52 protein-coding genes (1 of these 52 running past the window's edge) are annotated in these 57,671 nt (G+C 32.9%); 23 read left to right on the forward strand and 29 right to left on the reverse strand.

Annotation, left to right across the window (positions count from 1 at the left end):
• The first annotated feature begins 452 nt into the window (after positions 1-452).
• A complete protein-coding gene (locus B0A75_RS19015; RefSeq protein WP_089055848.1) occupies positions 453-3,617 on the forward strand; it encodes a SusC/RagA family TonB-linked outer membrane protein in 3,165 nt (1,054 codons plus the stop codon).
• Between the two features lie 17 nt (positions 3,618-3,634).
• Positions 3,635-5,110, forward strand: coding sequence for a SusD/RagB family nutrient-binding outer membrane lipoprotein (locus B0A75_RS19020; protein WP_089055849.1), 1,476 nt, complete (start codon positions 3,635-3,637; stop codon positions 5,108-5,110).
• A gap of 103 nt (positions 5,111-5,213) precedes the next feature.
• Here the strand turns inward: B0A75_RS19020 and B0A75_RS19025 are convergent, their stop codons facing one another.
• Positions 5,214-6,119 (reverse strand): DUF6607 family protein, encoded by a 906-nt coding sequence (locus B0A75_RS19025; RefSeq protein ID WP_089055850.1) that lies wholly within the window; start codon positions 6,117-6,119, stop codon positions 5,214-5,216.
• A 104-nt stretch (positions 6,120-6,223) separates the two neighbouring features.
• Between B0A75_RS19025 and B0A75_RS19030 the strand changes: the two genes are divergently transcribed.
• From B0A75_RS19030 to B0A75_RS19080, 11 genes are all read left to right on the forward strand, one after another.
• A complete protein-coding gene (locus tag B0A75_RS19030; protein ID WP_089055851.1) occupies positions 6,224-8,338 on the forward strand; it encodes a TonB-dependent receptor plug domain-containing protein in 2,115 nt (704 codons plus the stop codon).
• 17 nt (positions 8,339-8,355) lie between these two features.
• Complete coding sequence (locus B0A75_RS19035) at positions 8,356-9,447, forward strand: HmuY family protein (protein ID WP_089055852.1); 1,092 nt, start codon at positions 8,356-8,358, stop codon at positions 9,445-9,447.
• A gap of 233 nt (positions 9,448-9,680) precedes the next feature.
• Positions 9,681-11,162: an SGNH/GDSL hydrolase family protein gene (locus B0A75_RS19040; RefSeq protein WP_089055853.1), complete on the forward strand. Its 1,482-nt coding sequence runs from the start codon at positions 9,681-9,683 to the stop codon at positions 11,160-11,162.
• Positions 11,163-11,244: 82 nt separating this feature from the next.
• The gene (locus tag B0A75_RS19045; protein WP_244284428.1) at positions 11,245-12,576 is read left to right on the forward strand and encodes a GDSL-type esterase/lipase family protein; all 1,332 of its coding nucleotides are present in this window, start codon (positions 11,245-11,247) and stop codon (positions 12,574-12,576) included.
• Between the two features lies 1 nt (position 12,577).
• Positions 12,578-14,257, forward strand: a complete 1,680-nt coding sequence (locus tag B0A75_RS19050) for an MBOAT family O-acyltransferase (protein ID WP_089055855.1) — start codon at positions 12,578-12,580, stop codon at positions 14,255-14,257.
• Positions 14,258-14,548: 291 nt separating this feature from the next.
• A complete protein-coding gene (gene ffh, locus B0A75_RS19055; protein WP_012022351.1) occupies positions 14,549-15,901 on the forward strand; it encodes a signal recognition particle protein in 1,353 nt (450 codons plus the stop codon).
• 128 nt (positions 15,902-16,029) lie between these two features.
• Entirely contained in the window at positions 16,030-16,917 is an 888-nt protein-coding gene (locus B0A75_RS19060; RefSeq protein ID WP_089055856.1) for a bifunctional 5,10-methylenetetrahydrofolate dehydrogenase/5,10-methenyltetrahydrofolate cyclohydrolase, read from the forward strand.
• Positions 16,918-17,136: 219 nt separating this feature from the next.
• Positions 17,137-18,063: a magnesium transporter CorA family protein gene (locus B0A75_RS19065; RefSeq protein WP_089055857.1), complete on the forward strand. Its 927-nt coding sequence runs from the start codon at positions 17,137-17,139 to the stop codon at positions 18,061-18,063.
• Between the two features lie 310 nt (positions 18,064-18,373).
• Positions 18,374-18,988, forward strand: coding sequence for a hypothetical protein (locus B0A75_RS19070; RefSeq protein ID WP_089055858.1), 615 nt, complete (start codon positions 18,374-18,376; stop codon positions 18,986-18,988).
• Between the two features lie 4 nt (positions 18,989-18,992).
• Positions 18,993-19,283: a winged helix-turn-helix domain-containing protein gene (locus tag B0A75_RS19075; RefSeq protein ID WP_089055859.1), complete on the forward strand. Its 291-nt coding sequence runs from the start codon at positions 18,993-18,995 to the stop codon at positions 19,281-19,283.
• 58 nt (positions 19,284-19,341) lie between these two features.
• Positions 19,342-20,733, forward strand: coding sequence for a DUF4153 domain-containing protein (locus B0A75_RS19080; RefSeq protein ID WP_089055860.1), 1,392 nt, complete (start codon positions 19,342-19,344; stop codon positions 20,731-20,733).
• A 45-nt stretch (positions 20,734-20,778) separates the two neighbouring features.
• On the opposite strand, the gene rluF is transcribed toward B0A75_RS19080, so the two are convergent.
• The 5 genes from rluF to B0A75_RS19105 all read right to left on the reverse strand — a co-directional run bounded on the left by rluF (position 20,779) and on the right by B0A75_RS19105 (position 25,170).
• A complete protein-coding gene (rluF, locus tag B0A75_RS19085) occupies positions 20,779-21,603 on the reverse strand; it encodes a 23S rRNA pseudouridine(2604) synthase RluF (protein ID WP_089055861.1) in 825 nt (274 codons plus the stop codon).
• 235 nt (positions 21,604-21,838) lie between these two features.
• Positions 21,839-22,183, reverse strand: a complete 345-nt coding sequence (locus B0A75_RS19090; protein WP_089055862.1) for an antibiotic biosynthesis monooxygenase family protein — start codon at positions 22,181-22,183, stop codon at positions 21,839-21,841.
• Positions 22,184-22,249: 66 nt separating this feature from the next.
• Positions 22,250-23,110 (reverse strand): alpha/beta fold hydrolase, encoded by an 861-nt coding sequence (locus B0A75_RS19095; RefSeq protein WP_089055863.1) that lies wholly within the window; start codon positions 23,108-23,110, stop codon positions 22,250-22,252.
• A 182-nt stretch (positions 23,111-23,292) separates the two neighbouring features.
• Complete coding sequence (locus tag B0A75_RS19100; RefSeq protein WP_089055864.1) at positions 23,293-24,072, reverse strand: zinc ribbon domain-containing protein; 780 nt, start codon at positions 24,070-24,072, stop codon at positions 23,293-23,295.
• 3 nt (positions 24,073-24,075) lie between these two features.
• The gene (locus B0A75_RS19105; RefSeq protein WP_089055865.1) at positions 24,076-25,170 is read right to left on the reverse strand and encodes a Nif3-like dinuclear metal center hexameric protein; all 1,095 of its coding nucleotides are present in this window, start codon (positions 25,168-25,170) and stop codon (positions 24,076-24,078) included.
• 126 nt (positions 25,171-25,296) lie between these two features.
• On the opposite strand from B0A75_RS19105, the gene lpxK reads away from it, so the two are divergent.
• Both lpxK and B0A75_RS19115 read left to right on the forward strand, forming a co-directional pair.
• Positions 25,297-26,322 carry a tetraacyldisaccharide 4'-kinase gene (lpxK, locus tag B0A75_RS19110; protein WP_089055866.1) on the forward strand — a complete coding sequence of 342 codons (1,026 nt, stop codon included), beginning with the start codon at positions 25,297-25,299 and terminating at the stop codon, positions 26,320-26,322.
• On the forward strand, positions 26,294-27,106 hold the full coding sequence (locus B0A75_RS19115) for a purine-nucleoside phosphorylase (RefSeq protein WP_089055867.1): 813 nt from the start codon (positions 26,294-26,296) through the stop codon (positions 27,104-27,106). Before lpxK ends, B0A75_RS19115 begins: the two co-directional genes overlap by 29 nt.
• Positions 27,107-27,115: 9 nt before the next feature.
• On the opposite strand, the gene B0A75_RS19120 is transcribed toward B0A75_RS19115, so the two are convergent.
• From B0A75_RS19120 to lipA, 3 genes are all read right to left on the reverse strand, one after another.
• On the reverse strand, positions 27,116-29,284 hold the full coding sequence (locus B0A75_RS19120; RefSeq protein ID WP_089055868.1) for a tetratricopeptide repeat-containing hybrid sensor histidine kinase/response regulator: 2,169 nt from the start codon (positions 29,282-29,284) through the stop codon (positions 27,116-27,118).
• Between the two features lie 26 nt (positions 29,285-29,310).
• Positions 29,311-30,309 carry a type I glyceraldehyde-3-phosphate dehydrogenase gene (gap, locus tag B0A75_RS19125; protein WP_089055869.1) on the reverse strand — a complete coding sequence of 333 codons (999 nt, stop codon included), beginning with the start codon at positions 30,307-30,309 and terminating at the stop codon, positions 29,311-29,313.
• 85 nt (positions 30,310-30,394) lie between these two features.
• Positions 30,395-31,261, reverse strand: a complete 867-nt coding sequence (gene lipA / locus B0A75_RS19130) for a lipoyl synthase (protein ID WP_089055870.1) — start codon at positions 31,259-31,261, stop codon at positions 30,395-30,397.
• A gap of 193 nt (positions 31,262-31,454) precedes the next feature.
• On the opposite strand from lipA, the gene B0A75_RS19135 reads away from it, so the two are divergent.
• Both B0A75_RS19135 and B0A75_RS19140 read left to right on the forward strand, forming a co-directional pair.
• Positions 31,455-31,724, forward strand: coding sequence for a M48 family metalloprotease (locus B0A75_RS19135; RefSeq protein ID WP_394335292.1), 270 nt, complete (start codon positions 31,455-31,457; stop codon positions 31,722-31,724).
• 215 nt (positions 31,725-31,939) lie between these two features.
• A complete protein-coding gene (locus B0A75_RS19140; protein ID WP_089055919.1) occupies positions 31,940-32,812 on the forward strand; it encodes a M48 family metalloprotease in 873 nt (290 codons plus the stop codon).
• Between the two features lie 68 nt (positions 32,813-32,880).
• Here the strand turns inward: B0A75_RS19140 and B0A75_RS19145 are convergent, their stop codons facing one another.
• The 12 genes from B0A75_RS19145 to recF all read right to left on the reverse strand — a co-directional run bounded on the left by B0A75_RS19145 (position 32,881) and on the right by recF (position 43,958).
• Positions 32,881-33,261, reverse strand: a complete 381-nt coding sequence (locus tag B0A75_RS19145) for a PH domain-containing protein (protein ID WP_089055871.1) — start codon at positions 33,259-33,261, stop codon at positions 32,881-32,883.
• A gap of 44 nt (positions 33,262-33,305) precedes the next feature.
• Positions 33,306-34,049 carry a DUF4184 family protein gene (locus B0A75_RS19150; RefSeq protein WP_089055872.1) on the reverse strand — a complete coding sequence of 248 codons (744 nt, stop codon included), beginning with the start codon at positions 34,047-34,049 and terminating at the stop codon, positions 33,306-33,308.
• Between the two features lie 129 nt (positions 34,050-34,178).
• Positions 34,179-35,009: an energy transducer TonB gene (locus B0A75_RS19155; RefSeq protein WP_089055873.1), complete on the reverse strand. Its 831-nt coding sequence runs from the start codon at positions 35,007-35,009 to the stop codon at positions 34,179-34,181.
• A 154-nt stretch (positions 35,010-35,163) separates the two neighbouring features.
• Entirely contained in the window at positions 35,164-35,715 is a 552-nt protein-coding gene (locus B0A75_RS19160) for an RNA polymerase sigma factor (RefSeq protein ID WP_089055874.1), read from the reverse strand.
• Positions 35,706-36,812, reverse strand: coding sequence for a glycosyltransferase (locus B0A75_RS19165; RefSeq protein ID WP_089055875.1), 1,107 nt, complete (start codon positions 36,810-36,812; stop codon positions 35,706-35,708). The genes B0A75_RS19160 and B0A75_RS19165 overlap by 10 nt, the downstream gene beginning before the upstream one ends.
• Before the next feature lie 84 nt (positions 36,813-36,896).
• A complete protein-coding gene (locus B0A75_RS19170; RefSeq protein ID WP_089055876.1) occupies positions 36,897-37,511 on the reverse strand; it encodes an FMN-binding negative transcriptional regulator in 615 nt (204 codons plus the stop codon).
• A 121-nt stretch (positions 37,512-37,632) separates the two neighbouring features.
• Positions 37,633-38,646: a UDP-N-acetylmuramate dehydrogenase gene (gene murB / locus B0A75_RS19175; protein WP_089055877.1), complete on the reverse strand. Its 1,014-nt coding sequence runs from the start codon at positions 38,644-38,646 to the stop codon at positions 37,633-37,635.
• A 110-nt stretch (positions 38,647-38,756) separates the two neighbouring features.
• On the reverse strand, positions 38,757-39,860 hold the full coding sequence (gene hisC, locus B0A75_RS19180) for a histidinol-phosphate transaminase (protein WP_089055878.1): 1,104 nt from the start codon (positions 39,858-39,860) through the stop codon (positions 38,757-38,759).
• A gap of 75 nt (positions 39,861-39,935) precedes the next feature.
• Positions 39,936-40,994: a glycosyltransferase gene (locus B0A75_RS19185; RefSeq protein ID WP_089055879.1), complete on the reverse strand. Its 1,059-nt coding sequence runs from the start codon at positions 40,992-40,994 to the stop codon at positions 39,936-39,938.
• Positions 40,995-41,082: 88 nt separating this feature from the next.
• Positions 41,083-41,763, reverse strand: coding sequence for a DUF2461 domain-containing protein (locus B0A75_RS19190; RefSeq protein WP_089055880.1), 681 nt, complete (start codon positions 41,761-41,763; stop codon positions 41,083-41,085).
• A gap of 10 nt (positions 41,764-41,773) precedes the next feature.
• Positions 41,774-42,472, reverse strand: a complete 699-nt coding sequence (locus B0A75_RS19195; protein ID WP_089055881.1) for a thioredoxin domain-containing protein — start codon at positions 42,470-42,472, stop codon at positions 41,774-41,776.
• Positions 42,473-42,878: 406 nt separating this feature from the next.
• Positions 42,879-43,958, reverse strand: coding sequence for a DNA replication/repair protein RecF (gene recF, locus B0A75_RS19200; protein ID WP_089055882.1), 1,080 nt, complete (start codon positions 43,956-43,958; stop codon positions 42,879-42,881).
• A gap of 245 nt (positions 43,959-44,203) precedes the next feature.
• Between recF and B0A75_RS19205 the strand changes: the two genes are divergently transcribed.
• The 6 genes from B0A75_RS19205 to B0A75_RS19230 all read left to right on the forward strand — a co-directional run bounded on the left by B0A75_RS19205 (position 44,204) and on the right by B0A75_RS19230 (position 50,637).
• A complete protein-coding gene (locus tag B0A75_RS19205) occupies positions 44,204-44,983 on the forward strand; it encodes a tetratricopeptide repeat protein (protein ID WP_089055883.1) in 780 nt (259 codons plus the stop codon).
• 84 nt (positions 44,984-45,067) lie between these two features.
• Entirely contained in the window at positions 45,068-45,640 is a 573-nt protein-coding gene (ribH, locus tag B0A75_RS19210; protein ID WP_089055884.1) for a 6,7-dimethyl-8-ribityllumazine synthase, read from the forward strand.
• Between the two features lie 345 nt (positions 45,641-45,985).
• Positions 45,986-47,917 (forward strand): DNA mismatch repair endonuclease MutL, encoded by a 1,932-nt coding sequence (gene mutL / locus B0A75_RS19215; RefSeq protein ID WP_089055885.1) that lies wholly within the window; start codon positions 45,986-45,988, stop codon positions 47,915-47,917.
• Positions 47,914-48,663: a rhomboid family intramembrane serine protease gene (locus tag B0A75_RS19220; RefSeq protein WP_089055886.1), complete on the forward strand. Its 750-nt coding sequence runs from the start codon at positions 47,914-47,916 to the stop codon at positions 48,661-48,663. Before mutL ends, B0A75_RS19220 begins: the two co-directional genes overlap by 4 nt.
• 45 nt (positions 48,664-48,708) lie before the next feature.
• Positions 48,709-49,572: a rhomboid family protein gene (locus B0A75_RS19225; RefSeq protein ID WP_089055887.1), complete on the forward strand. Its 864-nt coding sequence runs from the start codon at positions 48,709-48,711 to the stop codon at positions 49,570-49,572.
• 18 nt (positions 49,573-49,590) lie between these two features.
• Entirely contained in the window at positions 49,591-50,637 is a 1,047-nt protein-coding gene (locus tag B0A75_RS19230) for an endonuclease/exonuclease/phosphatase family protein (RefSeq protein WP_165765148.1), read from the forward strand.
• A 70-nt stretch (positions 50,638-50,707) separates the two neighbouring features.
• On the opposite strand, the gene B0A75_RS19235 is transcribed toward B0A75_RS19230, so the two are convergent.
• The 8 genes from B0A75_RS19235 to B0A75_RS19275 all read right to left on the reverse strand — a co-directional run.
• Positions 50,708-51,322 (reverse strand): WbqC family protein, encoded by a 615-nt coding sequence (locus B0A75_RS19235; RefSeq protein WP_089055888.1) that lies wholly within the window; start codon positions 51,320-51,322, stop codon positions 50,708-50,710.
• A gap of 90 nt (positions 51,323-51,412) precedes the next feature.
• Positions 51,413-52,966 carry a signal peptidase I gene (gene lepB / locus B0A75_RS19240; RefSeq protein ID WP_089055889.1) on the reverse strand — a complete coding sequence of 518 codons (1,554 nt, stop codon included), beginning with the start codon at positions 52,964-52,966 and terminating at the stop codon, positions 51,413-51,415.
• A 67-nt stretch (positions 52,967-53,033) separates the two neighbouring features.
• Positions 53,034-53,735: a 4-hydroxy-tetrahydrodipicolinate reductase gene (gene dapB / locus B0A75_RS19245; protein WP_089055890.1), complete on the reverse strand. Its 702-nt coding sequence runs from the start codon at positions 53,733-53,735 to the stop codon at positions 53,034-53,036.
• A gap of 37 nt (positions 53,736-53,772) precedes the next feature.
• Positions 53,773-54,342: a DUF5683 domain-containing protein gene (locus tag B0A75_RS19250; RefSeq protein WP_089055891.1), complete on the reverse strand. Its 570-nt coding sequence runs from the start codon at positions 54,340-54,342 to the stop codon at positions 53,773-53,775.
• Entirely contained in the window at positions 54,342-55,244 is a 903-nt protein-coding gene (locus B0A75_RS19255) for a ParB/RepB/Spo0J family partition protein (RefSeq protein WP_089055892.1), read from the reverse strand. Before B0A75_RS19255 ends, B0A75_RS19250 begins: the two co-directional genes overlap by 1 nt.
• Positions 55,245-55,249: 5 nt before the next feature.
• Positions 55,250-56,017, reverse strand: coding sequence for a ParA family protein (locus B0A75_RS19260; RefSeq protein WP_089055893.1), 768 nt, complete (start codon positions 56,015-56,017; stop codon positions 55,250-55,252).
• Between the two features lie 304 nt (positions 56,018-56,321).
• Entirely contained in the window at positions 56,322-56,726 is a 405-nt protein-coding gene (locus B0A75_RS19265; protein ID WP_089055894.1) for a septal ring lytic transglycosylase RlpA family protein, read from the reverse strand.
• A 729-nt stretch (positions 56,727-57,455) separates the two neighbouring features.
• On the reverse strand, positions 57,456-57,671 hold the end of the coding sequence (locus B0A75_RS19275; RefSeq protein ID WP_089055896.1) for a metallophosphoesterase family protein. 522 nt of this gene lie beyond the right edge of the window; 216 of the gene's 738 nt are visible here — the last part of the coding sequence; its start codon lies beyond the right edge, outside the window — the gene reads right to left on this strand; it ends in the stop codon at positions 57,456-57,458.

Raw genomic sequence — 57,671 nt, forward strand, 5'->3', positions numbered from 1 at the left:
GTATTGTAAGATTCCCTTCTTACAATTATAATGTTTTGTGTTTTATTGCAAAACTACCACTTCTATAAAAAAATCCACTTTTTTGTTGTCAAATACAAGATAAAAATATCTTCCTTATATTCATTTTGATCTATTTTGAATTAGTACCCCTTTTAGTGTAAAATGGTAAGGAGTTAAGAGCCGTCTAAATTTTTTAGACGGTTTTTTTTTTATATGGCCGTTTTTTTTTTCTCTAATTTTTTGACGATACCTTAAAAAATATAATTGTTTAATTTATCAAGTTCATTTTTTAGGTTGTACACTGTTTTTGTAGGATATAACTCGATTTTTAGTAAAATTAAATTCATATTGTAGTAAAAATACTTCTTTTTGTAATGTTAAATAGTGTAAAAAACTTGTTAAAATTATTTTAATTTTATAAGTTCGGCCCAACAATTCTAAACAAAAAAATAATGAAACAAAAATTAAAAGGATTAATGATGCTTTTTTTTGTGCTTGCTTTGCAATTCTCTTTTGCACAAGAAAAAAAAATTATGGGAATAGTTTCAGACAATATGGGAATGCCTTTACCAGGTGTTAGCATACTTGTCAAAGGAACGAAGATAGGTACTCAAAGTGATTTTGATGGGAAATACTCTCTGAAAGCAGCTTCAGGCCAAGTTTTGGTATTTAGTTACATGGGAATGAAGACTCAAGAAGTAACCATAACTTCTACAACAATTAATGTAAAATTAGCTGACGCTGGTGCACAAGAATTAGAAGGAGTAGTAGTTACAGCTTTGGGAATTAAGAGAGAGAAAAAAGCATTAGGATATGCTACTCAAGAAATTAAAGCAGACGAATTAATAAGGGGAAACAATAACAGTTTAGCCGGAGCTCTTCAAGGAAAATTAGCAGGGGTAAATATTACGCCTTCAAGTGGTGCGCCTGGAGCTTCTTCTCGAATTGTAATTCGTGGAGCTCGTTCATTTACGGGAGACAACACTCCCCTGTATATAATTGATGGTATGCCGGTAGCTTCAACAGCTGATTTTAGTACAGGAAGCAGTGTTTCAGGGGCAGACAGTTCAAACAGAGCTGCAGATATTGATCCAGAGGATATTGAATCTATTAATATTCTAAAAGGACAAGCTGCGTCAGCACTTTATGGACTTAGAGCTACAAACGGAGTAGTTGTAATTACAACAAAAAGTGGTAAAGGAGCTTCTAAAAACGGAAAGCCTATCATAAATTTTTCTAGCTCAATGTCTGCTGAAAATGTATCTAGAAAGATTGATTTTCAAGATCAATATGCACAAGGAACAAATGGTGTTTATGCTCCGACAAATTCATTGTCTTGGGGCCCAAAAATTTCTGAGTTGCCAAATGATAAATCATATGGCGGTAATGTTGCTAATGCAGTGAATGGTGGAGATGCAACAGCTCATGCAGGTAAGTATTATGTACCACAAAGAGCAACAGCAGGTCTAGATCCATGGGTAACACCAAGAGTATATGATAATTTTGGTGCTTACTTTAAAACTGGAACTACTATAAATAACTCTTTTAGCTTGACACAAGCAACAGATAAATCTAATTATGCTTTTAGTTTGGGTTCAACTAACCAAGATGGTTTTGTACCTGCTACTGGTTATACACGTTATAATGCAAGAGGAGCCTTTAGCACGAAATTATCAGATACATGGAAAACAGGATTTGTTGGGAACTATGTTACTAGTAAAACTGAAAAAGCAACTGGTGCTAATGATTCATCTGTTGCAGGTGCATTTGCAAGTCCGATAAGTTATGATATGAAAGGAAACGGATACGAAAGCCCAGGAGACCCATACAAACAAATTTATTACAGAACAACTGGATTCAATAACCCATATTGGGCAGGGGCTCACAATATACATGACGAACAAACGGATCGTTTTTACGGAAACAGCTATGTTGAATTTACACCAAATATCTCGGCAGATGGCAAACACAAACTGTCATTCCGTTACCAGCTTGGTGCTGATGCTTACACCACTAATTATAGAGATATAGATGAATATGGGAATAAGCAAACTACAGCAGGTTATTTAGATCTTTATGGAATTACATCCAGAACAATAAATTCATTATTCACAGCAAATTATGAATATAAGATTTCGGACGATTTAAATTTAGCTGCTTTGGTAGGTAATGAAATCAATGACAGATACCAAAAGAGTTACGAAATGGAAGGATATGATCTTAATTTTGGCGGCTGGCCTAATTTAGCTAATACGCAGCAAAATGTTGCCGTAGATAACATTGATAAAAACAGAACTGTTGGTCTATTTGGAAATTTGAATCTTTCATACAAAAACTTTATTTATTTAGGTGCTACTTTAAGAAAGGATGTTGTATCATCAATGCCGCGAGGTAATCGTTCATTTGTATACCCTTCAGTATCATTAGGGGTTGTATTAACCGAATTGGAAGCTCTAAAAGGAAACTCGATATTATCTTTTGCCAAACTAAGAGGATCTTGGGCTGAAGTAGGTCAGGCAGGAACTTATAGGCAAAATTACTATTCAACACCCGTTTATGGAGGAGGATTTTGGGGAAGTGCACCTATAACTTACCCTCTTACTGGTGTAAATTCATATACACCTTATGGAGTAATGTATGATCCCAACTTGAGACCTCAAAATACAAGATCATATGAAGTAGGCGGTGAATTTCGATTTTTTAGAGATCGTGTAAGTATCGATTATACTTACGCTAGACAAAATATAATTGACCAGATTTTTAGTGTGCCTTTGGCAGGTTCAACAGGAGCTTCAAGTTTAGTGATGAATGGAGGAAAAGCTCATACAAATAGTCATGAATTGGTAGTTAGTGTTTCTCCAATTAGATCTAAAGATTTTGATTGGACAATAGCAGCAAACTTTACCAAAATAGACAATTATGTAGATGAATTAAAAGAGGGAGTGCCAAATATTTTCTTGGGAGGATTTGTAACACCACAAATTAGAGCTAGTATAGGAGAACGTTATCCTGTTGTATACGGATCGGCTTTCGCAAGAGATGACAAAGGAAATATTCTGGTTGATAATAATGGAAAGGCTATCACTGGAGAAACTAAATCACTTGGAGAGGTAGCTCCAAAGTTCAACTTAGGAGGAACAACCTCTTTCAGATACAAAAAAGTAACTCTTGCTGCAACTTTTGATTGGAAAAATGGTGGAGTAATGTATAGCGGTACAAATTCATTGTTAGATCTTTATGGATTAAGTACTAAAACACTAAATCGTGAAGAACTAGTGGTTCAGGAAGGTGTTACTGAAAATGGACAACCCAATACAAAACCTATTACGAAAGAAGTCATGTATAGTGTAAATTCGAACATTGCAGAAACAGCAATATATGATGCTTCTTTCGTAAAACTAAGAGAATTATCTTTAGGATATACGCTTCCAAAATTTTCAACAAGCCTAGATTTACGTGTTTCTGCATTCGCAAGAAATGTCTTATTATGGGCAAAAATGCCAAATTTAGATCCAGAAGCATCACAAGGAAACAATAACATGGCCGGTGGTTTTGAAAGATTATCTGTTCCGCAAACTACAAGCATTGGAGTTGGATTGAATTTAACAATTAATTAATATAATTCAAAAAAATTATGAAAAAATATAAAGTCATATTACTTTTGGTGATGGCGTCAATTTCTTTAAATTCTTGTTCTGAAGATAAAATGGATGACATTAACAAAAACGTAAATAAACCAGTAAATGTGGCTACTCGTTTTGCCATTACTGATGCAATGACCAGTACAGCATTTAGTAATACTGGTTCAGATTTAGCTTTTTATGCGGGTATTTATGTTGAATTAAGCGCAGGAGGTTCTGGTCAAATGTATAATGCTGAGACAAGAAATGGGGAACCTCAAAGCGCAACAACTTATAATAATTCTTGGGTCAATCAATATTCAACCATGTATAATTTAAAGACTATTATCGACAAATGTACAACTGGCACAGAAAAAGGGAATTATACTACATTAGGAATTGCTCAAGTTTTATATGCTTATAATTTAGCTTTGCTGACGGATATGTATGGAGATGTTCCTTTCACTGAGGCTTTTCAACCGGGGGTGTTTTACACACCTAAACTGGATCGTCAGGAAGATCTATATAAAACAATATTTAAAACTTTAGAAGATGCTATTGTTAATTTAGGAAAAACATCTACTTATCCGGTTTTAGGAGCTCAGGATATAATTTATCCAGGCGGTACTGCTGTCGCTCCAAACAACTCTAAGTGGATAAAAGCGGCTAATGGATTATTGGCTCGTTATACACTACATCTTTCTTTTAGATCTCCTGATTATGATAAAGTTTTAACTTATGCAAGTAAATCGTTTACAAGCAAAAGTGAAGAATTTAAGATGGTAAACAGTGGTATTCCAAATCCTTTTTATCAATTAAAAATTGCCAGAGGATATTTATTTTCAAGTAAAAGTTTGTCAGACAAGTTAAATTCGAGAGCAAATGACCCGCGTGCTAAAGGTTATTTTCAACAAATTAGTAAAACTACTAATGCCCCATTGACATACGAGTTTTTTGAAAATGGTGTTAGCCCGCAAAGCCAAAATTATTCGTATTCAGCTTTATTAAACAAAAATAATCCGATATTTATGTTAAGTTATCATGAGTTATTGTTTATTAAAGCAGAAGCAGAAGCAAGAAAATCAGGTAGTGTTACAAGTACTGCTAGTTTAACAGCAGCTGTGAACGCAGCTTTTAATAAAGCTCAGTCTATTAATTTTTCAACTACAAATGCAGCAAGTTATGTTGCGGGATTGAACATTACTACTAATGCTGATTTATTAAAAGAAATTGCGGTTCAAAAATATTTTTCATTTTATGAAGAAGAAGCCGTTGAAGCTTATAATGATTACAGACGTTTATTAGCAATGTATGGATCGGCAGCTGCGCATCCAATTCAATTAGCAAACCCATTAAATGCAACTAAGTTCCCGCTTAGATTTGGTTATGGAAATTCAGATGTATCTGCTAACAAGAATGTGCAAGAAGCTTTTGGAGATGGAGCCTATGTTTATAAAGAAAGCGTTTGGTGGGCTGGAGGTACTAGATAATTGTACTGTTAAGCAATGTCTTCGTTTTTCATTATTTGATAATAAACAAAAAAGCCGATAGTTCTTAAAACTATCGGCTTTTTACAACTAACACAAACATTTTTTATTTTACGAACTTGTTGATGATTGCATCACTCTCAGCTTTTGTTGCGTTTGGTTTTAAGTCAAACAAAAGTGAGTAAAGTGCTTTTCTGTCAACTTTAGCTTCTAAATTTAAATCCTGATGTCTGTCGAATAAAGTTTGCCACTTATCACGAACATTTTTCCAAAGTGCATTGTTGGCAACCCACCATTTTTGACCAGCGATACATTTAATATCTGGTACTTTTGTGTAAACATCAAATCCTTTTTCCTGAGCTAACAAAACATCTTTTCCGCTGTCATCTCTAACCAATTTGTCATTATCTTGCTCATGATTCCAGCCAGTTGCTGTGATTTCATGAATGTTTCTTCTTTTTAAAACATTGTAATCATTACGGTGAGTTTGCTCTCTTCTTGGTAACGGTGCATCAGCAACGTTTGCCCAATAATCTTTTCCGTCAACATGTACCCAAGTTGATGATCCTTCATATCTCGGGCTGTCATCTACTTGATATACTTTTTGAGTCCATTGCCCTTTTACGGCTTTTTTATCTAACTTTTTATACTTCCAAGAAGTTCCTTTATCAAATGAATATAAGTCTGTGTTTTCGTAAAGCCAATCTTGTCTCCAGTGTTTAATAATCATATCATCACTTACAATTAATAAGTGCTGCATCACAATTTTGTTAGGAGTGTCTTCTAGCAATTCTACCCATTCTAAAGCAGATTCATGCTTAGTTTGTGAAGGTTTGTATGTTGCTGAATCTTTAGCATATTGAAAAGTTTCTGCAAAATTAAATTTCACTTCATAACAACCGCACATCGATTTGATCGATTTAATGTCTTGCTGTTTTTTTGCGTCCTGACTGAAACCAAGGCTGCATGTCAAAGCCATAATGGCTGAAAAGTAGAGGCTTTTTGAAATCATAACTTATTGTTTTGTTTTTAAATTTTTGCAAATATATAAATTTTATTTAGAACAAGTAAAAATAGTTATATATTTGCACCGATTATTAAGATTGAATAAAAATAATGAAACTAAAATTTATCCTTTTTGCAGCATTGCCTTTTTGTCAAATTTCTTTTGCACAGCAAAAAGATACTATTGCCTCACGAGAAAAACTTTCTGAAGTGGTTGTTACCGGGCAGTTTGAGCCACAATCAATTAAGAAATCTGTGTTTAATGTACGTGTGATTTCAAATCAGGATATACAAAATTTAGCAGCAAATAATTTGGCTGATGTTTTAAATCAATATTTAAATATTACAGTAAGACCAAGTGGAACAAGCGGTCGATCTACAGTTTCTTTATTTGGATTAGATGCACAGTATTTTAAAATTTTGATAGATAATGTTCCATTGGTTAATGAGGCAGGTTTAGGAAATAATATTGATTTATCACAAATCAATTTAAATGATGTTGATCATATTGAAATTGTTGAAGGTTCAATGGGGGTTACATATGGAGCTAATGCCGTAAGTGGTGTTTTAAATATTATAACCAAAAAATCTTCGAAATATAAATGGGGAATTACAGCATCAGTGCAAGAAGAAACGGTTAGTGATGAATATTCTCTTTTTAAGGAAGGACGCCACGTACAGGCTTTAAAAGTATCTCATACATTTAATAAAAATTGGTATTTTTCATTAGGTGCCAATCGAAATGATTTTCAAGGATATTTGAGCGATAAAAATGGAATTGATTATAGTGAAAATGATGGTACAAGAGGATATAGATGGCTTCCAAAAGACCAGTTAAACGGTTCGGCAGTAATCGCATACCATAAAGATAATTTTCGATTTTTCTACAAATTCGAGTATTTGGATGAAAATGTAGATTATTATAATAGTACAGTACAATCTGGATACAATTCTACTTTGGGTTCGTATCGTTATGCTGATGATAAACGATATTTAACAAATCGTTATTTTCATAACTTAAATGCGACAGGTAAACTGTTTTCACAATTGAATTACAATGTTTCTCTTTCTCATCAAAAACAAGCGCGTGATGTAGAAGATTTTAGATATTACTTATCTACTAAAACAGAAGCAAATAATGTTACGGTCAAAGATCAGTCGATGGAAGTTCTTTATTCTACAGGAACGTTGAATAACTTTTTTTCAGACAAAAAAGTTGATCTGCAAATTGGATATGAGTTTGTTAATAATCGTGGTTATTCCCTTGTTCAAGAAGCAAATAATATTATGTCGCCTGTTCGAAAAACACTTGAAAACTATGATTTTTTTGCTTCTTCAGAAATCATGGCAACGCAGCGATTTTCTATTAGACCAGGAATACGATTTTCTGCGCAATCTCAATTTGATAATCAATATGCTTCATCTCTTGGTTTGAGATATTTGTTTGATAAAGGGGTGGAGCTTCGAGGTTCTTACGGAAGCTCATTTAGAACGCCGACTTTTGAAGAGTTATATTCAAAGCAAATCTTTGACGGGCATTTTTTTACTGGAAACGAAAATCTTATTCCAGAAACAAGTATGTCTTATGAAGCTAGTCTTAAAAAAACAACTGTTTTTTCATCAGGAATTCAACTTTCAAACACGTTTGCTGGAAGTTATTTAGATGTTGATGATAGAATTGATATGGCTTTGGTAAGATTCAATCCTGACACAGGTAATCCAGAATACGAATACGTTAATATCAGTAAATACAGAATGTGGAATTTCTCGACAATGAATCAATTTAAAAAAGGCAATCTATCTTTTAATTTTGGTGCAGCGATTGTTGGAATTTCTCAAGAGATAAAAAATCAAGAATTTACATCAGACGATAAGTTTCTTTATTCCTTTAATTTAAATGCAAGTGCATCGTATATAATTCCGAAATGGAAAACTATAATTTCTGGTTATTATAAATACAACGGTAGAACGCAGCAGTTTGTAGAAGGTTCTTCATCTTATCTTTTATCTACAATCGACCCAAGCAATTGGCTTGACGCTTCAATTCGACAAAATTTCTTTAAAGATCAATTTGAAGTCACTTTAGGAGCAAGAAATATTCTTAATGTCACCAATGTAATACAATCAGGTACAAATCAAAATGCGGTGCATGCTTCACCAGGAGAAGTAATGCTTGCTTACGGCCGTTCCTATTTTTTAAAATTAGCATATAACCTTAATCTTTAATATAAATACAGAATACAATGAAAAAACTTTTATTTTTATCAATCGCCCTATTGTCGCTGGCTGCATGTTCAAGTGATGATGATAGTACTCCAGTTGAAGTTCCAACAGTAGGAGAAACGTTGAAAGAATCAGTAGGCGGAGCAAATCAGCCAAATCAAGTTTATCTTGATTTAAGTACTGCAGAATCTAAATCTGTAAATAGAGGAGCTTGGGATTTTGGATTTTCTTCGGGTACAGATTTTAGAGTAATCCTTAATGGATCAATTAGAATGGCTGTTAAAAAATTAGAGACATCTGATATTACGGTAGCACAAGAAATCGATATAAAAGTTTTAGCAGGAGGAGGAGAAACTCAAGCTTCAAATGGATATGTTGATAATCCTACAGGGGTTTTGGCAGGTGCCGGAGCAGGTATCGGAACAGCAATTGCAGAAATTTCTGCTACAGATGCAGATAATAAAGTTTATTTGGTAAATCTTGGATATGCAGTAGGAACTGCAAAAGCAAATCCTGGTAATGTTGCAGTTGATGGAGATCCTAGAGGATGGAAGAAAGTTAGAATCTTAAGAAGCGGTAATGGGTATAAAATTCAGTATGCTGATTTAGCTTCAAAAACGTTTACAGAAAAAACAGTTTCTAAAGATGCCGATTTTAATTTCACATTTTTTAGTTTAACTTCAGGAAATACGGTTTCAGTTGAACCTGCAAAAGCGAAATGGGACTTAAACTTTACTGTGTTTACAAATTATTTAAACATGGGACCTGGTGGTGAAGTTACTTACGCATATTCAGATTTTATAACTACAAACTTAAAAGGAGGAACACAAGTTTACCAAGTTTTAGTTTCTACAGGAGGATCTTATGCTGATTTTACAAAAGCAAAAGTTGTAGAAGATAGTTTTAAGCCTTCTGTTACTGATCAAAGAATGATTGGAGCTAACTGGAGAAATGGCGGAGGACAAAATGGTTCATTACCAAGTATTAGAACAGATCGTTTTTATGTAGTTAAAGATGCAGCAGGAAATTATTATAAAGTTAAATTCCTTACCATGACAAATGATGCAGGAGAAAGAGGGAATGTTGTTTTAGAATATGCTATCTTGAAATAATACAGGAACAAAAACATTAAAAATTCAGTTAATCATTAGCTTTGTTTTTTTATTTTTTTTTTGATGAAGAGGTTAGATTTTTCTAACCTCTTTTTTTTGTTTTCTTTATTGTTAAAATGAACCAAAAATGAATGATTTAATTCTATCTTTGCGCATCAATTTTTTTAAACAGAATTAACAGGAATTTTGATAATTAATTCTTGTCATTCTATTCTTCAAATTATAATTAGTAAGTGAATACAAAATCATATTTCTTTCAGTCTTTTGCAATCGTAGCATTAGCGTTTGTAGCTTTCATTGGATTTAAGCAAATCTTGCCAGATAAGATTTTTTCTGACAGTAAAGTAGATTCAAAAAATGTACTAATCGACAGTCTGCTTCTAGAGTCTGTTGCAAAAGATTCTTTGTCTTCAAAAAGCGACAGTATTGAGGAAAGCGAACGTAAACTTGGACAGGAAAAAATTGTTTATGATGCATCTGAAGGAATCGAATTTCCATCAGAAACTTTTGATAATTATAAAGGATATCAATACTTGATTTCTTTTTACGAAAAATTATACCAGCTGGAACAAAATCCGCAAAGTAAAGTACGAATTGCTTATTATGGAGATTCGATGACAGACGGAGATTTAATTGTACAAGATGTTCGAACGAATTATCAAGATCGCTTTGGCGGAAATGGAGTAGGTTTTGTGCCTATAACATCAGAATCTGCAACCTCACGCGGATCAGTAAAATCAACTTATTCTAAAAACTGGAAAACCCAATCGTATTTAAATGTAAAAAGACCAACAAGTCCTTTTGGTGTAAACGGACATGTGTTTTTTGCAAACGACAAATCAAACACTACTTGGGTTCAATATGAAGCCGGACTTCCAAAACATACAAAAACCTTAGATAATCCAACGTTATTTTACGGAAGATCTTCTAAAAAAGGAAATGTAAACTTTATAATCGGAAAAGATACACTGCGAAAAACGCTGGCTCCAAGTAATCTAGTAAACAGTTTAAAAGTGACTTCAGGAAGTATAAAAGCATTTAAAGCAAATTTTATTCACGCTGATTCAATTCCAATTTACGGATTTAATTTTGACAACGGCAGCGGTGTTCATGTTGATAATTTCTCTCAAAGAGGAAATTCAGGTCTTCCAATTTCTATGTTCGATGCCAATGTGATGAAAGCTTTTAATAACAGCTTAAAATACGATTTGATTATTCTTCATTACGGAACAAACGTATTGAATTATGGAACTAAAAATTATTTTTGGTATGAAAAAGGAATGACAAAAACCGTTAACAAAATAAAAGAGTCATTTCCGGGAGTTTCTATTTTAATTGTTTCAACAGCAGATAAATCGACTAAATATGATTTAGAAATGAAAACAGATTCTGCCGTAGTTCCTTTAATGAAAGCTCAAAAAAGATATGCATTAGAAACAGAATCCGGATTTGTCAATTTATATACCTTAATGGGTGGTGACGGTTCGATGGTAAAATGGGTTGACGAAGCTCCAGCAAAAGCCAATAAAGATTATACGCACTTTAATCAAAGAGGTGCAAAAGCAATTGGTAATTTGTTGTATAATCAATTAAATAAAGGTTACGAACAGTATAAAGTTTTACGTGAAAAACGCGAATCAGGCGTTACAACTAGAACAAGTAAAAAGCCCAAAACAGATTCCGTATCTGTAAAAATAGACAGCGTAAATGAATAGACTAATTATTTTCTTTTGTTGTCTTTTTTTCTCAACAAACGATAAAGCTCCCAAGACAGATTCACTTTCAATAACAAAAAATATGATTCATAAGATTGATACAGCAGTAATTGAGCCTATTTCAGGTAATCAAATTTATAATGCAGTTGTATTAGAGTCGTTTTTTAAGAAAGTAAAGGATAATGAAAGCAATAATAATCATAAAATAAATATTGTCCACATTGGAGATTCTCATATTCAGAGTGATTTAATGACCAATGAAATCAGGAAAAATCTCCAGCAAAAATTTGGAAATGCTGGACGAGGTTTAGTTTTTCCTTATCAATTGGCAAAAACAAATGGTTCTTACAACGAACGTTTTTATTCAAACAGAGCATGGGAAAGCTATCGCAATATTCATCCTTTTAAAAACTGTCCTGTTGGTTTAAGCGGAATTGCACTTTGGAGGGATAATGACGGTTTTGTTGTTGAGTTGAATATTAAAGATGCAGCTTATAAATTTAATTCCATTTATATTATAACACCTCAAAATCAGGATATGTTTAATTTGGCGACATCAACCCAAACAAAAACAATTCAGACAACAGAGCGAAAAGTCATTACACATAAAATAAAAAAAGGAGAAGCAATTTCGACAATTGCAGATAAATACAATGTGTCGATTGCCGAAATAAAAAGAGACAATCACTTAAAATCTAATAATATTCGTGCAGGAAGAACATTAAAAATTTCAACCAACGAAACTAGACCAAAGAATATTGTAAGTTCAGAATTTGTCACTTTAGATTTAGAATCAGATTCATTTTCTCATACCTACCATTCAGAAAAAGCGCTGGATAAGATTTATCTGCTTCCCAACAAAAATGCGGAGAAATATGAGCTTAACGGAATTGTTTTAGAGAAAGATGCTCCAGGGATTATTTATAGCGGAATTGGTGTGAATGGTGCAAAATTTTCAGATTATAATAAGTACCCTTTGTTTTTTGAGCAGTTAAAATCATTGCATCCAGATTTGTTGGTTCTTTCGCTGGGAACAAACGAAAGTTATGATCATATGGAAAGTGCTGCCTATATAGGAGAATTACGTGATTTTATAAAAAAAGTAAAAGAGCATAATAGTAATGTTTCTATAATAGTTACAACTCCGCCGCCTTCGCTGCTCAAAGCTAGAAGACCAAATATTTACATTAGAGATTACGCAAAAAGTATTCTTGAAATTGCAAAAACAGATGGTTTTGCAGTTTGGGATTTATATGGAGAACTTGGCGGAATGGACGGAATTCGAAATTTGAAAACTACCGGATTAATTGGGCCAGATTGGGTTCATTATTCCAAAAAAGGATATGAAAAACAAGGCAGTTTGTTTACAGAGGCATTTTTAAAAGCATACGAAAATTTTAAATTAAAGAATTAAATTGATAACAATAGACAGCATTAATGATTGGTTCATAGGTCATTTTGGTGCAATTACATTAGAACAAGTAAAAAGCTGGTTTATTTATAATCCAGACGAAAAACTATTATTTAATACGGGATTATTCTTAGGATTATTTCTGGTTTTTTATTTTGTGTATGGTTTTTTGCGTAAAACATTTTATTTAAGATTAACGTACGTTATTCTCTTCTCGCTTTTCTTTTATTATAAGTCAAGCGGAATTTATTTTTTACTGTTGCTGCTCTCTTCAGTTGTAGATTATGGGTTAAGCCAAATTATCTATAATGAAACAAAAGACAGTCGAAAAAAACTCTATCTGGTTATAAGTGTGATTCTAAATTTAGGATTACTTGGATATTTCAAGTATACCAATTTTATGATTGCGACTTACAATGATATGTTCAATGGCAATTTTAAACTCCATGATATTTTCCTTCCAGTCGGAATTTCATTTTATACTTTTCAATCGATGAGTTATATTATTGAAATTTACCGAGAAGAAATTAAGCCTACAAAAAACTACATCGAATATTTGTTTTTCGTTTCCTTTTTCCCGCAGCTGGTTGCTGGACCAATTGTGCGTGCCAAAGATTTCCTGCCGCAGATTTATCAAAAATTAAATCTAACAAAAGAAGATGTCAACAACGCTTTGTTTTTGATTATTGGAGGATTAATTAAGAAAACAGTAATTTCAAATTACATTTCAGTAAATTTTGTCGACCGTGTTTTTGATACACCAATGAGTTATACTTCATTCGAAAACTTAATGGCATCTTACGGTTACGCTATCCAAATTTATTGTGATTTCTCTGGATATTCAGATATGGCAATAGGAATCGCTTTATTGCTTGGATTCAAATTGCCAGCCAACTTTAGAACGCCATATAAGTCAACATCGATTACAGATTTCTGGAGAAGATGGCATATTTCGCTTTCAACTTGGTTAAAAGATTTCTTGTACATTTCGATAGGCGGAAATAGAGAAGGATCATTTGCAGGATATTTATTTCCGAGTTTATTCTTTTTCGGATTGCTGTTGTGGGGAATAACAAGTTACAGCACTAGTGTAATTCCGTTAATAATTGCATTTGGTTCAATTGCACTTTTTTGCTTGTCTTTTTTACTTTCGAGCAAACGCCGACAAACTTTAGTAACAAATTTGAATTTGTTTACAACAATGCTTTTGGGAGGATTATGGCATGGAGCAGGAGCACAATTTATTGTTTGGGGAGCATTACACGGTTTAGCATTAGCTGTTCATAAGATTTTTATGGAATTCTTCCCTCCTAAAAAAGAAGGTTCAAATTTCTTGTGTAGATTCTTTTCAATAGTGATTACATTCCATTTTGTGGTTTTCTGCTGGATCTTTTTCCGTGCAAGAGATTTCGAAACCGCTTTGCAGGTAATCAATAATATTGGTCAGTTAACTTTTGAGCCAGAACATTGGCAGGCCATTATTTTAGGATATAAAAATGTGTTTTTATTAATGCTTTTTGGATACGTTTGGCATTTCTTGCCAGAAGTAATAACAGACAAAATGAAATTCGTTTTTGACAAAACACCATTATTATTAAAAGCTGTAATTCTAGGTTTCGTTTACTGGATTGTTTATGCAACAGCAGTAGCCGGTTCACAGCCATTTATTTACTTCCAGTTTTAAAATAGCAGGTTCATAGATACAAAGTCACAAAGGCGCAAAGGTTTTATTCTTTGCGCCTTTTTTTGTTTCTCGCAGATTTAGAAGATATTATCTTTACTCTAAAAAGTAATCTGCCCAATCTGCTAAATCTGCGAGAGTGAAAAAAATAATTTTCGCAATTAGGGAAATTCGTTTAATTCGTGGCAAAAAAACTTTGCGCCTTTGCGCCTTTGTGGCAAAAAATGCGTATAAATAAAAATTGCCTGAAATAGCTATTTAGATTATCTTTGCACTTCAAATAAAGAAAATAGTATGTTTGATAATTTAAGTGATAAGTTAGATAAAGCGTTCCATATATTAAAAGGACACGGTAAAATTACAGAAGTAAACGTTGCCGATACCTTAAAAGAAGTTCGTCGTGCCTTACTTGATGCCGATGTTAACTTTAAAATTGCCAAAGATTTTACAACAAAAGTAAAAGAAAAAGCAATTGGTCAGGACGTTTTAACAACGCTTCAACCAGGACAATTATTGGTGAAGCTGGTAAAAGATGAGCTGACAGAATTAATGGGAGGTGATGTTGCCGGAGTTAATTTATCTGGAAATCCAAGCGTTATTTTAATGTCTGGACTTCAAGGTTCTGGTAAAACTACTTTCTCAGGAAAATTAGCCAACTTCTTAAAAACAAAGAAAAATAAAAAACCACTTCTTGTAGCGTGTGATATTTACCGTCCTGCCGCGATTAATCAGTTGCATGTTGTTGGAGATCAAATAGGTGTTGAGGTTTACTCAGAACCAGAAAACAAAAATCCTGTAGAAATTGCTCAAAATGCAATTAAACATGCAAAAGCAAACGGTTTCAACGTTGTTATTGTCGATACAGCCGGACGTTTAGCAGTTGATCAGGAAATGATGGATGAAATTGCACGTGTTCACAAAGCAATTCAACCACAAGAAACATTGTTCGTTGTAGACTCTATGACAGGACAAGATGCTGTAAATACAGCAAAAGCCTTCAACGATATCTTAAATTTTGATGGAGTTATCTTAACCAAATTAGATGGTGATACTCGTGGTGGAGCTGCAATCTCGATTAAATCGGTTGTAAACAAACCAATCAAATTTGTAGGTACAGGCGAGAAGATGGAAGCAATTGATGTTTTCTATCCAGATCGTATGGCTGAGCGTATTCTTGGTATGGGAGACGTTGTGTCGCTTGTAGAAAGAGCTCAAGAACAATTTGACGAAGAAGAAGCAAGAAAACTTCAAAAGAAAATCGCTAAAAACGAATTCGGTTTTGATGATTTCCTAACGCAGATTCAACAAGTAAAGAAAATGGGTAATATGAAGGACTTGGTAGGAATGATACCAGGAGCTTCAAAAGCCATGAAAGATGTAGAGATAGAAGATGATGCTTTCAAACATATTGAAGCAATCATTCACTCGATGACGCCGGGAGAAAGAAGTAAACCAGCCATAATCGACGTAAAAAGAAAAGCCAGAATTGCAAAAGGTTCCGGAACTAAAGTCGAGCAGGTAAATCAGCTGATGAAGCAGTTCGACCAAATGAGCAAGATGATGAAAATGATGCAAGGTCCGGGCGGAAAAAATCTGATGAAAATGATGGGAGGCATGAAAGGAATGCCAGGCGGAATGCCGAGATAAAGAAAAAAATGTTTAAGGTTTAAAGTTTCAAGTTGTTTGGAATTTTAGACCTTAAATTTTATAACTATATTAATTAGAGAAGCGGTTAACTTCTCACTTCTAACACAAAACATTTAACTTAAAAGAAAATGCAGCTACTAGACGGTAAAAAAACATCTAACGACATTAAAAACGAAATTGCAGCCGAAGTTCAATCCATAAAAGCAGCAGGAGGAAAAGTGCCTCATTTAGCAGCAGTTTTGGTTGGAAACAACGGAGCAAGTTTAACTTACGTAGGAAGTAAAGTAAAATCATGTCAAGAAATTGGATTTGATTCAACTTTAGTAAGTCTAGCGGAAACAATTACAGAAGAGGAACTGTTAGCTAAAATTAAAGAGTTAAACGAAGACGACAATTTAGACGGATACATCGTTCAATTGCCGTTACCGAAACACATCGACGAGCAAAAAATCTTATTGGCAATTGATCCTGATAAAGATGTCGATGGTTTTCATCCAACAAACTTTGGTAGAATGGCACTTGAAATGGAAAGTTTTATTCCAGCGACACCATTCGGAATTATGGAATTGCTTGAGCGTTACAAAGTTGAAACTTCAGGTAAACACACGGTTGTAATTGGACGAAGCCATATCGTAGGGCGTCCAATGAGTATCTTGATGAGCCGTAAAGGAAATCCTGGAGATTCAACTGTTACTTTAACCCACAGCCGTACTAAAGACTTAGCCGAATTCACTAAGAATGCCGATATTATTATTACAGCTTTGGGAGTTCCTGAATTTTTAAAAGCCGATATGGTAAAAGAGGGAGTAACGGTTATCGATGTTGGAATTACGCGTGTAGACGATGCATCAAACCCAAAAGGTTATGTGATAAAAGGCGATGTCGATTTTGACGGCGTAAGCAAAAAAGCGTCATTCATAACGCCGGTTCCTGGTGGAGTAGGACCAATGACAATTGCAATGCTATTAAAAAATACACTTTTAGCGCGCAAAATGAGAAGTGCAAAAAATAAATAATTTACTTCAAAATATTATAATAAAGCCTATTCAAAAGAATAGGCTTTATTGTTTTTAGTATTTAATTAATAGTTTAAAGTTTTGGTTCTTAAAAATAAAGGATACTTTTGCACCACTTAAAAAACACTTACCCAAATGGACGATTATTATTCGTTAGTATTAAATTAAAAACAGCTTTTGAAATTTTCAAAATGCTGTGATAACACCCTGTATTTTGAAATGAAAGCCTTTTACACAAATGACAACGGATTACTAGAAGTCTTAAAATGGACTCCAAATTGCTGGATTAATATTGAAAATCCATCCGAAGCAGAAAAAAAATACTTACTCGAAGAACTTCAAATTCCCGAAGCTTTTTACAATGATATAGAGGATATCGACGAAAGACCCCGTATCGAAATCGAAGACGGATGGACGCTTATTATTATGCGAGTTCCTATAAAAAGCAACGATATTAAACTTCCCTTTCAGACTATTCCGCTAGGCGTAATTTTTAGAGGTGATATCTGCGTAACAATTACTTTTTATAAAACAGAAATTATACATGATTTTATGTTGTATTCACGACGTAAAAACATTCAAGTTAAAGACAATTTTGATTGGGTTTTAAGGTTGCTTTTATCATCAAGCGTTTGGTATTTAAAATACCTAAAACAAATAAATCAGAAGATAAGACTAGCAGAAGACAATTTAGAAAAGTCAATTAAAAATGAAGAACTGCAGGCATTGCTCCAAATCGAGAAATGTTTAGTTTTCTTTATTACCTCATTAAAAGCAAACGATGTTTTGTTTCATCGTATAAAAAATCTTCGAGCACATAAAGCAAGCTACGATCCGGATTTGTTAGAAGATGTAGAAATCGAATTAAGTCAGGCGCAGGATACAGCCAATATTTATAGTAACATCTTAACAGGAATGATGGATGCATATGCATCTGTAATTTCTAATAATATGAATGATATAATGAAACAGATGACCTCAATTTCTATCATCCTTGTGATTCCGACCTTAATTGCCAGTGTATATGGAATGAACGTGCCAAATGGTTTAGAAGAAAGCAAATACGGTATTTGGATTATTCTTTTTATTTCATTTCTATTATCAGCATTTGGGGTGTATATGTTTAAAAGAAAAAGATGGTTTTAAAAATAAAAAAATATTATAAAAGCTTGTTCGTAAGAATAGGCTTTTTTCGTTTTACGCATTGGGCGTGACCATATTTACAAAAAGGCGCTCCAATCTTTGCGTTTATGTGCGCCTTTGTGCAAATATGGTCGGGCTATCCATGCTGCTTCGGCAGCTTATTCCTATCCCTCACGCAGCTTACCAGACCTTGTGTTTTCTTGCATAGTTTTCACAACTTTGCAGGAATCTAAATTGTTATCGAAAATATTTTATACTTTTTACTTGCTAATTCAAAATAAATAATAACTTTGTACTGCAAAGTACTTTTATTATGAATCAGAAACACCAAGAAGATTTAGCACACATTCGTTCCATGATGGAGCGTTCTTCAAGATTTATATCCTTAAGCGGGCTTTCGGGAGTCTTTGCTGGACTTTCAGCCTTAATAGGCGGATTGTATACTTATATGTTACTTGAAAATCACGGAGTAGGTTATTACAGAGGGCAAGATGTAGTTCTTCCTGAAAATTTGGTTTCACATTTAATTGTAACCGCTTTAGTAGTTTTGTTGTTTGCATTAACATTTGGAATTTTCTTTACTATTAGAAAAAGTAAAAAATACAATTTGCCAATTTGGACATCTGCAACAAAAAATATGTTATTTAATTTAGCCGTGCCACTTGCGGTAGGAGGTATATTTTGTTTGGCTTTGGTATTTCATGGAATATATGGATTAATAGCGCCTGCTACCTTAATATTTTACGGATTGGCAGTTATAAATGCAGAAAAATATACTTTCTCAGACATAAAGTATCTTGGTTTTTCTGAACTTGTTTTAGGATGTATTTCGCTTTTTTATATTGGATATGGATTGATATTTTGGATCATTGGATTTGGAATCCTGCATATTGTATACGGATTAGTGATGTTCAAAAAATACAAATAACCTAATGGGAATTATTGATAAACTAAATAAAGATTTTGAAAGCCGTGTCAGACTGGGTATTATGTCCGTTCTGATGGTTAACGACTGGGTAGATTTTACCGAGATGAAAACGCTTTTAAATATCACCGATGGTAATTTAGCAAGTCATTCCTCTGCGTTAGAAAAGTCTCAGTATATCGAAGTTAAGAAAGAATTTGTGGGCAAAAAGCCTAAAACATCTTATCAAGTAACACCGCTTGGCCGCGCGGCGTTTAAAGAACACCTTTCTTACCTCGAAAAATTAATGAAATCGTAATAACTATATTTTTTTGTCTAATTACTTTGAAACACAAAGTACTTTTAAAAATTTAATCATGAAAAAACATCAAATTATTTTAGTTTGTACAGTAATCTTTACATTACTTTTTTACAATCAAAATCTAGGAGTTAATATTGGTATTTTTGGTGTAATTTTAACACTGTTAGTTAGTTACTTCTTTCAGGAGAAGTTTGTTGATAGATCGCATTTAATTTTGGTAATCACATCAATCTTGTCATGTTTCGCTTTTGCGTGGTATGGAGATGCAGCTTCCTTTTTTGCCTTAGCATTCTCAATTCTTTTTTTACAGTTTAAAACTCAAGATGGAGAACTTAAAATAGTACAGATCTTTCCATTGATTTTTTTAAACGGATTTACTTCAATTGGGCGTATTTTTATCTTTAGTCAATGGCTGCCCGAGCGAAAAATTCACAACGATTTTGCTAAGAAATTAGTAGCATTTGTTGTTATTCCAGTCGTCTTTTTGGGATTGTTTTTTATCGTTTATTCTTTCGGAAGTGAGCATTTCTCTTCATTGTTTACAGATTATACTTTAGATATTAATATTTTTCAGTTAATCTTAATTACGATACTGGGCTTTTATATTTCATTTAGTTTTTGGAATTATTGGGTTCCGGATGCTTGTTATGAATTTAATCCAAAGTTGAACAATGAGTTTACTAATATTTCTGAAGTAAAGAGTCAAAGTACATTTTCGTTTCTGGATCTTGATTTCGAAAGAAAGAGTGGCGTAATTACTTTGATAATGCTTAATATTTTACTTTTAATTTTTATTGGAACATACAATTACGAACAGTTTTTTGAAGTTGCAGATAAAGCAAATTTAAGCGCTGATACACATGAGCGTGTAAATGCTGTGATTTTTTCAATTTTGATGGCTGTTGGTGTAATTCTGTTTTATTTCAAAGGAGGATTCAACTTTGATGAGGAAGCGACATCATTAAAAAAACTCGCTAAAATCTGGATAATTCTAAATGCAGTTTTGATCGTTAGTGCTATTATCAAAAACTCAGAGTATGTTTCTTCTTTTGGATTAACATATAAGCGTTTAGGAGTTTACGCCTTTTTAATTTTAGCAATTATAGGTCTGGTTTATACTTTTTTTAAAATTACAAAACAAAAAACAAATGCTTACCTAGTCAATCAAATGGTTTGGTATTTCTACGGAACAATTTTAGTTTGCAGTTTTGTGAATTGGGGAAATCTTATAACCAATTACAATATTTCGGTAAACAAAGGAGTAGAGCCGGTTTTTTTAAGCGAATTGAATTTTAATGATGATGCTAGAAGAGACTATTTTAATAAAAATAATCTATACGGAAAAGATTCAGAAGCGGTGAGAGAAGAATTGATTTCTAATTATCAGAATGAAAACTTTTTATCTAAAGCTTTGTATTATGAATTTTTAGATCATAAGAGTAAATAAATAAAAAAAATCCCATCTGCTCTGGCGGATGGGACTCTATTATATTTAATTTTCGCCTCTTTTCTTAAATCTAGGATCGTGTTTCGATATAAACGTTGTTCTTCTATTTGAAGCTGGTTTTGGAGTTTCAACTTTAGGTAAACTTGCTTCTTCGGTTTTACTCGAAGGTTCAATTAACTGATTTAATTCTTTGATTTCATCATCAGTCAAATCGCGGTATCTGCCAACTGGAACATCAAGTGAAATATTGATGATTCTGATACGTTTAAGAGCCGTAACTTCATAACCTAAATATTCAGCCATTCTTCTAATCTGACGGTTTAATCCCTGTGTTAGAATGATTTTAAAAGTGTATTTACTAATTTGTTCTACTTTACATTTTTTAGTAACAGTGTCTAAAATAGGAACACCATTTCCCATTCGCTGAATAAAACGATCTGTGATAGGTTTGTTTACGGTAACCGTATATTCTTTTTCGTGATTGTTTCTAGCGCGTAAAATCTTGTTTACAATATCGCCGTCATTGGTCATAAAAATTAAGCCTTCACTAGCTTTGTCCAACCTCCCGATTGGGAAAATACGTTTAGGATAATTGATGTAATCAACAATGTTATTTCGAACTTCGAGATTGGTGGTACATTCAATTCCAACAGGCTTGTTGAATGCTAAATAAACCATCTTTTCGTGCTTTTCAACAATTAGTTTTCCGTCAATGCGTACTTCATCATTTGGTGAAACTTTAGTTCCCATTTCTGGTACAGCACCATTTATTGTAACACGTCCTTCCTCTATAAGTTTATCAGCTTCACGACGCGAACAATAGCCAGTTTCGCCAATAAATTTATTCAAACGTTTTAAATTCTCTTCCATACTGCAAAAATAGGCAAAATTTAGGACTTCTTAGATTGTTAGACTTCTTAGAATTTTAGATTTTCACAATCTTGTCATTTCGACCAAAGAGAGAAATCACACAAGAAATTTCATAAAGAAAGTAACCAATCTTTGTCAAACTACTTTTGTCATCTAGACGAAGGAGAGACGACAAAAGTGTGGTAAGTATATGAAAAAAACCTTTGTCCCTTTGTCGCTCTGAAACTTTGTCTTCTTATTTATGAAATTGAGAACTATCCTCAGGAGTTTCTTTTCGATCAAACATTCCGTAATCGCGAACAACAGTTGCAATTCTTAAATGATAATCTTTAAAAACTTCATTACGTCCTTTTGCCTGTGCGTGACGATGCATTTCAAGATTTCTCCATTGTTGAATACTTTCTTCGTCTTTCCAAAAAGACAATGATAAAACCTTTTCAGGATTACTAATGCTTTGAAAGCGTTCTATTGAGATAAAACCTTCGATGTGGTCTAATTCCGGACGCAGTTTTGCTGCAATATCTAAATATTCTTCTTTTTTCCCTTCGTTAGGAATAACTTCAAAAATTACGGCAATCATTTTTTTGAATTATGTGTTAGAAATAAGATACAAAATAAGAAAAACCTTTGTTCCTTTGATTCTCTGTTACTTTGAACCTTCAGAAAAAAGAAACTCAATCACTTTGTTGTACAATGCATCATCGTGCATTCCGTGGCCTAAGCCTTTGGTTTCTATAAATTGACTGTTTTTCCAGTTGCTGTGAATTTTTTTTCCTTCTGCAAAAGCAACGACATCATCTGAAGTGTCATGCGCAATAAAACCTTCAACATTAAATTCTGAAGCAAATTTTTGTCCTGAAAAATCCTCAAGCTTAAAATTGAATCGATCCAAAAATTTACTTTCTAAAAGTGAAAACATTTTAGTATTCAAGCTTAACATTGAGATATAATTATCGATTAATGTTTTTAAGTCTGATGGAGCTCCCAGGATAACCATTTTATTTATACTCGTATTCGGAAATAAGTATTGGTGATATACGCAGGCTGCGCCGCCAATCGAGTGGCCAATTATAATTGTTGGCTGGTATTTTTCTACCGCTTTGTTTATAAATTCGGCATAAAGCGGAACATTAAATTCTTTACCGCTGCTTTGACCGTGTGCAGGAGCATCTATAGCAATAATAGTACTTCCTGATTTTTGAAGATGCGGAAGCGTTTTTTTCCATCTTGAAGCATTGCTTTCCCAGCCATGAACTAATAAGATTTTAGTTTCGTTTCCTTTCCAAATGTAAGTTTGAAAATGATGTTCGTTAAGGTTAAAAGTTTCCGTTTCCGTATGTCGCAAAATTTTTGGAAGAGCTTCTTTTTGTAATCTTCCTATTCGAGGCTGACTAAAAAGGGCATAAGAAAGCTCAACGGCTTTTTGAGGACGAACATAACTTAAAAAGTTAATGTATTGCCCAACAGATTTTAAAGTAATAAAACGGATTCCTTTTTTAATTCCCAAAATAAGCAGATTAATGATGAAAGTATATTCGAAAACTTATCCTTAAAAGATTTGCCACGAATGACACAAATTTAGCACGAATTTTTATTCTTTAAATAGTCAAAGTAAAAATTAGTGAAATTGGTGAAATTCGTGGCAAAAAAAGATATAAAAAAAAGTCCCGATTAAATCGGGACTTCTATTTAGAATTTTGAGAACAATTGTTCCATTTTTTCTTTTTCTTCTTCAGCTAATGCGCTGTCAACTAAAATTCTTCCAGAGTGCTCATCAGTAATGATTTTTTTTCTAGAAGCAATCTCAACTTGAGTTTGCGGTGGAATAGTGAAGAATGATCCTGCTGAAGCTCCTCTTTCGATAGAAACTACTGCTAAACCATTACGAACACTAGTTCTGATTCTTGTATAAGCTGCTAATAATCTGTCTTCGATTTGGCTTGAATACTCAGCAGATTTCTCAGATAAGAAAATTTCTTCTTTTTGAGTTTCTGCCATAATAGCGTCAAGTTCAGATTTTTTATGTTTTAAATGAGAACTTTTTGCGTCAAGCTTTTCTTTTAAGTTAGATATAACTTCTTTTTTATGCTCGATAGAAGCTTTCATTTCTTTGATTTGCTTTTCAGCCAATTGAATTTCTAATTCTTGAAATTCAACCTCTTTAGTCAAAGAATTAAATTCTCTGTTATTACGAACTGATTCTTGTTGTTTTGTGTATTTTTTGATAACCTCTTTATGCTCATCAATACCATTTTTCTTAGACTTGATTTGCTCCTCAATTACTTCAAGTTCACTTTTCAGTTTCTCTGAACGCGTGCTTAAACCTGCAACTTCATCTTCTAAATCTTCCACTTCTAAAGGAAGCTCACCTCGTACGTTTCTGATTTCGTCAATTCTAGAGTCAATAAGCTGTAAATCGTATATTGCTCTTAACTTGTCCTCAACACTTAATTCTTTCGTATTCGCCATATTCTATAAGTACTTAACTGGATTTGTATTTTCTTCTGATAAAATGATGGCAAAATTAAGGATTTTTTTTCGAAGATAATCAACAATATAGTTTTTTGTATAGCGTTCACTCTCAAAATGACCAATATCTGCCAAAAGTAATCGATTTTCAGCTTCGTAAAACTGATGGTATTTTAAATCAGCAGTTAAAAAAGCATCAGCTCCAGCACTAATTGCATTTTTTATGGCAAAACTTCCTGAACCGCCTAGAACTGCAACTTTCTTGATTTTTTTACCTAAAAACGCAGAATGACGTATTCCGTCAGCGATCATTTTCTCTTTTACAAAAGGAAGAAAATCTTTTTCATTCATTTCAGTTTCAAACTCTCCAATCATTCCTAAACCAATATTTTGATGTGAATTTTGAAGATCGTAAATTTCATAAGCGACTTCTTCGTAGATATGATTGGCAAATAGTGCTTTAAGAATTTTAGACTGTAAGTGTTTTTCAAAAACAACTTCTATTTTTATTTCGGTTCCTGTATGTAATTTTCCTTTTTCTCCAATTACAGGATTGCTGTCTTCGTTTCCTTTAAAAGTAAAAAAACCTTCAGTGTTAAAACTGCAATTATCATAATTTCCAATAGTTCCTGCGCCAGCTTCAAACATAGCATTTCGAACTTTTTCAGAATTATCTGGAGTTGCGTAGGTTACTAATTTCTGAATGAAATTTTGTTTCGGTATTAAAACTTTAGTATTAGTTAATCCCAAAGCATCACAGAAAATTTTATTAACGCCTGCAGAATGATTGTCTAATGCAGTGTGAACGGCATAAATAGCAATGTCATTTTTGATTGCTTTTAAAATGGCGCGTTCAACATAATTTTTGCCTGTAATTTTTTTGATCCCAGAAAATAAAATAGGGTGAAAACAAACGACTAGATTGCAGTTTTTTGCTATAGCTTCGTCAATCACAGTTTCTAAAGCATCGTGGCAGATTAAAACGCCAGTACTTTCGGTTTCAGTATTTCCAACTAAAAGACCAACATTGTCAAAATCTTCGGCGTAAGCCAAAGGTGCCATTTCTTCTAGAACTTCTATTATATTTTTGATTTTCATTATTGCTTTTTGTTTCAAGTTTCAGGTTTCAGTCTTTAAGTTTTATGCCGTGTGGGAAAACTTGAAGTGCAAAATCTGAAACAAATTCATAAAACAAATTAACGAAAAAAATTATACTTTCGTAAAATGAATATACTTCGAAAAATACTTTTCCCTTTTGCAATTTTGTATGGATTAATCACATCAATTAGAAATTTTCTTTTTGATAAAGGAATTCTTAAATCGACTTCATTTGATATTTCTGTTATTGCGGTTGGAAATTTAAGTGTAGGAGGAACCGGCAAAACACCTCAAATTGAGTATTTGATTCGATTGTTATCAAGTAAATATAAAGTGGCGACTTTAAGTCGTGGTTACAAACGTCAGTCGGAGGGATTTGTTTTGGCAGATGAAAATTCTAATGCTTCAATACTTGGTGATGAACCGTTTCAGTTTTATCAAAAATTTCCAAATGTTCAGGTTGCCGTTGATGCAAATCGTACAAACGGAATTACTCAATTGCTTTCGCAGAGAGAAAAACCAGAAGTGATTTTATTAGACGACGCCTATCAGCATCGTAAAGTAAAAGCTGGTTTTTACATTTTGCTTACTTCATATGGTGATTTGTATGCCGATGATTTTATGCTGCCAACAGGAAATCTGCGTGAGGCTAGAAGCGGAGCAAAAAGAGCCAATATTGTTATAGTTACAAAATGCCCTTCTAAATTGGATGAATCTGAACAGGAAAATATTAGAAGAAAGTTAAAATTGGAAGCTTCACAAGAATTATATTTTACCTTTATAGATTACGATGATTCTGTTTATTCAAGAACAGAGAAATTAGCAGTAGCGGAAATTAAAGAGGAACGAAAGCTGCTTTTGGCTGGAATCGCAAAACCAAAGCCCTTTTATGATTTTTTAAAATCTAAAGATGATGAATGTCTAACATTTCCAGATCATCATCATTTTACAGAAAAAGATATTACAACAATTGCAGAGAAAGCAAAACAATATAAAATTATTACAACCGAGAAGGATTATGTTCGTTTAAAGGACACTAGTATTGTATCGCAATTATTTTATTTGCCTATAAAAAGTTCTTTCATCAAGGAGCAAAATAATTTTGATAAAACAATTTTAAATTATGTGGGAAAAAGTTCAAGAAACAGTTAGTTATATAAAGTCAAAAACACAATTTACGCCAGAATATGGAGTGATTTTGGGTTCGGGTTTAGGAGGTTTTACAAATGATATCGAAATAGCATTTACACTGCCGTATGATGAAATTCCTAATTTTCCTGTGTCTACAGTTCAAGGGCACAAAGGCGCTTTGGTTTTTGGAACTATTGGGGATAAAAAAGTAGTTGCGATGCAAGGTCGTTTTCATTTTTATGAAGGATACTCGATGGAAGAAGTTACCTTTCCGGTTCGTGTAATGAAGTTTTTAGGAGTTAATAAACTATTAGTCTCAAATGCATCGGGAGGAGTAAACGCGGCTTACAAAGTAGGTTCGATTGTTATTATTAAAGATCATATCAATTTTGCACCGGAACATCCTTTGCGTGGTAAAAACGATGAACGCTTTGGACCTCGATTTGTAAATATGAGTGAGCCTTATTCTCGAAAAATGATTGCTAAAACGAAAGAAATTGCATCAAGACTGAATATCGAAATTCATGATGGAGTTTATTTTGGTTTACAAGGACCTACTTTTGAGACTTTGGCAGAATATAAAATGGTTAAAATTCTTGGCGCAGACTGCGTAGGAATGTCTACAGTTCCAGAAGTTATCGTGGCACGCCACATGGACGTAGAAACTTTTGGAATCTCTGTAATTACCGATATGGGTAATGAGGAAAGTATAGATACGATCTCTCATGACGAAGTTCTTGAAGCAGCAAAAATGGCAGGACCTCAGGTAAGAGCTTTGATAAAAAACTTGATTATAGAATATTAAGTTTTTACTTTAAAAAAACTTGGCGATTGTGCTGTAAAATTCATCTGGAACAAATGGTTTTGTAATAACATCATTCATTCCGTAAGATAAAAGCATATCTCTGTTTTCGTCAAGCGAAATTGCAGTCAGCGCAATAATTGGAGTTGTTTTGTCAAACTCTCTAATTTGCTGCGTTGCTGTTGTTCCGTTAATGCCAGGCAAATGAACATCCATTAAAATCATATCGAAACGCTTTACTTTTAAAAGCTCAACAGCTTCTTCTCCGTTATCGATAATTTCGCAAGTTATGGCTTTGTTCTCCAGCATTTTTCGAGTAATCATCTGATTGATTTTATTGTCTTCAATCAGTAAAATTGATTTGTGCTGTAATTGAGAATCGTCGTATGTTTTTTCTTCTTGTACAACCTCCAAAGCTTCTTTGTTAATTTTAAAATCTAATTTAAAAGTAAAAGTAGATCCTTTGCCAACTTCACTTTTTAGTTTTATTTCGCCGCCCAAAAGTTCAATTAGTTTTTTTACAATAGTAAGTCCAAGACCAGTTCCGCCATATTTTCGATTTACCTCTATTGATCCTTGCGAAAAACTCTCAAAAACAGTTTGCAATTTATCTTCAGGAATTCCAATTCCAGTATCAACAATTTCAAAATAAACCGTTGCCGTATCATCTTCCTCAGCATATAATTTTGCAATTACATTTACATTTCCGTTTTGAGTGAATTTTAATGCGTTGTTGATTAAGTTCAATATAATTTGAGACAATTTAGTAGGATCGCCAATTAAATTGTCAGGAATTGATTTGTCTATCTCAAGATTGAAGTAATTTTTATTGGCAGTAGCCAATTCTTTTAAAGAACTTTGAATGTTAAAAAGAAGCTCTTTTAAATTAAAACTGATACTTTCAACTTCGACTTTAGTCGAATCGATTTTATTAATTTCAAGAATTTCGTTGATAAAAGTGGTCAGGTAGTTTCCTGAAAATTTTAAAGATTCTAAGTATTTTAGCTGCGTTTCTTTAGGATCGTCTTCAAGTAATAAATGAGTAATTCCATTGATCGCATTCAATGGTGTGCGAAGTTCATGGCTTACTGTTGATAAAAATTCTGACCTGGCTTTTGAAGCTTTTTCGGCTTTGTTTTTAGCAAGGATTAGCTCTTTGTTTTTTTCTCGTAAAAGCAGGTTGTTTTGATTTCGAATAATGTTGTTTTTGTATAAAGCTAAACTTAAAAGCGATAGAATCGAAATTAAAGCAATTGCCAAAATACTAACCAATTTAGAATAACGATAGGTTTTTAATTGAATTTTTTCTTCGCTTTCACGTTTTATGCTGTTATTTAAAGATTGATTTTTTTTGAATTTCTGATATTCATTAAAATCAATTTTAGCATTTTTTAATTTTAAAATGTAGTTTTCTAATTGATAATGTTCATCTAAATAAGAATAAGCAAGATCAAAGTTTCTATTTTTTTTATAATACTGACTGATGGCTAAAACAATTTTAGATTTTTGCGGAAGATCATTTATCATCGCATTATAATCTAGTGCTTTATCAAAATAAATTATGGCAGAATCATTGCGTTTAAGTGCGCTTTCAATTAATCCAAGTTGATAGTAAGAACTGCTTTTTGTTTTTAAAATAGCAGGATTGTCAGGTTTTTTAGTGATTTTTTGTAAAGTCTTAGCCGCTGATCGTAAGTTTTGATTTGCCTTAAAAGCCATTGCTTTTTGATAGCTGAGAACTTCGGCGCTGTCAACAACTCCTAGTTCTTTTATAAGGTCTTGAGCTTTTGCGTAATATACATCGGCAGTTTTGTAGTTGCCCATTGCTGTGTTTGCAGCACCAATATAATGCAGCGCCAAAATTTTTGTGCAATTGGGTTTTACACTGTCAAATGAGGATACACTCTTGTGAAAGTTCTTTAAAGCTTCGTCATATTTTTGCTGATTGTAAAATATTTTTCCAAGCTTAAAGGTTTGGTTGGCTAGATTTTGGGTATGATGATGTGTCTCACAAAAATCAATTGATTTTTTAGTGTAAAAAACAGCATTATTGTATTTTTTATTGTTAAGATTTTTATTGGCGAGTTTATTGTAATAGGAAACACTATCCGTATTCTTTTTAGTTTGAGAATACAAAAATGAATTAAAAAAACAAACCAGAATAAGAATGTGGTATTTCATGTATTGCAATGCTTTTACAATGAATTCTATTTTTTTCTTATCAGTAAAATCAAATCTATTAATCTTGATGAATATCCAATTTCGTTATCATACCAGCCCACAACTTTTACCATTTTATCAATAACAGATGTAAGTTGTGCATCAAAAAGGCACGAATGCGTGTTGCCAATTATGTCAACAGAAACGATTGGATCTTCAGTATAATCTAGTATTCCTTTTAAATTTGTTTTTGAGGCTTCTTCAAATGCTTTATTAATTTCGTCAATACTGACAGCACGTTTTACATTAAACGTTATGTCGGTCAATGAGCCATCAGGAACTGGAACACGAATGCCGCAGCCTCCTATTTTTTCATGCAATTTAGGAAAAATTTTTGTTAATGCCTTAGCTGCACCTGTAGTTGTTGGAACAATTGACTGACTTGCGCCTCTCGCACGGCGTAAATCCTTATGTGGCTGGTCGTGAAGACTTTGGTCAGTTGTGTAGGAATGTATTGTTGTAATGTAAGCTTGTTCAATTCCGCATAATTCCTCGATAATTTTTATCATCGGAGCCGCATTATTTGTTGTACAGCTTGCATTAGAAACAATGTCTTCCGTTCCGTCCAGAATAGTTTCATTTACCCCTAAAACAACAGTTTTTATTGTGTCTACTTCAGAAGGAGCAGAAAGGATTACTTTTTTTGCCCCAGCTTCTATGTGTGCATTTAATTCTTCGTGTGTTTTATATTTTCCTGTTGATTCTATAACAAAGTCGATAGAATGACTTTTCCAATCTAAGTTAGAAATGCTTTTTTCATGAAAAAATAAAAAGTGTCTATCGTCAACAATTATCCCATTTTCATCATGAGATACCTTAAATGGCAAAACACCATGTATGCTGTCGTATTTTGTTAAATGCGACATGGTTTTGTTATCGGCAATGTCGTTAATTGCAATAACTTCGATTTCAGGGTGGTTTAGAAGCAGACGGAATAAGTTTCTTCCAATTCTTCCAAAACCATTAATAGCAATTCTTGTTTTCAATATTTTGTTTATTTGTTTAATCGTTCAGCCGTTTAATCGTTTTATCAATGTGATTAAACGATTAAACAGTTAAACAAATAACCTTTTATAATATGTGTTTTTGTGCTTTGTATGAAGAACGAACTAACGGACCGCTTTCTACATGTCTGAAACCTAATTCTTGACCAAATTTTTCATATCGAGCAAATTGTTCAGGTGTAATGAACTCTTTTACTGGTAAATGCTTTTTACTGGGTTGTAAATACTGTCCAATAGTAACAACATCAACATTTGCATTTCGCAGGTCAGTCATAGTTTGAAAAACTTCTTCTTCCGTTTCTCCAAGACCTAACATGATTCCAGATTTGGTTCTGTTTATTCCTTTTTCTTTCAAGTAACGCAAAACTTCTAAACTGCGATCGTATTTTGCTTGAATACGAACTTCTCTCGTTAAACGTCGAACGGTTTCAACATTGTGTGAAACTACTTCAGGATTTGCTTCCACAATTCGATCCAGATTTCTTTCCATTCCTTGAAAATCTGGAATTAAAGTCTCAAGTGTAGTGTTTGGATTCATTCTGCGAATCGCTTTTACAGTTTCAATCCAAATTATTGAACCGCCGTCTTTTAAATCATCTCTATCAACACTTGTAATTACGGCATGTTTGATATTCATGATTTTTATAGAACGAGCTACTTTTTCAGGTTCATCCCAATCTACCGTTTCGGGTCTGCCGGTTTTAACACCGCAAAAACCACAAGATCTAGTACAGATGTTTCCTAGTATCATAAAAGTAGCAGTACCTTCTCCCCAGCATTCTCCCATATTTGGGCAGCTTCCAGAGGTGCAAATCGTATTTAAACTGTATTTATCGACTAAACCACGTAGTTCAGTATATTTTTGTCCAATTGGTAATTTTACCTTCAACCATTTAGGTTTTGCGGCTGGTATGTTTTCAATGACTGTTTCCATATATCATAATTCAAAGTACAAAGATACGTAATGTAGTTTATTTGGAGATGCTAATTTAATTTTCGTTTACAGTTTGTATTTTTTGATTTATTTAAAACTATTAAGTTCAGCTATTAATTACTTGTATTTAGATGTTTTTCTTGTTTTATTTTTTTTACTCTTCTTGAATATTTTTACGCTTTAGCTTGATTTTATGAAAAAGAATGGTTACGATGTAAATGCAATGGAGTCAGCTTTTAGAATTCTTCAAAATCTAAGTGAAGGAGCGGAATCTTCTTTTATTACTAAAATGATGAGTTCGCATCCCGATTCTAGTAAAAGAGCAGATGACGCTAAAAAGAAAGTAACAAAAGATGGTTTGTATAAAGCTTATGTACAGCAGAAAATTGATAATACTGCGCCTGTAAAGGCAAAAGCAGCAACAAAAGCACCAGCTAAAAAGACGACAACAAAGAAAAAGTAATATTTTTTCATAAAACCTAAAAACGGCAAATTCTCCAGAGAACTTGCCGTTTTTTTGTTATACCGTCGAAGTGCAATGAATAATAGCTGTAGATCGTTATACAACTCATCAAAAATTTATATCTTTAATTTGTTAAAAAAAACAAGCTTTTGGTGAAATAAAATAGTATTTTATTGTAATACATTTGTTGTTAAATAATAATTATGTTTAGAGATATGAAAAAGAAATTTATTGTATTAGGGGTTTTGTTTGCTGCTTTTGGATTTACAAAAACAAATGCGCAAATTAATTTAGGCGATAAAGCAATTGGAGCAGTTCAAAAAGGAGTAACAGCGTTTACATTAACGAATGCAGATGCAGCGGCTTTATCTAAAGAAGCAGTTGCAAAAATGGATGCTGAAAATGAAGTGGCTGGACCAACTGATGGTTATACACTAAGATTGAACAGAGTGTTTGGAAAATATACTGCTGGTGATGGATATACTTTAAATTATAAAGTATACAAAGTTAAAGATGTGAATGCTTTCGCTACTGCAGATGGAAGTGTGCGTGTATATTCGGGTTTAATGGATATTATGGATGATAACGAATTGCTGGCTGTAATAGGTCATGAAATTGGCCACGTTGCCAACAACGATTCCAGAGATGCAATGCGTGCGGCTTACCAAAAAGAAGCAGTAATTGATGGAGTTTCTTCTCAATCAGCAAAAATATCTTCAGTAACCGACAGTCAGTTAGGAAAAATCGGAAGCGCTATGATTGACAGCAAACACAGCCGTAAACAAGAAAGCGAAGCGGATTTATTTTCGTATAATTTCTTGAAGAAAAATGGTTATGATGTAAATGCTGAAGAATCAGCGTTTAGAATTCTGGCTAAAATGAGTGAAGGGGCTCAAGCTTCTTTTATTGATCAAATGATGAGTTCGCATCCAGATTCTAAGAAAAGAGCAGATGATGCAAAAAAGAGAGCTGAGAAAGACGGTTTGTATAAGCCATACGTGCAGCAAAAAATAGATAATACAGTTCCAAAAGCGGCAACGACTAAAAAGGCAGCTACAACCAAAAAAACAACAACTAAAAAGAAATAATAATTTCTAGTTTAAAAAGAGAACGGCAGATCGTATGATCTGCCGTTCTCTTTTTTTATATACTGTTTTTAGCCTAAAACGTGATGTGCTAAAACTTTTTGAACGTCGTAAACATTAACAGATTTGTTAAATTGTTTAACGATACTAGGATTTAGTTCGCTTGAAACCCATATTTTTAATTCAGCATCAAGGTCAAAAGTCCCAGCAGTTTCTACGCTGAAACGAGTGATGCTTTTGTAAGCAATAGATTTATATTCGGTTTTACTTCCTGTTAATCCTTGTACGTCAACTAAGATTAATCTTTTGTTTGTAAAGATAAAAGTATCACGTATTAGTTTAAAACCCATTTCAATTTCTTCATTATCAGTTAATAACTGACCATACTTTTTAAGCAAATCGTCCTGAGTGACAGTACCTGCATTACCCATAAGGGCTGAAAATATTCCCATTTTTTTAGTTTTTAGTTTTTGAATATTAAGTATGTAAAAGTAATTTATTTGCTAATTTTTATTCGATGTTTTTGCATTAAAAAAATAGAAGTTAGTATTAGTGAAAGTAAAACTGCAGAAATTACAGAAACGATAATATTTCCATATTCTTTAATTCCAATACCTGCAAAAAAACGTAAAATTAAAATTAAGACAAAAAATAAGAATGTTGCAAACCAATAATTTTTATTGACAGGATTTCTTGAGATTGCATTTTTAGGAAGTTTGAAAATGGCAAAAAATATAATAACTCCTCCTAAGAATGTACTTAAATGCTGAGCTATTTTTAATATGGGAATATCAATACCAAATAAATAAATAGAATTTTGTAATGCAGCGATGTGATTTACAAAGTACCCGCTGTCATGAGTAAAGCTATCCCAAAGAAGATGAGATGCAGTACCGATAAGAATTGAAAAGAAGACTACAATCCAATTTTGTTTGAAATAGTTATTCCAATTAAATGTTGTAAAAATTAGGAATCTTGATTGGAGACAATACGGTAAATTGTTAAAAAGTAGATTTTTAACTTTATTGTGAAAAATAAAAGAAATAAACAGTGCTAGAGGTAAATCAAACCAAAATACGCCAGCTATAGTATGGCTGTAAATACTTTGAATTCGCATTCTGATAAAATATTCAAAATCGGGTATCATACTGCCAATAATTAAACCGGTTAGTGAAAACCATCTTTTGTTTAAAAATGGCAGAGGTAAAATTATTGCAGGATGGGCAAAAGTGAATGGCATTATAAAAAAATATTAGTTTTTTACTGCGTTAAAAATAAGATTAATAAATCAATAAAAAACTAATATTTTTTAATTGGTCGGTAGTTTGAAGCATAAAAAAAGCAGAACCTAAATTCTGCTTTTCTATTTTTATTCTGCTTCTGTTTTTATTGTTATCGGGAGGTTGTAAGCAGTTCTTACTGCTTTACCGTTTAGTATTCCCGGAGTCCATTTTGTTTTTAATGATTTTAAAACTCTAATTGCTTCTTTCCCCATTCCATAACCTGGATCGTTTTTCACTAGGATGTCTGTAATTGAGCCGTCTTTTTCAATTACAAAAGAAACATACACTCGTAATGTTTTTTCAGTATCCAATTCTGGTCTGTTAAAGTTGTTTCCAACATAAGCATAGAATTTAGCCATTCCGCCTGGAAATTCTGGCATTTTGTCTAAAATTGCTGAGTTTACAGGCTCGTTTCCGCCATCAGTAGATGGAGCTACTTCGCCTCCTCCGCCAGTACTTGGTAATACATTAACTCCAGTTCCAGTTCCAGCGTTTGTATTATCAACAACAGGAGCATTATCTGTGTTTGTTGCAATTACTTCGGGTGTGGCTTGATCAGCACTGGTAACTATTGGATTTGTTAACTGTAGATTAGTAGACGCTGCGGCAGCTGTATTTTGCTGCTGCGGTGGTGCAACAGTTTCAGTTTGCTTTGGTCTAATAATATCACGATCAAGATTTACGGGCGTAATAGGATCGCTAATAGTTACAGGTTCTTCAATAGGATCATGTGTCCTAAATTTATTAATCAGCATCGATACGCTTCCTAAGGCTGCTAGTAACAACAGTCCCATGAATAGTGCTGTAATAGTAGTTTTAGAATTCTCTTGACGTAATTGATACGCGCCGTACTCTTTGTTTTTGTTTTCGAAAACAAGATCAATCCACTTGCTTTCATAGATGCTTAATTTAGACATGATTTTTGGGTTTTAAGGTTAAGTAACTTTAAATCATACGCGATAAGAATTAGGGTTTTGACAAACAACGCAGAAGTTGTTGTTTTAGTGTGTTAAAGTAGTTTTTTTAAGAAAAAACCAGATAATGTGTTATTCTTTTCTTAAAGATAATAAATTATCTGTTACGATTAATGATTTCTGCTAACAATTTTTTAGCACGAAGTATTTTTACTTTAACATTACTTAAAGGTTCATCTATTTTGCTGGCAATTTCCTGATACGTCATTTCTTGAAAATAACGCAGTTGAATTACTTCTTGATAATGAGGTTTTAATTCTTTGATACACAGAAGCAGTCGGGATAGATTTTGTTCTTTAATTAAGGCATCTTCAGCAGAAGGAGTAGTGTCAGCGATATTGTAAGCCTGCTGATCTTCGGCATCAGTAATTTCTATAAAAAGGTTGGTTTTCTTTTTACGCAATAAATCAATGTAGACATTTTTTGCAATTGCAATCAGCCAAGTGTTAAACTGAAATTCAGAATTGTAAGAAGCAATTTTGTCAAATGCTTTCGAAAAAGTTTCTATAGTAATATCTTCGGCAGTCGTTTCGTTTTCTGTTCGCTTAAGCATGAAGCTGTAAACTTCATTCCAATAATAATCTAATAAAAAAGTAAAGGCGGCTTGATCGCCTTTTTTTGCTTTTTCTATTTTAGAATTTATTTCCAATATACAGGTTTTGAAAAGATATTAGATATAAAGATATTAATTTGCGTGAATATAAGCGCTATTTCAAGCACTGGAAACCAAATTTTAATATCATTTTCTTTTAATTTTCCTGCAGAGAATCCAATAACAGTCCAAACTATGGTGTAGCGGGTTGCAAGAATTGCCAAGACTGCAATCCATTGAAATTGGAAAGCAAGCAGAATAATGACAGATAAAAAGAAAAACAATTGTGAGCAGAAGAAAATTCCCAACTGAAACTTGTCGAAAAATTTATAATATTCAGCCGTAGAAACGTGCCTTCTTTTTTGAGTAAACCATTCTTTGTACGATTCCTTTGGCTTAGAATAGGTAAAGCTTTCTGGAGTATAAGAAATGGTTGTATTCGATTTGTTTGCAGCCTGATTAATAAATAAATCATCATCGCCAGAACGAACTTGTATATGATCAATAAAACCATTTACATTAAAAAACTCGTCTTTTTTGTACGCTAAATTTCTTCCAACTCCCATATACGGAAATCCCGCTTTAGTCCACGAAAAATATTGAACCGCAGTTAAAACAGTCTCAAAACGAATGATTTTATTTAATAATGAACGTTCTATTTTTTCGTAACCTCCGTATCCTAAAACAATAGTTTTGTTCATTGTAAATTGCGAAGTCATTGCTGTTATCCATTCTTTTGAAGTTGGGTAGCAATCAGCATCAGTAAACAATAAATACTCTTTTTTTGCGGCTTTAATTCCTAATGTCAAAGCGTATTTTTTATTTCCCCAAAAAGCTTCGTTGTTTTTTACTTTAACCAAACGAATATTAGGATATAGATTTTCAAATTCTTCAAAAACCTCTAAAGTTTCATCACTTGAAGCGTCATCAATCAAAACAATTTCGAAATCAGGATAATTTTGTTCAGCTAATAATGGGATAAATTTCTTTACGTTTTCTTCTTCATTTTTTGCGCAGACGATAACTGAAACCGGAATTCTTTTTGGTGTAATATTTTGAGGTTTAGCGAATGCAAACTTTCCAAAAATTCCTAAGTAGTAGAAAACTTGAATAAAAACAATAGCAATAAAGAAGTAAAATAAAGTTATAAGCATATGGTTTTAATGTCTATTAATATCTGAAATTTTGCGAGTACAAAGGTAGTTATGAATTAGTAAATTTCAATGATTAATACAGATTTACTTTCGGCATTTCAACATTTCCTTTGCAACAGCAATAGATTGAGGGTTTTCAGTCTTTTCTAATTCCGAAATTATGTTTTTATAATTATGATCGTCTCGATTTTGTGACAATTTTTTAGTTGCCTGAATTTCGTCAATTTCTATTTCAAAACCAAAAATCCCTCGAGCTTCCCGCATTGTTTTAGCAGATAAGTCTTCAACTCTAACAGGATTCTCTGAATTTGCTTCATATTTATCAACTAGTTTTTTTAACTGTTCTACCGAAGTTTCGTAGTCAACAATTTTAATTCTTCCATAAACATGTACGGCTATGTAATTCCAAGTTGGTACATTTTCATGATCGTACCAAGACGAAGATATATAACTGTGTGGTCCTGTAAATACCGCTAGAATTTGATCGTTTGCTGCAAAACCTTCTGCTTGAGGATTCAGTTTTGAAATATGTCCCTGCAAAATCTCTTTTCCGTCACGATTTATTTCAAGTTCTATCGGAATATGAGTTGCAAACAATTTCCCGTTCGTTTGATTAATTAGAATTCCAAAACTGTTTTCTTTTAAAAAAGCTCTGATTTCTTCAGGATTCTCGTTTTTGTATAAATCAGGTGTGTACATATTTTTGTTGTTTATACAATTTGTCACATTGAGCGAAGTCGAAATGCTTTATAGGAAAGACTTCGACTTCGCTCAGTCTGACAATGGGTTAAATTCGTGACAATTCGTGAAATTTGTGTTTTTAAATCACATTTACTTCCGCTTCAATATGAATTCCAAAAGTCTCAAAAACTGTTTTTTGAACTTCTTTTGAAACGGCTAAAATTTCCTGTCCGGTTGCGTTACCGTAATTTACTAAAACTAAGGCTTGATTTTTATGAACTCCAGCCTCTCCAAAACGTTTTCCTTTTAAGCCAGCTTGTTCAATCAGCCATCCAGCAGGAACCTTTACTTCGGTTTCAGAAACTTCGTAAAACTTCATGTCAGGAAATTTTTTATGAATTTTCTCGAAATCAGATTTTAATAAAATTGGGTTTTTAAAGAAACTTCCGCTGTTTCCTAGTTCTTTTGGATCAGGTAGTTTACTTTGTCTAATGGCAATTACTGCATTACTTACCTCTTTTAATGTTGGTTCAGTAATGTTCTTTTTAGCCAATTCAGCTAAAATATCTCCATAAGAAGTATTGATTTTATGATTACGTTTGGTCAATTTGTAAATAACCGAAGTAATAATGAATTGATCTTTTACCTCATTTTTAAAAATACTTTCACGGTATCCAAAATTACACTCAGCATTAGTAAAAGTTTTCATTTCCTGACTTGCAATATTCATCGCTTCGCAAGAAACAAAAGTATCTTTAATTTCGGTTCCGTAAGCGCCAATATTCTGTACCGGAGTTGTACCGACATTTCCAGGAATTAAAGACATATTTTCTAAACCGCCAAAATTGTTGTCGATTGTCCAAAGCACAAAATCGTGCCAAGTCTCGCCAGCCTGACTTTCGACCCAAACAAAATCATCGTCTTCTTTGATGATTTTTTTTCCTTTTAAATCAATATGAATAACCAGCGCTTCAATATCTTTAGTTAAAAGCATATTACTTCCTCCGCCTAAAATGAATTTTCCCTCATCTTTATTTGCTGACAAAGTGGATTTTAATTCAGCAATTGAATGAACGGCAACAAATTTTTTTGCTTTGGCTTCGATGCCAAAAGTATTGTAGTTTTTTAAAGAAAAATTGGATTGGATTTCCATAAATAAAAGGCTTTTTTGAGTTCCGAAACTTCGGAAAAATTCTGAGTTCAAAAGTAACGATTATAATTTATTTGAGCAGATTTTCTGTAAAAAGACTTTTTCGAGAATTTTTATTTTAGGGCTTCAATAAATTGCTGCATTTCTTTCATCGTTCCTATTGTAATTCTTGTCCATTTTCCATTTTCCTCATAAATCTTTGTTCCCATTATATTGTGGTTTTCCAATTGCTTAAAGTAATCCTTTTTGTAATTCTCTAAAGAAAAATAAATAAAATTAGAATAAGACGGAATGCAGGTTAAGCCCAACTGAGTAAGTTGCTCTATGGTATATTTCTTTACTTCTTCATTTAAAGAAGATACTTCTCGAATAAATTTTTCATCATTTAAAGATGCAATCGCTGCAGCCGTTGTTACGACGCTGATGGATAAGTTAGGAGATGATTTTAAAACACTGAGTTCTTCAATTGTCGAAGAGTTTGCAACGGCATAACCTATACGTGCGCCAGCCAAGCCATACATTTTTGAGAAAGTTTTAGTGATTATTAAATTCTTGTTTTCCATTACAAGATCGCTTAGTGATTGCTCTTTTGTAAAATCGATATAAGCTTCGTCAACAAAAATAATTGCTCTTTTTGAAGCTTCGTTTACAAAAGAAACTAACTGTTCTCTATCGCAGATTGTTCCCGTTGGATTATTAGGATTGCAGATATAAACCATTTTAGTATCTGAATCGATTGCTTTTAACATGGCTGTTAAATCATGCTTTTTATCGGCAGTTAATGGAACTGTTATTTTTTTAAATCCTAATTTTTCAGAAGGAAATGTCCAATAGTCGAAAGTGGTTTCGGCAAGTATAAAATTGCCTTTTTTTAAAGCAGTATATTGAAGTACTAAATCTAAAATTTCTGTTGAACCAGCGCCCAATAGAATGTTATTATCTGAGACATTATTTTTCTTGGCAATTAAAGAAATTAGTTCTTCTGAGGCATTCCAGCCATATCGATTGCTGTTGTTAATGCTTTTTTGCATGGCAAGACGAGCTAGCGGCGAAGGTCCGTACGGATTTTCATTCGACCGTAATAAAATAGGAGATTTGTCTAAACTTGGAGTGATATAATTTTCTAATGGAGGATTTGCAAATGCTTCAAATTGACAAAAACCTAATCCTATTGTGCCTAATCCGATTTGTTTTAACCAGTTTCTTCTATTGCTCATATTGCTTTCAGAATTAAATTAGAGAATTCATTAAAACAGTATGTCGCTGAGGTTGAAAAAAAGTTACGCTTGCAGTTAAATAGATCGACAGTTGAGGAGTTTATGATATTTATCTGCAATAATTTTCATATTGGAGTTGTAATTAGCATTTTCTTCTACAAATTTTCTGTTTTGCAGCATGGCGTTGTTTCGAGATTCAACATTTTCAAAAGACCAGATTAATTCTTCAGCAAGTTGTTCGTTGTTATCGATTGTTATTAATTGTCCGTTTTTGCGATGTTTGATCAAGCTTTGATTTCCGGGAATGTCTGAAACAATAGGGTAGCAATTACAAGCCATAGCTTCAAATAAAGATGCCGAAACACCTTCAGTAATAGGCATGTTGATATAAATATTAGATTGCTGTAATAATTTTGGAAGTTCTGTATTTTGGATTCTTCCTGTAAAAGTTACTTTGGTTTCAATTTGTAATTTTTTTGCCAAATCTTTTAAAAACTGCAATCTTGTTCCGTCACCAACGATGGTTAAGGAAAAGTCAATTCCTCTTTGATTAAGAATAAAAAATGCCATTAAAATAGAATCATGTCGATATTCGGGTTCTAAAGAACGAGTGATAATAGCTTCTATTTTATTTGAATTGTTTGTTGAAGGCGTGAAAAGAGATAAATCGATTCCTTTTGGCAGAACCATAACTTTGTTCATATCAACTCCAATAGTTTTCATGGAAATTGTCATTACGGGTCCCCAAGCATGGATTAAATGTGCTTTTTTGAAGGCGTATTTCTGAATGATTTTTTTAAAAGGATACAAAATAGAATCGTCCGGCCATAAATCTGTTTGACCTTGCTGTGCAATGACAATTGTTTTCGAGCCAGATAATGCTGCAAGAAATCCGTAACTTGTGGTTCTTTCAGCAATAACCATGTCTGGTTTTTCTTTTGTAATAATTTTTTGAATTGAAATTGGGGCGAAAAAATACTCTAGAATACGTTTGAATCTATTAAATTTTGAAGTGTTTGGCGTTTGAAGTTCCCAAGTAATAATTTCAAAATCGCCAAATTCTTTTAAACCTTTCATCCAGGTAATAGCATCGGCACGATAAGATTCTCCAAGAAAAAGTATTTTTCTTTTCATTAGCAAAATGTTTTTCGCCACAAATTTCACGAATTTACACTAATTGAATTCGTGCAAATTCGTGAAATTTGTGGCGATTATTTTTTTTCTAAAACTCTTCGTCTGTTTCTAAAGCGCGATTGATAAAATCATTTAAAGGCTTTAGCGCGATTAATTTTTTGCTCATTTTAGAAACAAAATCTTTTTCAGTCACTTCAGAAATATCATATTTTTGAGTTGCAGTAAAGCTTTTCAGTTTTAAAAACTCGATTGCAGGATGTTCTTTTTCGTAACCTCGCGGTGGGTTTTTTAGCGAATTGTTTTCGTTTACATCTAAACTTCCAAACTCTTTCTTGAAATTTTTATCCCCTAGAAGAGCCTCTAAATCATCATGGAAAAAAGCAATTTCTTTACGAACTTTTTTTAAATCTTCAGATTCTGGAGAGTAAAATCCGCCAGCAATAAAACTAGCTCCTTTTTCAATATGTACATAATATCCTGCTCGGTTCAAACCTTTTGTCCCGCCAGAAATCCAAACACCTAAATGTGCTTTATAGGGAGATTTGTCTTTTGAGAATCGAATGTCGCGGTTGATTCTGAAGGTGCAGTTTTTAACTTCTAATAATTCTAACGAAGGATCAAGCGGTTTCATCGCGTCTAAAAAATCACTTACCAATTGATGGTAATCTTTTTTGAAGATTTCGTAGCGCTTTTTATTGTCTTGAAACCAATCTCGATTATTGTTTTTCTTTAAATCGTCTAAAAATTGCAATGATTCTTTCGCTACCATATTTAATGTTTTATTGCAGTTGTTTTCTTAATTCTTCTTCGCTGATGTATCCGATATTTTTCTTTTTCATTGTTTTATTTTCATATAAAAAAGTTGTCGGAAGCTGTGTTATTTCCATTTGCTGCGCTAAATCTTTGTTTTTATCTACATCAATTCTGATAATAACTGCTTTGTCAGCCAATTCTTTTTCTAGTTTTAAAATGTGAGGCTCCATTTGTTTACAAGGACCGCACCATTCAGCATAAAAATCAACAAACACTTTTTTATCCGTATTTAGTAAAGCATTGAACTCATTCATTGTCATTCCATTTTCAGAAGCTTCCGCATTTGGAGCGTTTTTATCATTCCAATTAATGAATCCTCCGTCAAGTTCATAAACAGTTGTAAAGCCTAGTTCATTTAGTTTTGTTGCTGCTTTTTTACTTCTTCCGCCGCTTAAACAATAAACAAATACAGGTTTCGATTTGTCGTAAGCAGCTGCTTTTGAATCGAAATCTTCTCCGTTCCAGTTTACATTTACTGCTTTGTCTATATGTGCTGATGCAAATTCATCTGGAGTTCGAACGTCTAAAATTTGCGGATTTTCGGTTGTTTTAATTTTTTCGGCAAACTCTTGTGGTGAAAGTGATTCAAATGGAGTCGCTTTTTTTTCATTACAAGAAAAGAGTACAAATGAAACTATTACCAATAAGATTTTAGGGAATTTCATGCTGTTGTGGTTTTAAAAATGATTTAGGCTAAAATAATGATTTTTCATTTTTAAAATCTTAATAGAATTATAAAATCGAATTGTTGTTTTCTTTTGCAGCGAATTTTATGAATTGAAGATTAATAGGATGTGGAATTTTGACAAAATTCTATGCACGCTTTGAGTAAAATCGAAGTCTCTTCAAAATAAAATAAATTAATTGCCTCCAGCTTTAGCTGGAGGTATACAAACAAGTATCAAAGAGGCTTTAGCCAAACTTACACATTTGGCTAAAGCCCTAAGTTTTGTCTATAAAAAAACTCCAGCTAAAGCTGGAGTCAATTGAATTCCAAACTTTGTCACAGTTGTTTGAGATCAAATAGGAATTAAAAAATTCGTGCTAATTCGTGAAATTCGCGGCAAACAATTACAAATTAAAAATTTTATAACTCTGATGCGTCAATTTTACAATGGCTTCTGTACGATCTGGATGTGTGTCTGAAATAAAAAGCTGTCCAAATGTTTCGCTGTTTACCATTTCGACAATTTTTGCCACTCTGGTTTCATCCAACTTATCAAAAATATCATCAAAAAGTAAAAGAGGTTTTACGCCGCTTTGTTTCTTTAAAAACTCAAATTGAGCTAGTTTTAATGCGATTAAAAAAGATTTTTGCTGTCCTTGCGAGCCGAATTTTTTGATAGGATGCGAATCGATTTCAAACAATAAATCATCTTTGTGTATTCCAGTGCTTGTATATTGCAGTGCTCTGTCTTTATTGATGTTCTCTTTTAGCAGTGTTAATAAATCCTTTTGATACAAATGACTTTCATAAACTACCTGAACAGTTTCTTCAGATCCTGTTATGGCTTGATGATGGATATTAAATATAGGTATGAATTGTTCTAGAAAATCTTTTCGTTTTTCAAAAATAGATTGTCCAAAAGTATTTAACTGCTCATTATATATAGATAAGGTATCATTGTCGAAAGTATGATTGAGTGCAAAATATTTTAAAAGTGCATTTCGCTGTACAATTACTTTTTGATATTGTATCAGCTGGTGCAAATAACTTGAGTCTAATTGCGAAATTACGCTGTCCATAAATTTACGGCGTGTTTCACTGCCTTCTACAATTAAATCACGATCAGCAGGTGAGATGATTACTAACGGAATAAAACCAATATGATCTGAAAATTTATCATAAGCTTTTCCGTTTCTTTTTAAGATTTTCTTTTGTCCTTTTTTTAAACTGCAGACAATTTGTTCTGTTCTTTTGTCTTTTTCTAATTCAGCATCAATAACAAAAAACTCTTCTCCGTGTTTGATATTTTGAACAGCAAGCGGATTGAAATAACTTTTTCCGTAAGCTAAATGATAAATAGCATCAAGAACATTGGTTTTTCCAATTCCGTTTTTGCCGACAAAGCAATTAATCTTGATGTCGAAATCAAAATTAGCTTCGGCGAAATTTTTATAATTGAATAATGAGATTTTGTTTAAATGCATTTTTTTAAGAGACTCTAAAAAGAAAAATTACTGTTTTTGCAACGAGTAAAATTTAGACTGTAAAATTATCTAATTTTATCGATATAAAAGGGTTTTAGCGTGTTTCAAGTTGATTTATTTTGACGCTGATGCGAAAGGAGTTAGCATTCTTAAAAATATTTGTTTTAAAATAGTGATAAAATTGATTTTTTTTACCTCAGTTTCAATAAAAATTTTATTTTTGCCGTTCACTAAATTAATTTTAAATGGCTACTTACAATAAAAGAGGATATAAAGCACCAAAGGAGAAGGAAGTTAAAGAAGTAACTGAAGAGCAACAAGTAATTATTGACGAGAAAGACAGCAAAACAGCTGAGGTTTTTTCTAAGTTAGACGAAACTGCTTCAAGAACTGAGGATTGGGTTGCTAAAAATCAAAAAATCATTATTGGTTTAGTTGCTGGTATTGCAGTTGCTACTATAGGATATTTGGCTTACCAAAAGTTTATCGAAGCTCCTAAACAAGATGAAGCTGCAAACGAAATGTTTGTTGCACAACAAAACTTTCAAAAAGCTGTTGATGGTGTAGCAAGTGATTCATTATATAAATTGGCTTTGAATGGTTCTGAAGGTAAATTTGGATTTGTGAAAATCGCTGACGAATATTCTGGAACTGATGCCGGAAATTTAGCAAATTACTATGCAGGTATGGCATATTTAAATACAGGTAAATTTGATGATGCTATTAAGTATTTAGGTAATTTTAAATCAGAAGATTTAATTTTAAGTGCTTTAGCAAAAGGAGCAATTGGAGATGCTTATTCTCAAAAGAATCAACAAAAAGAAGCTTTAGATTATTATGTAAAAGCTGCTGAGTCTAATAAAAACGATTTTACAACACCTCGTTTCTTATTAAAAGCTGGTAAAACGGCTTTGGCTTTAGGTCAAAAAGAAGATGCGTTAAAATACTTTACAGATATTAAAGATAATTTTGATGCAACTCCAGAAGCGGCTTCTGTTGATGCTTTGATTGGATTAGCACAATAAATTATTGAAGAGTTTAGATTTTAGGTTTTAGATTTGTATTTTTACAATCAGAAATCAAGAAATATAAAATCTTAAATATAAAAGATGGCTACCGAAAATAAAAATTTATCACAATACGATAAAAACACAATCCCAAATGCGAAAGACTTTCGATTTGGGATTGTTGTTTCTGAGTGGAACGAAACTATTACAGAAGGACTTTATAATGGTGCTTTTGAAGCATTAATCGATTGTGAAGTTCCTGCACAGCAAATCATTCGTTGGAATGTTCCGGGAAGTTTTGAATTGATTTATGGCGCAAAGAAAATGCTGCAAACACAAAATGTAGATGCAGTAATTGTAATTGGCTGCGTAATTCAAGGAGAAACTAAACATTTTGATTTTGTATGTGAAGGCGTTACACAAGGAATTAAAGATCTGAATGTTCAAACTGATATTCCAGTTATTTTTTGTGTCTTAACAGATAATAACATGCAGCAATCTATTGATAGAAGCGGTGGAGTTCACGGAAACAAAGGAACCGAAGCAGCAATTGCAGCAATAAAAATGGCTTATATTCGTCAACAGGCTTCAATGGCGCATACTTTTAATCAGCCATTGCTTTCGTCAGGAGCTCTTCAGATAGAAGATGGTCCTAGAAAAATTGAGAAAGAATAAAAACACAATTGTTTTAAAAATAGTAAAGCCTATACTGTAAAAAAGTATAGGTTTTTTTATGTCTTTTTTGAGGCAAATTATCAGGAAGAATAATGTACTCGGATCAGTATGTGAGATTTTGTTTTTGATAAATAGAATACTTTCGATTGTAAAAGTTAATTGATTTTCTTTTAGAAATAAAATTCAATAACTTTAATCTTTCTGTTTCTTAGAGTATTGAGGTTTTTGTTTTTTTTATGATTGCAGATATTCTGAAAGCCAGTCAAAATTTACTAAATTTGTACCTCTTGGTTTAGATTTCAAATCAAAAATCTTAAATAGTTAATCTACAATCCTAAATATTAAATGTCGAGTATTATTCAATTGCTTCCAGATCACGTTGCTAACCAGATTGCTGCCGGAGAAGTGGTTCAAAGACCAGCTTCAGTCGTAAAAGAATTGTTAGAAAATGCTGTAGATGCAAAAGCAACTGATATTAAATTGATTATAAAAGATGCCGGCAAATCATTAGTTCAGGTTATTGATAATGGTGTTGGAATGACAGTTACGGATGCTCGTTTGTGTTTTGCACGTCATGCAACTTCAAAAATCCGTCAGGCTGAGGATTTATTTTCTCTTGGTACCAAAGGTTTTCGTGGGGAAGCTTTGGCTTCGATTGCGGCTATTGCCCACATGGAAATGAAAACCAAGCAGGATCAAGATGAATTAGGAACGCATATTGTAATCGAAGGAAGTAAGTTTGTTTCGCAGGAAGTAGCTGTTTTACCAAAAGGAACTTCATTTGCGGTTAAAAATTTATTTTTTAATATTCCGGCTCGCCGTAATTTCTTAAAATCTGATACAGTCGAGTTTCGTCATGTTATGGATGAATTTCAGCGTGTGGCGCTTGCACATCCAAATATTCATTTTAGTTTTTATCATAACGGAAGTGAGTTGTATAATTTGCCTGCAGCAGGATATCGTCAGCGAATTGTTGGGATTATGTCTGGTAAAACTAACGAGAAGTTAGTTCCAGTTAATGAAGATACTGAGATTATAAATATTCAAGGATTTGTCTGTAAGCCAGAATTTGCTAAGAAAAATAGGGGAGAACAGTTCTTTTTTGTTAACGACCGATTTATAAAAAGCGGTTATTTGCATCATGCGGTTATGGCAGCTTATGACGGACTTTTGAAAGATGGTTCGCAGCCGAGTTATTTCTTGTATTTACAAGTTCCGCCTAATACAATTGATATTAACATTCATCCTACTAAAACCGAAATTAAGTTTGATGATGAACAGGCTTTGTATGCCATTTTAAGAGCTTCAATTAAACATAGTTTAGGACAGTTTAATGTTGCTCCAGTTTTAGATTTTGAAAGAGACTCAAATTTAGATACACCTTATCATTATAAAGATTTAGAAGCAGAAACACCTACAATCCAGGTTGATGGAACTTTTAATCCTTTTACAGATGATAAAACCAATCAACATTATTCAAAAGCGGCTTCGGGATCAGGTTCTAGTTATATTTCAGGATCTTTGTCTTCTTCTTTTTCATCAGGATCCTCTTATTCGGGGTATTCAAAAAGAGTAGAGCCAACGGTGAGTTGGGAAAGTTTATACGTTGGTTTGGATACTGAAAATACAGAAAGTATCGAAAGTTCTCCTTTTAATTTTGAGAATGAAGAAGTAACTTCATCTTTGTTTAATGATGATGAGGTAGAACAAGCAAGTCAGAAAACGTATCAAATACATAAAAAATATATAGTTTCGCCAATAAAGTCTGGAATGATAATTGTCGATCAGCATCGTGCACATCAGCGTATTTTGTACGAACAGTTTTTGTTGAATATGACAGTAAATCAAGCTTCGAGTCAGCAATTGCTTTTTCCGTTGGATTTGTTTTACTCTTCATTAGAAATGAAATTGATCGAAGAATTAAAACCTTCATTAGAAACTACTGGTTTTGTGTTTGAAGATGCAAAAACAGATCATATTGTAATTTCGGGAATTCCGGTAAATATTACCGAAAGTGAAGTTTCTCTTGTAATTGAACAATTGTTGAGTGATTTGCAAGACGGAATTCCAGCGAGCAGTTACAGTCAGAATGATACTATAGCCAAATCGATGGCAAAAAGTTTAGCGGTTAAAACAGGATCTTATTTAACCGAAAAAGAACAAGATAATCTCGTAAACGGTTTGTTTGCTTGTAAAGATCCAAATATTTCACCTTTTCAAAAACCTACATTCATCACCATGCGTGTTGAAGATATAGATAAAAAGTTTGCCTTATGATGAATATGACTCCTGTTGTAAAACAACTGCTTATAATTAATATTATATTTTTTATTGGTGCTCAACTAGTGCCCGTTTCTTATGAGTATTTAGCACTTTTTTTTCCAGAAAATCCTGGATTTAAAATTTGGCAGCCAATTACTCATATGTTTATGCATGGTGGTTTTGCTCATATTGCTTTCAATATGTTTGCGTTATATTCGTTTGGTTCAACACTTGAACATTTTTGGGGTGGAAAGAAATTTTTGTTCTTCTATATTTCTTGTGGATTAGGCGCTGCTTTAGTGAATTTTGCTGTGAATTATTATTTCTATCAAGATAGTTTGAATATTCTTTTGGCAAATGGTTTTCATAAAGCTGATATTTTAAGTTTGCTAAATGATGGTAAAATTGATACAAGATGGCAGCAGATTTTAACTGTTTCAGAATTTAAACATTTTACAAGTGCATATCTAGGAACTGTGGTTGGAGCATCTGGTGCTATTTACGGATTGCTTGTGGCGTTTGCTTTTATGTTTCCAAACGCCGAGCTTGGTATTATGTTTATTCCAATCCCAATAAAAGCTAAATATTTTGTGCCAGTTTATATGCTTTTATATGATGGCTTTTTTGGAATTTTGGGAGGTTCACTGATGGGACTTGATTCGGGAGTTGCTCATTACGCCCACATTGGCGGTGCTTTTTTTGGATTTATGATTATGTGGTACTGGAAAAAAAATCAGTTTAATAACAATCGTTGGAATTAATTTTTAACTTTAAATAATTAATTTTAGAAACCAAAAGAAGACTTTATGAATATTCTTGACGATTTAAAACTCCAATACAAATTAGGTGGAATCGCGATGCGAGTAATTTATTGGAATATTGCCTGCTTTCTTATTTCTTTAATTTTTTTCTATCAATATTCTGGTGGAGGTTTTGCTTATCCTAATTGGTTAGCATTGTCGTCAGATCCAAATGTTTTTTTGTTCAAACCTTGGACGTTTTTAACGTATGCATTTTTTCATTCCTCTTTTTTGCATTTGTTGTTCAATATGATGGTTTTAAACTTTGCTAGCAACTTGTTCCTTACTTTTTTTAGTCAAAAACAATATTTAGGTTTGTATATTTTAAGCGCTATTTTCTCTGGAGTAGTTTTTGCGCTGAGTTTTTATTTTTCAAATTTTGCAGGTTCTATTGTTGGAGCTTCGGCTGCAATTATGGCTATTTTGGCAGCTGTTACAACCTATCAGCCTTTAATGAACATTCGTTTAATGCTGATCGGCAATGTAAAGTTGTGGCATATTACGGGTGTAATTTTAGTTTTAGATTTAATGCAGTTTCGCTTAGATAACATGGGCGGACATATTTCTCATTTAGCGGGAGCTGTTTTTGGTTTTATCTTTATTAAACTGTTGCAGCAAGGAACTGATTTAAGTAAAATTGTTTCTAAAATATTAGACTTTTTTGCTAATTTATTTAGAAAATCTCCAACAACGCCATTTACAAAAGTTCATAAAAATTATAAAAAACCGACAGAAAAAGTAACTTCACGAATTGTTACTAAAGATAAAACACAGCAGCAAATTGATGAGATTTTAGATAAAATCAGTCAATCTGGTTATGATTGTTTGACTAAAGAAGAAAAAGAGTTTTTATTTAAAGCAGGGAAATAATCCTTTCAGCCAAAAAATATGAAAAACCTTTCGTGGTTTAATAAAGTAATGTTCTTTTTGAATATAGTATTAACTGTACTCACATTTAGTATCTATATTTTACCTTTTCTAGCACCTAAAAGTTTTCCTCTTTTATCGGTGCTTACGCTGTTTATGCCGGCTTTTTTTGTGATGAACGGATTCTTCTTCGTTTACTGGGCAATTCAGTTTAAAAAGCGCCTTATTTTGTCTGGTTTGGTTTTATTAACCGGGATAACATTTATTAGTAAATTCTACAAGTTTTCGGCGAAAGAGTATGTTAAAAGCGAAAAAGATTTCTCGGTAATGAGTTATAATGTTCGTCTTTTTAATGTTTTTAAATGGTTAGATCGTGATGATATTCCTTCAAATATTAAAGCTTTTATTGATGAAAAAGACCCTGATATTTTGTGTATTCAGGAGTATTCTAATTCAGCTCATCTTGATTTAAAAGTGTATCCGCACCGCTATATTTTTATAGATGGGAAAAAGATCAAAACAGGTCAAGCCATTTTCTCGAAATTTCCTATAATCAACGAAGGGAACATTATCTTCCCTAAATCGGATAATAATGCAATTTACGCAGATATAAAACGCGGAAAAGATGTTATTCGTGTTTATAATATGCACCTGCAGTCAATTAAAATTTCGCCTGATGTTAACGAAATTTCAGATGATATAGATAATGTAAATCAGAAAAAATCACAGCGTATTTATGCTCGAATCAGTAAGGGATTTACGCAGCAGCAGGAGCAAGCGGAGATTTTTAAGGAAAACATTAAACAGTGTAAAAACCCAATTATTATTTGCGGAGACATGAATAACAGCCCGTTTTCGTATGTTTACCGAAATATTAAAGGAAAGCTCAAAGATGCTTTTGAAGAAGCAGGTGAAGGCTTTGGGGCAACTTATAAATTTAGATATTACCCAGCACGAATCGATTATATTTTTACAGATAGTAAAATGAAAGTAAAGCATTTTGAAAGCTTTCCTGATTTCGAAAACTCAGACCATTATCCTATTATGGCTAGACTTTCAATGGAATAAAATTGATATTCTTGAATTTTTAAAATTGCTTTAGCTGCTCATTGTTACTTGGTGCAAATTAAAAAGGATATTATAGAAGTTTCTGTGTTTTTAAATAATCCATCGCAAATTTTCCTTCGTTAAAAAGTAAATCTAAAACACTTAAATTGTTGATAAAACCGTGTTTGTCATCAAAAACCTGAGTGTATTTTTCGAATGAATTTTGATCTTTTTTTCCATTTGCTAAATGTCTGAAATCAGAAATGTTTTCTACTTCATGAAAGTATTCAGTTGTTTTGCCGAATTCTAATTTCATTCTTAGACATTTTGTGGTAATGTCTAAAACTTCCATATTTAAATCCATTAAAAAAGTGTGTTTTTTCTCGAAAATAGGAGTAATGTCATCTTCAAAAAATTCGAAGAAAGGCGAGCTTCTATATGCTGCTTCCAGCGATTTAAAATGCTGTTTCTGCCAGTCAAATTCATTTTCGATCAAAACATCCTTTGTTTTCTGATGTGCAGATTTAGAATGTTTAACAGGAATGTTTAATAATTGAATTCCGTTTGGACTATAGATGTATGTGCGGTTTCTATTAGTCTGCTTTTGAAAATTATCTTCCATTTCAAAAGTTACATTCTCAGATTGTGCCATAACAGCAAAGTGGCTGATTGATGGAAAATAAGTAGGAAGTAATAAAGAGTTCATTGTGGTTTTTGTTTAATCGGTAAATCGTTTAATTGTTCTTTTTGAGAAACAATTAAACGATTTACCAGTTCAACGAATTGACGTTTTTTTTTATGCTTTGTTTTCTTTTCTTTTTCTCCAGAAGAATTCTCCAACGAAGTAAAGACCAAGAACAATTAAGAAATATTTGAAGTAAGATTGTGGCTGTCCTTCGCCATCAACAGTTGTAAATACACGGTTCCAACGTATTTTGTTGATGCCTTTTCCGTTTGTATCCCAACTCATCCAAATAAAAACAGGTTTTCCAACAATGTGATTTTCTGGAACGTAACCCCAAAAACGGCTGTCTTCAGAGTTGTGACGATTGTCTCCCATCATCCAGTAATAATTTTGTTTGAAGGTGTAAGTGTTAGCTTGTTTCCCATTAATAAAAAACTGAGAATTTTTTAATTCTAAAGTGTTTCCTTCATAATTGGTGATAATGTCTTTGTAGAATGGCAAAGATTCATTTGTTAATGCAACTGTTTTGCCAGCTTCTGGAATATAAATTGGACCGTAGTTGTCTTCATTCCATTTATTGATATGTGGGAACACAGCATTGTTTGTTCTTGTTTCAATTTTTCGTACTACAGCAGTAACACCCGGAGTGTTTTTTATGCGTTCAGCGCTTGCTTCGGTTAATGAACCAAAATAAAGAGTGTCTCTTTTTTCGCTTCTAAAACCTGCTGGATCTGTAATGTCTAATTCTTTAAGTAACGATTCAAAATCGATGCTTGTTTTTCCGTCTAATGCTACAGCATAAGAATATTGTGGTTTAGCTCGCTCTGGTAAAACTAATTTTTTTCCGTTAATGTAAACAAAACCATCTTTTATTGACAAGCTGTCTCCAGGAATACCAACACATCTTTTTACGTAATTTGATCTTTTATCGATAGGTTTAATAACGCCCGGTCTTCCTTTTGGTTCGTAAAAATAATGTACGGTATCAACAGGCCAGTTGAAAACTACAATGTCTGTACGTTTGATTTTTTCTAGAGCAGGCAGTCTAAAATAAGGTAATTGAGGCCAGCTTAAGTATGATTTTCTTTTTGTTAACGGAATAGAGTCGTGAACCATTGGCAATGCAATTGTAGTCATTGGTACTCTAGGGCCGTAATTTATTTTACTCACAAATAGGAAGTCACCAATTAAAAGAGATTTTTCAAGAGATGATGTAGGAATTGTATAAGGTTGAACAACGTAAGTATGTACTAAAGTTGCAACAATAACGGCAAAAAGCAATGAGCTGATTGTATCGGCTGTTTTGTTATCAGGTGTCAGTTTTCTGTCTGCATTATACTCTAATTTTTGAGTATAGTTTACATAATAAATATAAAAACCAAGAGTAAAAAGACCTAGAATAGTATCTAATGTAGATTTTTTACCAAAAGTTCTTAAAGTTTCAACCCAAACAACAGGAAACATAATTAAGTTGATAATTGGAATGAAAAGCAAAAATGTCCACCAAGTTGGGCGGCCAATTATTTTCATTAAAACAATCGAATTATAAACTGGAATTGCAGCTTCCCAGCTTTTTCTACCCGCTGCCAGATACAGTTTCCAAGTTCCTGCAAAGTGGATGATTTGTACTGCTAAGAAAAATACGAACCAAGAATATAGTGTCATAGTTTTTGTGTTTTTATGTTTTAAACTTTAGGTTATTCTTATGTAGAAATCTTAAGTTTAGTATGTTTTATTTTAGATTTAATACATCTTTCATGCTGTAGATTCCTGTTTTACCAGCAAGCCATTCAGCAGCGATTACTGCACCTAGAGCAAAACCTTCGCGGTTGTGAGCAGTATGTTTTAGTTCGATGCTGTCGACAATTGAGTCGTATGTTACGGTATGAGTGCCAGGAACGTCTCCAATTCTTTTCGCTTCAATATGAATTTCGCCTTGTTTAGCATCATCTAAAGTCCAATTTGCATAACTGCTGTTTTCAATAACGCCTTTTGCTAAAGAAATAGCTGTTCCGCTTGGAGCATCTAGTTTTTGAGTGTGATGAATTTCTTCCATCGATACTTTATACGAATCAAATTGCGACATTATCTTGGCTAAATATTCATTTAATTCAAAGAAAATATTAACTCCTAAGCTGAAATTTGAACTTGAAATAAATCCGCCTTGTTTTTCGTTGCACAGAGCGACCATTTCGTCAAAGTGTTCCAGCCATCCAGTTGTTCCAGAAACAACAGGAACATTTGCGTGAAAGCAGTTTGAAATATTATCTACGGCAGCAGTAGGAACACTAAAGTCGATTGCGACATCAGCAGTTGAAAGTCCGTCGTAAGTATTGAATTCATCTTTCTTTAAAACAATTTCGTGACCTCTTTCTAAAGCAATTCTTTCGATTACTTTACCCATTTTTCCGTATCCTAAAAGTGCAATTTTCATTTTATATATTTTTGATTTTAAAAGCCTTTAAAAGCTGTTAAAAGTGGTAATTAAAAGTTAGTCCAACATTCGGTTTAAAAGTTACATCGGCAGGATAAATTTCCGGGCGTAATGATAATCTTTCGTTTACGTTGAATTGAATCAAGGCGGCATCGACGTTGGCATCGATGATATTTAAAGCGTAAAAGGCAACAACAAAAAGAGCTGATAAATCTCGGTTTCGCTGGTAGAATTTTTGACCAGCAATAAGCCTGCTGTCATCTAGATAATCGTACTTCCCGCCAGTTCCGGGGCCATAGCCTTCAAGTCGGCGTTTGTATTCATCACGATAATCATGGTATTTTTTATTATTATCGATGTAAAAGTATAAGCTGGTTCCTATGGCACCATAAACTAACGGTATTTTCCAGTATTTTTTATTATAGGCTTGACCTAAGCCAGGTAGAATTGCAGAATAAAATGCTGCTTTTGCTGGTGTCAAAGGGTCAATTTCTTGTAATTTACTTGTGTCTTTAACAACCAAAACCGTGTCTTTTTTTGTTTGAGCAAAAAGAGAAACGGTTCCTATGAGAAAGAACAATAAACTTATGGGGACAATCTTATTCACTATCCGTTAATTAATTTTATAATTCGATTAAAGTCGGCTTCAGAACTAAATGGAATTGTAATTTTTCCTTTTCCGTTGCCAGCGACTTTTATATCAACTTTTGAACCAAAATAGTCATTGAAAGAGTTTTTTTGAGTTTCTCTAACCATAAATGAAGAATCAGATTTTGGTTTTTGTTCTGCTTTTGGTTTTAAACTTTCGTGATAATTTTTTACTAAAGTTTCTGTTTCACGAACAGATAAATTCTGACTTACGATTTTTTGATAAATATCAGTTTGAACATCTAAGTCTTCAATATTGATAATAGCACGTCCGTGTCCCATACTGATAAAACCATCTCTAATTCCAGTTTGAATGATTGGATCAAGTTTTAAAAGGCGTAAATAGTTGGCAATTGTTGAACGTTTTTTTCCAACACGTTCGCTCATTTGTTCCTGCGTTAATTGAATTTCGTCAATTAAACGCTGGTATGAAAGTGCAATCTCGATTGGGTCTAAGTCATGACGTTGAATATTTTCAACCAAAGCCATTACTAAAGACTCATTGTCATTTGCAATACGAATGTATGCAGGAACGTGAGTTAAACCTAATAAAGTTGAAGCACGTAAACGGCGTTCTCCAGAAATTAATTGGTATTTATTGAAATCTAATTTTCGAACAGTAATAGGTTGAATTACACCAAGTTCTTTGATGGAAGTGGCTAACTCGCGTAATGATTCTTCGTTAAAATTGCTTCTAGGCTGAAACGGATTTATTTCGATAGCACTTAGTTCAAGCTCAATAATATTTCCAACAACCTTATCAGCATTTTTGTCTTCTACTGATACAATGTCGTTTTCCGGATCTTTTAATAATGCTGATAATCCTCTTCCTAAGGCTTGTTTTTTAATTGCTTTTGTCATAAAAACTATTTACTGTTTTTCTTTATAATTTCTTGAGCAAGGTTGATATAATTAACTGCTCCTTTGCTGGTTGCGTCATAATTAATGATGCTTTCGCCAAAACTTGGAGCTTCGCTCAATTTAACATTTCGCTGAATTACGGTATCAAAAACCATATCGTTAAAGTGTTTTTGAACTTCTTCTACAACCTGATTTGATAAACGTAATCTTGAGTCATACATGGTAAGTAATAATCCTTCAATATCAAGATCTGGGTTGTGTATTTTTTGAATACTTTTTATGGTATTCAATAGTTTTCCTAATCCTTCAAGTGCAAAATATTCGCATTGAATTGGAATTACTACAGAATCAGCTGCTGTTAGAGCATTCAAGGTTAATAAACCTAACGAAGGAGCACAGTCGATAATGATATAATCATATTCTTCTTTAACACTTTCTAATGCTTTTTTAAGCATGTATTCTCTGTTTTCCTTGTCAACCAATTCAATTTCGATGGCAACAAGGTCAATGTGAGCAGGTATCACGTCAACATTTGGTGCTGTGCATTGGATGATAGTTTCTTTTGGCGTGTGGCTATGTTCAAGTATTTGGTAAGTTCCAATTTCTACAGTTTCAACATCAATCCCAAGGCCAGATGTAGCATTTGCCTGAGGATCAGCATCGATAAGTAATACTTTTTTTTCTAAAACACCTAATGAGGCAGCAAGATTTACTGATGTAGTTGTCTTTCCAACGCCTCCTTTTTGATTAGCAATCGCAATGATTTTGCCCATTTATTTTCTGAATTTTGAACCGTAAAAATACAATTATTTATGGTTTTTGAAAATCTATTTTGTAAACATTTAATAAACGTTGGTTAATCGTTGTGCGATGCGTGTTTTACAGATTTAATTTTTAATGTATGTTTAAAAGAATAACGAAATTTTGTTCGGTTTCGTCTTTTGATTTGGCCAAAAGGCTGGAATTGTAACTTGATTTTTGAGATCAACTCAAAAAACAAATGTTTCCCTTTGAATTTTTTGCTAAAGCTCGACAAGGCAGTCAGGCTGAAATTGCTTTAATTGATTTGTTTGCAGTTTAGTTTTTTAAAACTTCAATTTTGACTTTAAGCGAACCGCTTCCTTTATTTGAGGCAATTTTCATAAAAGCTTTTTTGGTAAGATCAATTTCTCTTCTTTTACTATAAGGTCCTCGATCGATAACTTCTACAATAACTGATTTATTATTTTTTTCGTTTGTGATTTTTAGTTTTGTTCCAAATGGAAACTTTTTATGAGCAGCCGTAAATTTACTGTTATTGAACCTTCTGCCGCTGGCTGTTCGCTTTCCGTTGAACTTGTCGTTGTAATAAGAAGCATGTGCATTGGTTTTGTATAAAGTGTATTTTTCGGTCTTTTCGTTTGACTCTTTAGCGGATGTTTTTTTTTGTGCAACCGCTAATGAGGAAATAATTAAAAGAATAAAGAGGGCTATTTTTTTCATTTTAAATTTTCTTAGGGTTTGCAAAAAACGCTTATTTCAAAAAATAAACCAAACGCATTAGGTTATATTTATAATATTGGAGGGCTGTTGAGGGATAAAGAAGGTTCTAATTAGCTTGATTATAGTGTAATAATAAAATAGACGTTTTTTGCTGAGAAAGAAGAATTCGAGCCTGAGTTCTTTTCGATTACAATCGGGATGTAATAAGTGTTGATTCTTTTCAGCGTAATGCAAAAAAAAAGTCTTTCCAAAAAAATGAAAAGACTTTTGTCGGGGTGGCAGGACGACCTGCCTATTCCTTAATTCGTTGATTTTACTGGTGTTTCCAAGCACTCTTCCAAAAAGGGTAACCGAATAGGTCTCATTTAAAACGAGTTACCTTATAGCCCTTTGTGTCTCTGATCAATTTAATAGCAGTCAGTCAATGTACTTTTATATATGTAAAAGTATTAAAAATGATAATAAATTACAACATTATTATCTCTCATTAAATTATTTTATAAGCTATTAGCTTCTTTAAAAGTTTAACGACAAACAGAATGATTAGGTATCCGTTCCAGCTTTTCGGTTTGCGAATCGTTGACCTTTCAATATTGATCCACATTTTTGACTTTATATCGTCTGGCAAGTTTCCCTTAATTGGTATTTTATCCCACTCAACTTGCAGACTATTGGATTTCATCTGTATTTATTTTGCAGAATTATTGGAATGAATTGCTGAGTATTTCCTTAATAGGCTTTGCGTAACATTGTTGCGTAAGCCGGTGGCAGAAGGCTGTTTTCAATTGCTTTTGCAGCTTTTTCTACGTCGTAGGCTACCCGCACAAATTCAACCGAAACTCTATTAGACATAGCTAACGTGCTGTTATGATCCAATGTAATAATCGTATAGCAACCCCTGGAGTCTCCATCCTTTGGCTTGCCCACAGATCCCGCATTCAAGGC

Source organism: Flavobacterium oncorhynchi, from assembly GCF_002217355.1.
Taxonomy (GTDB): Bacteria; Bacteroidota; Bacteroidia; order Flavobacteriales; family Flavobacteriaceae; genus Flavobacterium; species Flavobacterium oncorhynchi.

What these genes read in the sequence shown, in the direction of transcription:
- B0A75_RS19015 (WP_089055848.1), top strand. Translation starts at nt 453, where the DNA reads ATGAAACAAAAATTAAAAGGATTAATGATGCTTTTTTTTGTGCTTGCT.
- B0A75_RS19020 (WP_089055849.1), top strand. Translation starts at nt 3,635, where the DNA reads ATGAAAAAATATAAAGTCATATTACTTTTGGTGATGGCGTCAATTTCT.
- B0A75_RS19025 (WP_089055850.1), bottom strand. Translation starts at nt 6,119, where the DNA reads ATGATTTCAAAAAGCCTCTACTTTTCAGCCATTATGGCTTTGACATGC.
- B0A75_RS19030 (WP_089055851.1), top strand. Translation starts at nt 6,224, where the DNA reads ATGAAACTAAAATTTATCCTTTTTGCAGCATTGCCTTTTTGTCAAATT.
- B0A75_RS19035 (WP_089055852.1), top strand. Translation starts at nt 8,356, where the DNA reads ATGAAAAAACTTTTATTTTTATCAATCGCCCTATTGTCGCTGGCTGCA.
- B0A75_RS19045 (WP_244284428.1), top strand. Translation starts at nt 11,245, where the DNA reads ATGATTCATAAGATTGATACAGCAGTAATTGAGCCTATTTCAGGTAAT.
- ffh (WP_012022351.1), top strand. Translation starts at nt 14,549, where the DNA reads ATGTTTGATAATTTAAGTGATAAGTTAGATAAAGCGTTCCATATATTA.
- B0A75_RS19060 (WP_089055856.1), top strand. Translation starts at nt 16,030, where the DNA reads ATGCAGCTACTAGACGGTAAAAAAACATCTAACGACATTAAAAACGAA.
- B0A75_RS19065 (WP_089055857.1), top strand. Translation starts at nt 17,137, where the DNA reads ATGAAAGCCTTTTACACAAATGACAACGGATTACTAGAAGTCTTAAAA.
- B0A75_RS19070 (WP_089055858.1), top strand. Translation starts at nt 18,374, where the DNA reads ATGAATCAGAAACACCAAGAAGATTTAGCACACATTCGTTCCATGATG.
- B0A75_RS19075 (WP_089055859.1), top strand. Translation starts at nt 18,993, where the DNA reads ATGGGAATTATTGATAAACTAAATAAAGATTTTGAAAGCCGTGTCAGA.
- B0A75_RS19080 (WP_089055860.1), top strand. Translation starts at nt 19,342, where the DNA reads ATGAAAAAACATCAAATTATTTTAGTTTGTACAGTAATCTTTACATTA.
- rluF (WP_089055861.1), bottom strand. Translation starts at nt 21,603, where the DNA reads ATGGAAGAGAATTTAAAACGTTTGAATAAATTTATTGGCGAAACTGGC.
- B0A75_RS19090 (WP_089055862.1), bottom strand. Translation starts at nt 22,183, where the DNA reads ATGATTGCCGTAATTTTTGAAGTTATTCCTAACGAAGGGAAAAAAGAA.
- B0A75_RS19100 (WP_089055864.1), bottom strand. Translation starts at nt 24,072, where the DNA reads ATGGCGAATACGAAAGAATTAAGTGTTGAGGACAAGTTAAGAGCAATA.
- B0A75_RS19105 (WP_089055865.1), bottom strand. Translation starts at nt 25,170, where the DNA reads ATGAAAATCAAAAATATAATAGAAGTTCTAGAAGAAATGGCACCTTTG.
- lpxK (WP_089055866.1), top strand. Translation starts at nt 25,297, where the DNA reads ATGAATATACTTCGAAAAATACTTTTCCCTTTTGCAATTTTGTATGGA.
- B0A75_RS19115 (WP_089055867.1), top strand. Translation starts at nt 26,294, where the DNA reads ATGTGGGAAAAAGTTCAAGAAACAGTTAGTTATATAAAGTCAAAAACA.
- B0A75_RS19120 (WP_089055868.1), bottom strand. Translation starts at nt 29,284, where the DNA reads ATGAAATACCACATTCTTATTCTGGTTTGTTTTTTTAATTCATTTTTG.
- lipA (WP_089055870.1), bottom strand. Translation starts at nt 31,261, where the DNA reads ATGGAAACAGTCATTGAAAACATACCAGCCGCAAAACCTAAATGGTTG.
- B0A75_RS19135 (WP_394335292.1), top strand. Translation starts at nt 31,455, where the DNA reads ATGAAAAAGAATGGTTACGATGTAAATGCAATGGAGTCAGCTTTTAGA.
- B0A75_RS19140 (WP_089055919.1), top strand. Translation starts at nt 31,940, where the DNA reads ATGAAAAAGAAATTTATTGTATTAGGGGTTTTGTTTGCTGCTTTTGGA.
- B0A75_RS19145 (WP_089055871.1), bottom strand. Translation starts at nt 33,261, where the DNA reads ATGGGAATATTTTCAGCCCTTATGGGTAATGCAGGTACTGTCACTCAG.
- B0A75_RS19150 (WP_089055872.1), bottom strand. Translation starts at nt 34,049, where the DNA reads ATGCCATTCACTTTTGCCCATCCTGCAATAATTTTACCTCTGCCATTT.
- B0A75_RS19155 (WP_089055873.1), bottom strand. Translation starts at nt 35,009, where the DNA reads ATGTCTAAATTAAGCATCTATGAAAGCAAGTGGATTGATCTTGTTTTC.
- B0A75_RS19165 (WP_089055875.1), bottom strand. Translation starts at nt 36,812, where the DNA reads ATGCTTATAACTTTATTTTACTTCTTTATTGCTATTGTTTTTATTCAA.
- B0A75_RS19170 (WP_089055876.1), bottom strand. Translation starts at nt 37,511, where the DNA reads ATGTACACACCTGATTTATACAAAAACGAGAATCCTGAAGAAATCAGA.
- murB (WP_089055877.1), bottom strand. Translation starts at nt 38,646, where the DNA reads ATGGAAATCCAATCCAATTTTTCTTTAAAAAACTACAATACTTTTGGC.
- hisC (WP_089055878.1), bottom strand. Translation starts at nt 39,860, where the DNA reads ATGAGCAATAGAAGAAACTGGTTAAAACAAATCGGATTAGGCACAATA.
- B0A75_RS19185 (WP_089055879.1), bottom strand. Translation starts at nt 40,994, where the DNA reads ATGAAAAGAAAAATACTTTTTCTTGGAGAATCTTATCGTGCCGATGCT.
- B0A75_RS19190 (WP_089055880.1), bottom strand. Translation starts at nt 41,763, where the DNA reads ATGGTAGCGAAAGAATCATTGCAATTTTTAGACGATTTAAAGAAAAAC.
- B0A75_RS19195 (WP_089055881.1), bottom strand. Translation starts at nt 42,472, where the DNA reads ATGAAATTCCCTAAAATCTTATTGGTAATAGTTTCATTTGTACTCTTT.
- recF (WP_089055882.1), bottom strand. Translation starts at nt 43,958, where the DNA reads ATGCATTTAAACAAAATCTCATTATTCAATTATAAAAATTTCGCCGAA.
- B0A75_RS19205 (WP_089055883.1), top strand. Translation starts at nt 44,204, where the DNA reads ATGGCTACTTACAATAAAAGAGGATATAAAGCACCAAAGGAGAAGGAA.
- ribH (WP_089055884.1), top strand. Translation starts at nt 45,068, where the DNA reads ATGGCTACCGAAAATAAAAATTTATCACAATACGATAAAAACACAATC.
- mutL (WP_089055885.1), top strand. Translation starts at nt 45,986, where the DNA reads ATGTCGAGTATTATTCAATTGCTTCCAGATCACGTTGCTAACCAGATT.
- B0A75_RS19220 (WP_089055886.1), top strand. Translation starts at nt 47,914, where the DNA reads ATGATGAATATGACTCCTGTTGTAAAACAACTGCTTATAATTAATATT.
- B0A75_RS19225 (WP_089055887.1), top strand. Translation starts at nt 48,709, where the DNA reads ATGAATATTCTTGACGATTTAAAACTCCAATACAAATTAGGTGGAATC.
- B0A75_RS19230 (WP_165765148.1), top strand. Translation starts at nt 49,591, where the DNA reads ATGAAAAACCTTTCGTGGTTTAATAAAGTAATGTTCTTTTTGAATATA.
- B0A75_RS19235 (WP_089055888.1), bottom strand. Translation starts at nt 51,322, where the DNA reads ATGAACTCTTTATTACTTCCTACTTATTTTCCATCAATCAGCCACTTT.
- lepB (WP_089055889.1), bottom strand. Translation starts at nt 52,966, where the DNA reads ATGACACTATATTCTTGGTTCGTATTTTTCTTAGCAGTACAAATCATC.
- dapB (WP_089055890.1), bottom strand. Translation starts at nt 53,735, where the DNA reads ATGAAAATTGCACTTTTAGGATACGGAAAAATGGGTAAAGTAATCGAA.
- B0A75_RS19255 (WP_089055892.1), bottom strand. Translation starts at nt 55,244, where the DNA reads ATGACAAAAGCAATTAAAAAACAAGCCTTAGGAAGAGGATTATCAGCA.
- B0A75_RS19260 (WP_089055893.1), bottom strand. Translation starts at nt 56,017, where the DNA reads ATGGGCAAAATCATTGCGATTGCTAATCAAAAAGGAGGCGTTGGAAAG.
- B0A75_RS19265 (WP_089055894.1), bottom strand. Translation starts at nt 56,726, where the DNA reads ATGAAAAAAATAGCCCTCTTTATTCTTTTAATTATTTCCTCATTAGCG.